This is a genomic window from Plantibacter sp. lyk4-40-MEA-4, from assembly GCF_030209415.1.
GTDB lineage: Bacteria > Actinomycetota > Actinomycetes > Actinomycetales > Microbacteriaceae > Plantibacter > Plantibacter flavus_A.
This window is the reverse complement of record NZ_JARVSA010000002.1, coordinates 509558-565154: the sequence shown is the minus strand read 5'-3', so window position 1 is coordinate 565154 and position 55597 is coordinate 509558. Positions and strand designations below refer to the sequence as shown.

Sequence of the window (55597 nt, the reverse complement as noted above, 5' to 3'; positions counted from 1 at the left end):
TTCGACGCGGGCTTCGGCCGGGTGAAGATCCAGGCCGACGAGCGCAACGAGCGCTCGCGCACGGCGATCCTGCGCCTCGGGGCCACGTTCGAGGGGCTCATCCGCCGCGACAAGCAGCGGGCCGACGGCACGTGGCGGACCACCGCGCTGTTCTCCGTGATCGCCGAGGAGTGGCCGGAGGTCCGGTCCGGTCTCGAGGAGCGCCTCGCCAGGAGCCCCGGCCCAGTCGCCCTCCGCGGCTGACGCGGCCCCGGAGCCCCCACCCCCGCCCGGTCCCTCACCCCCCCCCGGTCCCTGAGCTTGTCGAAGGGCGGTCCTCCCGGTGGCGCCCCTGCCCTTCGACAGGCTCAGGGACCGGAGGTGGGCCTGGGCGATGGCGACGGGCACTGTTCACCTGCGCGACACCGGCAGGCCCCGATCGCGCTACGTCGCGACCCTAGCTTGTCCTCCAGACGACGGACGCGGTATCCGACGGCCCGACAGCACGGGCGGCCGCCGACGTCACTGGAGGAACCGTGAACACCAGGCGTATGACCGCCCTCGCCATCGTCGCGCTCGCAGCGACCGCGCTCACCGCATGCTCCGCCGGAGCGGACACCGGAGCCGGCTCCGACGTCGACGCCAAGACGGCGACCTCCGCCGAGGACTTCGGCGGGATGGACGCGCTCGTCGAGGCGGCGAAGGCCGAGGGCCAGCTGAACGTCATCGCCCTCCCCGACACCTGGGCGAACTACGGGAAGATCATCTCCGCGTTCGAGGACAAGTACGACATCACGGTCAACTCGGCCGACCCCGACGTCTCGAGCGCCGAGGAGATCACGGCCGCGAAGAACCAGCAGGGCCAGGACACCGCTCCCGACGTCTTCGACCTCGGCTCCGCCGTCGCCCTCGACAACCTCGACCAGTTCGCGCCGTACCAGGTCGCCAACTGGGACGACATCCCGGAGGGCTCGAAGGAGAAGACCGGCCTGTGGGTGTACGACTACACCGGCCTCGTCTCCATCGGCTACGACGCGGACGCCGTCCCCGCACCGAAGTCGCTCGACGACCTCCTCGGCTCCGAGTTCGCGGGCAAGGTCGCGCTGAACGGCGACCCGACCCAGGCCGGTGCCGCCGCGGCCGGCGTCTACCTCGCCGCCCTGCAGTCCGGTGGTTCGGCCGACGACATCCAGCCCGGTGTCGACTTCTTCCAGAAGCTCAACCAGGCGGGCAACTTCCTGCCCCTCGACCCGACCCCGGCGACGATCGCCTCGGGTGAGACCCCCGTCGTGATCGACTGGAGCTACAACAACCTCGCCGCGGCGACCGAGAACGAGGGTCAGCGCAACTGGAAGACCACCGTCCTCCCGGGTTCGGCCGTCGGCAGCTACTACAACCAGGCCATCAACGTGGACGCGCCGCACCCCGCGGCCGCGCGACTCTGGCAGGAGTTCATCTTCAGCCCCGAGGCGCAGAACCTGTACCTCGCCGCCGGCGCGTACCCCTCGACCCTCGCCGCGATGGTCGAGGCCGACACCGTCGACCAGAAGGCCCTCGACGCCGTGGGCGAGATGCCCGCCGACCTCGTGCAGTTCACGCCCGAGCAGACCGAGCAGGCCACCTCGCTGCTCGCCGAGAAGTGGGCGGCAGCGATCTCCTGATGACCACCTCCGCCACCCGGCGGAGTGAGGCGGGGTCGGCACACGCCGGCCCCGCCGTCTCGCTCCCGCCGACCGACGCATCCGACGCCTCGGCCGAACCCGCTGCGGCGCGCCCCCGCCGCCGTCCGCGCTGGGCGCTCCTCGGCCTGACGCCGTTCGCGCTGTACGCCCTGCTCTTCCTCGCGGTCCCGACGTTCCTCGCCCTCGCCACCGGCTTCTTCGACGGCGACGGCGCGTTCACGCTCGACAACCTCACGGCGCTCACCGAACCGGCGGTCCTCGGGGCCTTCGCCAGCTCCTTCTGGGTCTCCGCCGTCACTGCGGTCGCCGGAGCCGTCGCCGGAGCCCTCGTCTGCTACGCGCTCCTCGCGGTCCGGCCCGACGGACTCATCCGCACCTTCGTCGATGCGGCTTCGAGCGTCCTCGCCCAGTTCGGTGGCGTCATGCTCGCCTTCGCCTTCATCGCGACCATCGGCATCCAGGGCCTCGTCACCGTGTTCCTCAAGGACCGCCTCGGGGTCGACCTCTTCGCCGACGGCGTGTGGCTCTACCAGGTCCCAGGCCTGCTCCTGCCGTACCTGTACTTCCAGGTGCCGCTCATGGTCATCACCTTCATGCCGGCGATGGAGGGGTTGAAGCGGACCTGGTCCGAGGCGAACGCGACCCTCGGCGGCACCCGCTTCACCTACTGGATCCGGATCGCGATGCCGATCCTCGCCCCCTCCTTCCTCGGGTCGCTCCTGCTGTTGTTCGCGAACGCGTTCTCGAGCTATGCGACCGCCGCCGCGCTCATCAGCCAGGGGGCGCAGATCGTGCCACTCCAGATCCGCGGTGCCCTCATCAGCGAGACCGTCCTCGGCCGGGAGAACCTCGCCGGTTCGCTCGCGATCGGGATGATCGTCGTGATGGTCGTCATGATGACGGCCTACTCCGCCCTGCAGGCGCGGACGGAACGGTGGCAGCGATGAGCGCGGTCCGCGACTCGGCCACGCCGTCGAAGCTCACGAGCCGGGTCATCCTCGTCGTCGTCGCGGTGGTGTTCGCCGTCCCGATCCTGTCGATGGTCGAGTTCACCCTGCGCGCCGGGATCGACGGCGGCCACGACCTCGGCCACTGGGCTGCGATCCTCGACCCGGAGAACTCGCGGAAGTACCGGGTGCTCTTCCAGGGCATCGGCAACTCCGTCGTGCTCGCCGCGGTGACCGTGCTGATCGTCGTGGTGCTCCTGCTGCCGACGATGATCCTCGTCAAGCTCCGCTTCCCGAAGCTGCAGCGGGTCCTCGAGTTCGTCTGCATCATCCCGATCACCGTGCCGGCCATCGTGCTCGTCGTCGGACTCGCGCCGGTCTACTCGGTCGTGGCCAGGCTGCTCGGCAGTGCGCCATGGACGCTCGCGTTCGCGTACGGGATCACGGTGCTGCCGTACGCCTACCGGGCGATCGCCGCGAACCTGCAGTCGGTCGACGTCGGCACCCTCGCCGAGGCCGCGCGCACGCTCGGCGCCGGCTGGGGGACCGTCCTCGTCCGCGTCCTGCTGCCCAACCTGCGTCGCGGCGTGCTGACGGCGTCGGTCATCTCGGTCGCCGTCGTCCTCGGTGAGTACACGATCGCCTCGCTCCTCGGACGCAACACGCTGCAGACCTCGCTCGTGCAGGTGTCGAAGAGCGATCCCTTCGTCGCGGTGGCCTTCGCCCTGCTGGCGCTCGCCTTCGCCTTCGTCCTGCTGCTCATCATCGGCCGCGTCGGATCGATCCGACGCATCAGGGAGACACCATGACCACCATCGACCAGTCGGCACCGGCAGCGACGCCTGGAGACGGACGCCCGGCCGGCGCGGCGGTGCGGTTCGATCGCGTCGTGAAGGACTACGGCTCGGGTGCCCGTGCCCTCGACGGCGTGAGCCTCGACCTCGCGCCCGGTGAGTTCGTCGCGCTGCTGGGGCCGTCGGGGTGCGGGAAGACGACCGCGCTCCGCAGCCTGGCGGGGCTCGAGGACATCACCTCGGGGAGCGTGCTCATCGACGGGGTCGACGTCGTGTCCGTGCCGACGAACAAGCGCGACCTCGGCATGGTGTTCCAGTCGTACTCGCTGTTCCCGCACCTCACGGTGCTCGAGAACGTCGAGTTCGGTCTGCGCATGCGGAAGGTGCCCGCGGCCGAGCGACGGACGCGTGCCGCCGAGAGCCTCGACCTCGTCGGCCTCGGCCACCTCGCCGCCCGCTACGCCCACCAGCTGTCGGGCGGCCAGCAGCAGCGCGTCGCCCTCGCCCGGGCGTTGGTCACGCGTCCTCGGGTCCTCCTCCTCGACGAGCCGCTCAGCGCACTCGACGCCAAGGTGCGCGTCCAGCTGCGCGACGAGATCCGCCGGATCCAGTCGGAGCTGCGGATCACGACCCTCTTCGTCACGCACGACCAGGAGGAGGCGCTCGCCGTCGCCGACCGGGTCGCCGTCATGCGTGCCGGCGTCATCGAGCAGATCGGGACGCCGGAGGAGCTCTACTCGCGGCCGTCGTCGCCGTTCGTCGCGGAGTTCATCGGCCTGAGCAACCGGATCCCGGGTGTGCTCGTGCCCGGTGGGGTCGAGGTGCTCGGGCAGGTGCTCCCGGTGATCGGCGAGCAGCCGGGGGATGGCGCCGTCGTCGCGCTCGTCCGGCCTGAGGACGTCGTGTTCACCGACGCGACGGAGCCCGCGGTCGGGTCTGCTGCGGTCGTGCTCACCTCGAGCTTCCTCGGCCCGGTGCGCCGCACGACCGTCGAGCTGCCGGACGGCACGCTGGTCGCGGTGCAGCACGGCGCGACGGAACGACTCGAGGCGGGGGAGTCCGTCCGCATCCGCTTCGCGGGCCGTCCCGTCCCGGTGCAGACGGCCTGAGGCCCTCACCGGCCGGGGGCGGCTACGCCTTCGCGTTCTGCCGTGGCACGACGACCTGCTTGATGATCAGCAGGATCGACGCCGTCACGGGGATGGAGACGAGGGCGCCGAGCAGCCCGATGAGCGAACCGCCGACCATCGCACCGATGACGACGAGGGCGCCGGGCACCGAGACCGCCTTGTTCATGACCCGCGGCGTCAGCACGTACGACTCGATCTGCATGTAGACCAGGTAGTAGACGATGACGATGAGTGCCGTCGTCGGTGAGTCGAACAGCCCGACGGTCGCGACGATGACGGTCGCGATGATCGAGCCGACGAGCGGGATGAGCGTCACGAAGAAGATGACGACGGCGAGGATCCCGGCGTACGGCACCCCGACGATGAGCATCATGATGAGCCCGAGGACGGCGTTGATCCCGGCCAGCACCACCATGCCGCTCACGTACCCGCCGATCGAGGCGGTGATCTGGTCGGTGATCGACACGACGCGCGGCCGGGAGCGACGGGGCACGAGCGAATAGAACGCGTTCTTCATCGCCTGCATGGAGGCGAGGAAGTAGAGCGCGAGGACGAGGGCGATGAAGCCGCCGAAGAGGCCGTTCGCGATGCCGACGCCGATGTTGAGCGCGCCGCCGGCCAGGACCACCCAGGTCTTCGGGTCGGCGGCCACCCCGTAGAGCCAGTCGAGCGCGCCCTGGAGGTCGACGCCCGGACCGAGGTAGTCGCTGAGCGACCGGAACCACTCCTGGTCCTGGATGCCGGTGAGGAAGGTGGGGGCGTTGCTCACGAGCTCGACGGCCTGCCGGGTGACGACGGGGATGACGAGAGCCAGGAGGAGCGCGAGCAGGACGGCGAAGGCGGCGAAGACGATGGCGATGGCGAACGGGCGCTTGATGCCCCGTGCCTCGAGTCGGACGACGACCGGGTCGAGGCCGAGGGCGATGAAGAGTCCGACCGCGATGGAGACGAGGATGGTCGACAGCGAGCCGAGGGTGAGGACGAGCAGGATGGCCGCGAGGGCACCGAGTGCTCCGACGAAGCCGATCGCGAAGGGGCGCTGGAGGGTCGTCCTGACGGTGGTCGTCACCTCGGCCGGGCGGTGGGCGCGGAACCGGACACGCTGCTGACGTGCCGCCGGACGCAGCTGCTGGTGGCGATGGGGCGTACTCGTCATGCCGCAAGCGTATTGCCCACCGCCCGTTTGCCCGACAGCTGTCGTGGTACCGGAGGATGAGACCGGGTCCCGCAGGATCACCCGGCTGCGGGATGTGTCGGGTGTTCGCGTTCAGGACGATGGGAACATGTCATCGATCACCCGCTCGCACGCCGTCCACACCCGGGTCACCGCACCGCTGCGGGCGGTCCCGCTGACGGAGCCGATGCCGGGCCGGCGCGACGAGGCCGCGGAGCAGGGGGTGGTCGCCGAGCGCGTGAGCGCCACTGCGCACGTCGCCGCCGGCGCTGCCGGGGTCGACCTCACCGCCTCGGTCGAGCCGGCGCAGGCGCCCGCGGCCGGAACCGACGGGACCGACGCCGGAACAGGCCTCCGGTTCCTCGGTGCCGGCTGGGCGGCCGACGCGGCGGTCTTCGCCCAGTACCGCCGCCGCGGCAACTGACCGCGAGGTCCACGCCGGGTCCACCTCGCGGATGACCCGCACGGTGGAGCTTGCATCGCCCGGCCGACGCGCTGCGGGACACCCGCCGCCGACGATGGGAGCATGAACACTTCGATCCTCTCCGCTCGCGGACTCACGAAACAGTACGGGCCGACCGTCGCCCTCGCCGGCGTCGACCTCGACATCCTCCCCGGTGAGTCGGTCGCCATCATGGGTGCCTCCGGCTCCGGCAAGACCACGCTCATGCATGCGCTCGCCGGGATCGTCACCCCCGACACCGGCTCGATCGCCTTCAGCACCCCGACGGGCGTCGTCCGCGTCGACCAGCTCGACGAACGCCACCGCTCGCAACTGCGGCGCGAGTCCTTCGGCTTCGTCTTCCAGCAGGGCCTGCTCATCCCCGAGCTGACCGCTGTCGAGAACGTCGCCATCGCCCTGATGCTCGGCGGGACACCGCGGATCGCCGCCGAGTCGAGTGCGGCAGCGTGGCTCGCCGCCCTCGGACTGGCCGGCATGGAGACCCGTCGGATCGGCGAACTGAGCGGTGGTCAGGCGCAGCGCGTCGCGATCGCCCGCGCTCAGGTGACCGGTGCGCCGATCGTCTTCGCCGACGAGCCGACCGGCGCGCTCGACTCCCGGACCTCGGCCGACGTCATGGGGGCGCTGCTCCACGCGACCACCGGGCAGGGACGCACGCTCGTCCTCGTGACGCACGACGAGACGGTCGCCGCGCGGTGCTCTCGGATCATCCGCCTCGCCGACGGTCGGATCCTCGGGCAGCCGGCCGGGGTCGGCGCACCGACCCCGGCGCAGCGGTTCGCGAGCGGGCAGGCACCCGTGCCGCAGCAGGCGCAGCAGCCGTACCCGCCGCAGCAGCCGTACCCGCCGCAGCAGCCCCCGTACCAGCAGCAGCCCGCCGGGCAGCCGTTCCCGCAGCAGCCGTACCCCCAGCCCGCTGCGCAGCCGTACCCGCCGCAGACCTACCCGGGTCAGGCGACCGGTGTCGTCCCGAACGGAGCCCGACCGTGACCGCCGCACTCGGGGTCGCACCGACCCGGATCCCGGTCCCCGCCGGCAGCGGTCGGAGTCCCGTCGTCCGTCTCACCTGGATGCTCGCCCGCCCCGGCGCGCAGAGCCCTGCGACGATCGTGCTCCCGGCGGTCGCATTCGCCGTGACCACCGCACTCGTCCTCACGGTGCTCGGCGGCGCGATGATGTTCTGGCGGTGGACCGGTGAGACGGCCTTCGTCTACCAGGTGCTCAGCGTGCTCGCGCTGGCCCTGCTGCTCGTCCCGCTCGGCTCGCTCGGCGGGGCCGCCGCGCGGCTCTCCGCACGGCGCCGCGACGACCGACTCGCCACCCTTCGACTCCTCGGCGCGACACCCGGCACGGTCACGGCGATGACCGTCCTCGAGTCGGCCGGGGTCGCCCTGCTCGGTGCGTTCGCCGGGATCCTGCTGTACCTCGGCATGCTGCCGCTCATCGGGCTCATCCCGTTCGGTGGTTCCCCGATCGGGGTCGAGGGCGTCTGGGTCGGTGTCCCGATCATCGCCGCGGTGGTCCTCGGGGTCGTGCTGCTCGCAGCAGCGAGCGCCGCCATCGGTCTCCGCGCCGTGAACGTGAGTCCGCTCGGCGTCCGCACGAAGCAGCAGGCGCCGACCGTGCACTGGCTGCGCATCGTCGTCGGGGTCGGCGTCGTGATCCTCGCCTACGGCATGCTCTCCGTCGTGACGGGGTTGCAGGAGGTAGCCGCCATCATCGCCGTGCTGGGTGTCGGGTTCGCAGCCGGTGTGGGCGTGCTCGGATTGATCGGCCCCTGGGTGGTCGGGATGATCGGCCGTGGGTCGGCCAAGCGCGCCAAGACATCGGAGCGGCTCCTCGCAGCCCGCACGATCCTGGAGTCGCCGAAGGCGGCGTGGCATCAGGTCAGCGGCGTGGCGATGACGAGTTTCGTCGCCGTCGTCGCGGGGACCGGTGTGGCGCTCATGGATGCCGCAGGCGGTTCCGACCTCGACCGCGAGAGCGCCGTCCTCATCGACGACATCCGCACCGGCGTGATCATCACGCTCGTCGCGTCGTTCCTCATGGTCGCGTGCTCCGTCGGGGTGAACCAGGCCTCGGCGGTCCTCGACCGCCGCGACCTCTACGTCAGCCTCGACCGCCTGGGGGTGCCGCGGGACGTCATGGAACGGGCTCGCGGTCGCGCGGTCATGCTGCCCCTGCGGGTGGTCGCGCTGGGCTCGGCCGGACTGGGTGTCCTGCTCGTCCTGCCGATGGCCAGCATCAGCGTCATCCTCGCCCCGCTGTCGGTCCTCGTCATCGTCGGGTGCTTCGCCGGTGGCATCGGGCTCGTGTGGGCGGCCCTTCGCGCGACCCGTCCGGTCGTCTCCGGGGTGCTCCGAGCGCCCGAGCGCGTCTGACCGCCCGGCCCGCACGACGAGAGCGCCCGTTCCGTCCCCTGCATGACGCGGGGAGGACGGAACGGGCGCTCTCGGTGAGGTCGGGTCAGCCCGTGACGACCGCGATCTCGTTCGGGACGCCGGGCAGCTCACCCGTCGTGATGTCGCCGGACGCGAGATCCACGGCGTGGATCGACTTCGTCGCCGGGTCGGTCACGTAGGCGACACCGTCCTGAACGACGAGCGCCGGGTGGGCGTCCTGCCACTCGGCCGGCGGCTCCCAGGCGTCGATGACCTCGATGGTGTCGGTGACGGCACCCGTCTGCTCGTCGAGGATGTGCAGCGAACCGTCGTTGCCGAGCACGATGACCTCGTCGTTCGGCCCCCGGGCGACGTCGCGCCAGGTGTAGCCGACGCCCTCCGGCAGGTCGACGATCTTCGTCGTCTTCGCGACCGTGTCGGTGAACGCGAGCTGGCGGAGGTCGTAGCCCTCGGCGTCCGGGTCGCTGTTGTAGTCGCCGACCGCGATGGAGGACGTCTCGCTGACGTACTGGTTGCCCGTGCGCCCGTAGGCGTCCGGCGCCTGGACCTTCGTGAAGACGCCGCTGTCGTAGACGAGCACGCCGTCGCTGCAGCCGAACACGACGACCTCGTCCTTGACGGTGCCTTCACCGTGTACCGACGGGCACTGCTCGTTGCGGGCGATCTCGGTGCGCGAGTCGTCGAGCACGCGGACACCGGTCCGGGCGTCCGGGGTGCCGATCGTGGACAGCACGGTGCCGTCCTCGAGCTCGATGGCCACACCGTGGTGCGCGGCCTCCGACGGGATGGTCTCGGTCTCAGGCAGCTCGTCGGTGGCCTCGAGGAGGTCGGCGCTGTCGAAGATCGTCGTGTCGCCGGAGCCGTCGGCGAACAGGATGGTCTTGTCGGCGTGACGGACGACGTGGCCTGCGGTGTCGGCGGGGAAGACGAGGTCGGTCAGGACCGGGTCGGCCTGCTTCGAGGTGCCGTCCTCGTCCGTCCACGTCCCGGTGTCGAGGACCTGGAAGCCCTTCGTCGTGGTGACGAGCACGTGCCGCCCGTCGCCGGCGGCGTTCACCCGGTTGAACCCGTCGAGGGGGAGGTCGCCGACCACCTCGAGGGAGGCGGCGTCGAGGACGAGGAGGCCGCCGTCATAGGTCAGGGTGATCCGACTCTGCGGGTCGGCGGAGGTCGACGCGGTCGCGTCCGGCGCGGAGCCGCTCGCGGTCGAGCATCCGGTGAGGAGGAGGGCCGCGGCGGTGCCGACGGCGAGGAACGGGACCCGGCCGCGCTTCAGGCGCGATGCCCGGGGACTGCGGTGCTGCTGCATGGTTTCCTATCGGTTCGTGGACGCCCGCTCAGGGCGAGAGTCCGGTGGCGATGCGCTCGGTGTTCGCGCGCATCATGGTGAGGTAGGTGGGGGCGTCGCCCGACCCGGCGGTCAACGACTCGGTGAACAACGGGACGACGGCGACGTCGACGTCGGCCTCGTCGGCGAGCACCTGCACGAGCCGGTCGGGTTGGGAGGAGTCGGCGAAGATCGTCCGGACGCCGGCCTCCTCGATCGCGGTCGACAGTTCGTCGAGGTCCGAGGCGCTGGGGGCCGCGAGCGTGGTGCCGCTCGGGATCACGGCGCCGATGACCTGGAAGTCGTAGCGGGCGGCGAGATACCCGAACACGTGATGGTTGGTGACGAGCTTCCGCTGCTCGGCCGGGATGGCGGCGAACGCCTCGGCCATCTCGGCGTCGAGCGCCTCGAGCTCGGCCGTGTACGTGGCGGCGTTCGTCTGCAGCTCGGCCGCGTCGAGCGCGGGGATCTCCTCGAGCAACGCCTCGGTGACCCCGTCCACGACCGACGTCATCTGCAGCGGGTCGGTCCAGAAGTGCGGATCGGTCGCGCCCGACTCGGTCTCGAGGACGTCGACGAGCGAGCCGGCCTCGACGATCGGCACCCCCTCGTCTGCCGCGGTCTCCAGGTGCTGGGTGAGCCCCTCCTCGAGTCCCAGGCCGTTCGACACGAGCAGCTGCGCACCGGTGATGCGTGCCGCCTGCCGTGCGGAGATCTCGAAGGAGTGCGGATCGGCGTCGGGCGGCATGAGGGTCATGACCTCGGCCTGGTCACCGACGAGTTCACCGACGACGTCGCCGAGGATGTTCGTGGTCACGACGACGAGCGGGCGGTCGTCGGCGCTCGCCGCACAGCTCGTCAGGCCGGTTCCGAGCACGAGGCCGGCCGCGAGGACGGCGGTCGTGCGCAGGAGGGCGGTCGTCCGGGGGATGGTCGCTCGCATGGTCAGCGTCCCGTCTCGGCGAGGAACGCCGGGGCCGTGTCGAAGGTGAAGGTGCGGGCGATCCGCGCGGCGTCGCCGTAGTCGATCTCGGAGACGGTGCGCGTGCCCGGGGTGTTCAGGTAGGCGCGGTTCTGGTCGACCTCCAGCTGGACGCCCATGGCGAGGTCGGCTGCACCGACGAGTGCGGCCGCGGTCCCGGTCACGGCGCCGGTGGCGCCGTCGAGGACGAGGAGGTCGCCGGTCGTCGTGAGGCCCACGACGTGCTGGTCGCGGTCGTCGACGGCGGTGACCAGCTGCAGGGGTGCGGGGGTCGGCAGCAGCGCCCAGCTGCGTTCACGGGTGTCGAGCAGCCAGGCGCCGGAGGTGCCGGCGACCGCGGCGACCGTCGGACGACCGGGGCGCGAATGGAAGGACATCGCGCGGTCGTCGGCGGCGACAGCCTGAGGATAGGGGATCGCCTCGAACGTGGGGACCGGGTCGGCCTCGCTCGAGCTGCGGTCGACGACGGCGAGGACCGCGCCCTCCGCGCAGCCGATGACGACGCCGACGTTCGTCGTGATGCTGCCGGCCGGATCGGTGCACCCGGCGAGCACCGCGTCGGCAGCGGTCACGGACGCCGACGAAGGGTCGAGGAGGTCGCCGTCGACGCCATGGAGATGCAGCTTCCCGCTCCCGTCGGTCGCGACGACGGTCTCGCCGATCGGCACGGTGAGCCCGGGAGCACCGGGCGAGGTCCGGATCCGGCCGGACTGCGTGATGTCGCCCGTGCCGAGTGCGGCGGTGTCGAGCAGGAGTGTCTCGCCCGAACCGGCGAACCGCACGGCGGTGGTCGTCGAACCGGCGGTGATCGTCGCTGGTCCGTCGCCCTCGATCTCGCCGACGACCCGCGCCTCGGCGCGGTAGTAGTGCTGGTGGTCCTCATGATCGACCGTCCACACACCGGTGTCGATGATCGTCACGAGGCCGGCGGGCTCGGACTGCGCGGCGACGAACCGGCCGTCGCCCGTGAGTGCCGAGATCGGGCCGAGGTCGGCGAGCGTCGTGCGCTCCTCGCTGAGCAGGTCGGTCAGCTCGACGGTGCCGTCGACGTCGGCGGTCGCGAGGTGCAGCTGCGGCTCGGGGAGCTCACTCGCGCCCTCGACGTAGCCGTGTCCGCGCGGTTCGTCCGAGGCCGACGCGGTGGGTGATGCCGACCCCTGCGGCGCGCAGGCGGTGAGGGTCAGTGCGAGCGCGCCGAGAGCGAGCGCGGTGCGTGTGACGCGGGGGAACCGGTCGTCGGTCGGGCGGGAGCCGCCTGGTCGGATGGTCGGTCGGAGGAGTCGGTGCACGGTGCGCTTTCCAGATGGGTCGGTTCGGAGAGGTGGTCGTCGGGGTGGTCGAGGTGTCGGTCGGTGGGTCGCCGGAGCCGTCCGACGAGCGCCCGCGCGCCCCAGGACACCGTGGCGAGCACAATCGAGCAGGCGGCGATGGACGCTCCGGCCGCGGTGTCGCCGTACCAGGAGAGGAGCAGGCCGAGCAGCACGGCGAGGCCGCCGAAGCCCGAGGCGAGCAGCATGATGAGCGGGATGCGACGCGCCCAATGGGCCGCGGCGACGGCCGGCCCGAGGAGGAGGGCCACGACGAGCAGCGTGCCGACGGCACTGTACGAGGCGACGACCGCGAGGGTCACGAGGCCGACGAGCATCGCGTGGGCGAGTCTCGGCCGGAGGCCCATGGTCTGCGCGACCCGGCGGTCGAAGGCGAGCGCGACGAACGGGCGGTGGAAGGCGACCGCGACGCCCACGGTGACGAGGAGGGCGATGGCGAGGCCCACCAGGTCCGCGGGCCGGATGGCGAGGATGTCGCCGAAGAGGATCGCCGTGAGGTCCGTGGCGAACGATCTGCTCGACGACACGATGATGACCCCGAGGGCCAGCATGCCGACGAAGAGCAGACCGATCGAGGTGTCGTGGGACAGCCTGCCGCGCCGCGAGACGAGGCTGACGCCGGCGGTCATGACGACCGCGCTGACGGCCGCGCCGGCGACCGGCGGCAGGCCGAGGAGTGCCGCGGTGGCGACGCCGGGCAGCATGCCGTGGGCCATCGCCTCCCCGAGGAACGCGAGGCCGCGGAGGACGACCCAGGTGCCCACGACACCGCAGACGGCCGCCACCAGCAGACCGCCGACGAGGGCGCGCAGGAGGAAGGCCGCGGTGAACGGCTCGGTGATCCAGGTCATGGTCGAGCACTCTACATGAAAACGATTCTCAGTATTGATAGGGTGGTGGCATGCGATCCGTGACGAGCACCCCTCGCCCTCCGATGGCAGGCCGATCCGTCGTGTCCGGCATCCGACTCCGCGACGTGACGGCCGAGTACGACGGCGCGCGCGTCCTGCACGGGATCTCGGTCGAAGTCGGGGTGGCCGCCACCACCGTCGTCACCGGGGCGAACGGGGCGGGGAAGTCGACGCTGCTCGCGGTGATCGCGGGCCTGCACCGACCGAGCTCGGGCGGCGTCGACGGCCTCGACGGTCGGTCCGCCGCCTACGTCCCGCAACGCAGTGCCGTGCCCGAGCGCTTCCCGGTCACGGTGCGCGATGTCGCATCGATGGGACGCTGGCCGACGCTGCGTCGCTGGTGGGGTCGACTCGGGGCGAGGGACCGCCGCATCGTCGACGAGAGCCTCGCCCGCCTCGACGTCCTGCACCTCGCCGGACGCTCCTTCGGTGAGCTGTCGGGTGGACAGCGCCAGCGGGTCCTCGTCGCGCAGGCGCTCGCGCGTGAGGCCGACCTCCTGCTGCTCGACGAGCCGACCGTCGGTCTCGATCGTGCGGCTGGGCTGGCGATCCGCGAGGTGCTCCGGGCGGAGGCCGACCGTGGCGCGACGGTGGTGGAGGTGAGCCACGATCCGGTCGCGGTCGCCGAGGCCGACGCGCGGCTGCATCTCGAGGCCGGCTGTCTCGTCGAGGCTCCGCGGTGAACCGGCTGGGGATCGCCCGGCGACCCGTCTACCGCCTCGGGCGCGTTGCTAGAGTTTTCGCATGAGTCAGGCCGAGCAGCAACCCGAACCCACGACCGGCGCCGCTGCGGCGGACGCCCAGGCGGCCACCGAGCGATTGGGCCGCCTGCGGAGCAGCATCGACAACATCGACGCGGCGCTCGTGCACCTGCTGGCCGAGCGGTTCAAGTGCACCCAGGAGGTCGGTCGTCTGAAGGCCGAGCACGACATGCCCGCGAGCGATCCGGCGCGCGAACAGCGGCAGATCACCCGTCTCCGGGCGCTCGCCGAAGAGTCGCACCTCGACCCGGCCTTCGCCGAGAAGTGGTTCAACTTCGTCGTCGCCGAGGTCATCCACCACCACGAGCGTCTCGCCAACCAGCACTGATCCCGCATGTTCCCTTCGGCCAGCGCGGTGCGCTGACGCGAGCGCGGGTCTGTGGCGTGAGCGCGGGTCTCCGGAGGGTCGCGCCCACGCGTGTGGCCCGCGGTGAGGCCCGTTCGCGTGCGATCAGGCCCGTTTGCCCGCACTCGGCCCGATTCGCTCGCGGTCGCGTCGGCGCACCGCGCTGGCACCTCGGGTGAGCCAGGGCAAGGGGTGACGCTTCTTCGGGCGGTGTCCAGCGTCCTACGCCATCATGAGTCCATGACCTGGAACGCCGACTCCCTGCCCGATCAGACCGGACGCGTCGTCCTCGTCACCGGAGCGAACGCCGGCCTCGGCTTCTGGACGAGTCTCGGGCTCGCACGAGCGGGCGCGGAGGTCGTGCTCGCGTCGCGGAGCGCGACGAAGACGCAGGCGGCGATGCGGGCGATCCGGGTGAAGGTGCCCGACGCTCGACTCAGCCACCTCCCCTTCGACACCTCCTCGCTCGACTCGGCGCGCGCGGCGGGCGAGCGACTCGCGGATCTCGACCGTCTCGACGCCCTCGTCGCGAACGCCGGCATGGTGCACATGCCGAAGGAGCGGCAGGAGACGGCCGACGGCATCGAGCTGGTCTTCGCGACGAACGTCGTCGGCCACGCCGCCCTGCTCGCCGAGGCCCTGCCGGTGTTGCAGCGCACAGCGGACGCCCACGATTCCGCGCCGCGCGTCGTGCTCCTCGGAAGCCTCTCCACCCTGCTCGTCCGGTTCCACGGCGACGACCTGCAACTCCGCGACGGGTACAGCGGCTGGCAGGCCTACGCCCAGTCCAAGATCGCCCTCTCGTCGCTCGGCTTCGAGCTCGACCGTCGGCTCGCGGCGTCGCACAGCACCGTCCGGGCCCTCGTCGCACACCCCGGCTACTCGGTCAACGGACTCGACCGTCGCGTCCCCGGCGTCAACGAGCCGACCCGTGGGCGACGCTTCTCCGACACCCTGCAGTCCGTCTACGCGCAGAGCAAGCAGCGGGGTGCCGAGCCGACCCTCCGAGCGGTCACCGACGAGGCGGCCGACGGAGGTTGGTTCTACGGTCCCCGGTGGTTGACGAAGGGCGACGCCGTCCGACAGACGCCGGCAGCGATCACGACCGATCGAGACGTCGCGTCGGCGCTCTGGACCGACCTCGAGCGGCTCATCGGCACGCCCATCCTCCCGACCTCGTAACCGCAGCCGTCAGCGCACCGCGCCGGCACGAGCGCGGGGGAATCGGCCCCAGCGCGGTGCGCTCGCGTGACAGGGCCTCAACCGGCGTGACTGCGGGTCATGGCGCCGAGCGCACCCCTCCGGAGACCCGCGCTCGCGCCACAGACCCGCGCTGACGTCAGCGCACCGCGCTGGCGCAACCAGACCTCAGTCGGCGGGGGTCGCCGGCGGCTGCAGGACGCGCAACCACTCCTCGGTCTGCGCGACATGCGCTGACGCCGCCCCGGCCGCCCCGACGGGGTCGCGCGAGATGATCGCCTCGGTCATCGCCCGGTGGCCGCGGTTGCTGACCCGACGCAGCTCGTCGCCGGCGGGCAGGCTGAAGACGTCGTAGGCACGTGAGCGCGACCGGAAGACCTGCAGGAGCGCAGTCAGCGTGGCGTTCCCGGCCGTCCGTGCGATGAGTTCGTGGAACCGGTGGTCCAGCTCGCTCGACTCGGCGGGGTCGGTCGTGCGTTCCATCGCCTCCACGAGCTCGGCGAGTTCAGCGCGTACCTCGTCACTCGCGCGGGCAGCGGCCTGCGAGGTGGCGTGGGTCTCGAGCACCCGCCGCAGCTCGTACATCTGCAGGAGACCGTCGAGGGGGAGCAGATCGACCGTGAGCGACAGGCTGCCGATGATCTCCTCGGGCCGGAGCATCGACACGTAGGTGCCCGAGCCGTGCCGCGACTCGATGATCCCGAGGGCGGCCAGCATGCGGACGGCCTCACGGAGGGACCCGCGTGACACGCCGAGTTCGTCGCAGAGCTCGTTCTCGGCCGGGAACCGCTGCCCCGCCACGAGTCGTCCCGACGCGATCATGTGTCGCAGGCCGTGGAACGCGGTGTCGACAGCGGACATGCGGCTCCTCCTCAGGGGTCGTCCCGCCATCGTAGCGGCCCCTCGCCGTCGATCCGCGAGCCGCCGCGGACCATGAGACATCCGATGACTCCACCTGTGAAGACCAAGTCATCCGATGAGTCGATCCGGAAACGACCTGAGCGATCACTTGTAACACGACAGAAACCCAAGTCATCAAACGTTGCCCCTATGGTTATCGGACAATCCACTGCATAATCGACTCGGAGGAACGTCACTGTGGACACTCGCACCATCGCACGGCCAGCGCCGCTCACGCTCGGCGACGGCCGACCGGCAACGGCCGGGTGGACGCTGGATCCGACCAAACGTCACATCAACCACGGATCCTTCGGGGCGGTCCCGATCGTCACGCAGGATCACCAGCAGGCCCTCCGCCGCGAGATGGAGGCCGCACCCCTCACCTGGTTCCCGGCCCTACCCGCCAAGGTCGGCGCCGCCCGTGTCGGGATCGCCGACTTCCTCGGGGCGTCGGTCGACCAGCTCGCCATGGTCCCGAACGCGAGCGCCGGGGCGAGCGTCGTCTTCTCCAGCCTCCCCGTGCAGCGCGGCCTCGAGATCATCGTCACCGACCACGGCTACGGCGCCGTCACGATGGGAGCGGAGCGCCTCGCGCGACGCTGGGGCGGCACCGTCCGGACCGCCCGCATCCCGCTCGACGCCGACGCGCAGACCGCCCACGACGCCGTCGTCGCCGAGTTCAGCGAACGCACGGCCCTCATCGTGATGGACCAGATCACCTCGCCGACCGCCCGACTCCTGCCGGTCCAGCAGATCGCCGCCACCGCCCGCGCCGCCGGCATCCCCACGCTCGTCGACGCCGCCCACGTGCCCGGCCTCTACGCCGATCCCATGCGCGACCTCGACTGCGACTTCTGGGTCGGCAACCTGCACAAGTTCGGGTGCGCCCCGCGCGGTGCCGCCGTCCTCGTCGCCCGCAGCCCGCTCGCGCAGGAGCTCTACCCGCTCATCGACTCCTGGGGCTCCCCGTACCCGTTCCCGCAGCGCTTCGACACCCAGGGCACGGTCGACGTCACGAGCTACCTCGCCGCGGCGACCTCGCTCGGGTTCATCGAGGACGTCTGGGGCTGGTCGGCCGCCAGGGACTACATGACCGAGCTCGCCGACTACGCCGTCGAGGTGGTCGCCGACGCCGTGACCGCAATCACCGGCGAGGACAGCCACGTCGACGTGGGCATGCCCGTCAACGCCCTCCGGCTCGTCAAGCTCCCGACCGGCCTCGCGACGACCCACGCGACCGCGGACGGACTCCGCGACCGCGTCTCCGCCGAGCTCGGTGTCGAGGGCGCGTTCACGAGCCTCGACGGGATCGGCTACGTCCGACTCTCCACCCACGTCTACAACACCCCCGAGGACTTCGAACACTTCGCCGAGCACGCCGTCCCGGTCCTCGCGCGATGGGCCGACGAGGAGCGCGCTGCCACGAGCTGAGCGCGGACCCGCCCGACCCGACATCACCACACCCGTATCACCGCACCGGCACCACAGCATCCACCCCCGCAGCACCCCCACCAGCACCACTCAAAGGAGAAGCGAGCATGAGGAAGTCACGCGCAACGGCCGCCATCGGCCTGTCCGTCGTCACCGGCCTCGCCCTGTCGGCCTGTGCCGGCGGCGCGAGCGACGGCACCGTCACCCTGCAGATGGTCGAGAGCCTGACCAACCCCGCCCGGACCGAGGTCCTGAAGTCGCTCATCGCGGACTTCGAGGCCGACAACCCGAAGATCAAGGTCGAGCTCATCTCGCCGCCGACCGATCAGGCCGACCAGAAGATCACCCAGATGCTGCAGTCCGGCTCCGGCGTCGACGTGCTCGAGGTCCGCGACATCACCGTCGGCCCGTTCTCCACCAACGGCTGGCTCGACGACATGAGCGGCGAGCTCGAGGACTGGAAGGGCTGGGACGACCTCACCGACAACGCGACGAAGTACGCGAAGGGCGAGGACGGCAAGGTCTACTACGTGCCCTACGGCTTCTACGGTCTGAGCCTGTTCTACCGCACCGACCTCATCAAGGAGGCCGGCTTCGACGGACCCCCGACGAGCTGGGACGACCTCCTCGAGCAGGCCTCGGCGATCCAGGACCCCTCGAAGAACCAGTTCGGCTACGCCTTCCGTGGCGGCACCAATGCGAACAGCAACGTCGTCGCGGCCATCGAGGCCTACGTCGCCGACGACCTCGACACCGAGAACGCGTTCAAGCTGACCAACGGCGACACGATCTTCTCCGCACCGGAGGCGCTCGACGCCGTCAACACCTACTTCGACCTCTTCAAGGAGGCCTCGCCGCCGTCGTCCGTCGCGTGGGGCTACCCCGAGATGGTCGAAGGCTTCTCGAACGGTTCGACCGCGTTCCTCCTGCAGGACCCGGAGGTCATCGCGACCGTGGAGCAGTCCGAAGCGATCACGGCCGAGCAGTGGAGCACCGCTCCGCTGTTGACCGGCCCGACCGGCAAGGCCGCACAGCCCATGGCGACCGCGGGCTGGGGCACGGCTGCGTCGAGCGAGCACAAGGCCGAGGCCGCGAAGCTCATCGAGTTCCTCTCCGAGGACAAGCAGGCCACCACCTTCGCCCAGGAGAACAGCCTCGTCCCGATCGTCAAGAGCGCGGCTGACAGCGACTTCTACAAGACCGGCCCGTGGGCCAGCTACGTCACGATGAACGAGAACCCGGACACCTACCTGAGCGTCACGCAGCCGCGCGGCTCCTCCTGGTGGACCGAGTGGATCCAGAAGTCCGACTCGGAGATCCAGCAGGTCCTCATCGGCCAGCTGACGCCGGAGAAGCTCCTCGCGGGCTGGGACGAGTACTGGACCGAGAAGTGGAAGAGCGAGTAACCGTCCATGACGACCACCACTGACGAAGCGGGTCGCACGCAGCAGCGTGCGACCCCGACACCCCCGGCCGGTCCCTCGCGGACCGCCGGTGGGCGTCGGCGGCGCACCTTCACGGTGCGCCGCGGCTTCGGCCTCCTCGCCTTCCTCGCCCCCGCGTTCATCTTCGTGGCGATCTTCATCTACTACCCGATGATCGCCGGCTCGCAGATGGCGTTCCGCAACTGGAACCTCGCCAACCTCACCGACACCTCGTGGGTGGGCTTCGCCAACTTCCTGGCCGTCTTCGCCGACCCGGCCTTCGGCAGGGTCGTCGCGAACACCGTGCTCTGGGTGGTGGCCTCGATCGTCCCGCAGTTCGTCATCGGCTTCGGCATCGCCCTGTGGCTGCGACGGAGGTTCCGTTTCCGCGGCCTCTACCAGGCGATGATCTTCTTCCCGTGGGCCATCTCGGGCTTCCTCATCGGCATCCTGTTCCGCTGGATGTTCAACAGCGAGTTCGGCGTGATCAACGACCTGCTCCAGAAGGTCGGGTTGATCGACACCCCGATCCCGTGGTTGGCCGACCCGAACACCGCGATGTTCGCCGTCATCGTCGCGAACGTCTGGTACGGCGTCACCTTCTTCGCGATCATGATCCTCGCCGCGCTGCAGTCGGTGCCGGAGGACCTCTTCGAGGCCGCAGCGCTCGACGGCGCGGGCAAGGCGCGCATGCTCTTCCAGATCACGATCCCGTACATCCGTACGACGCTCGCCCTCACGGTGCTGCTCCGGGTCATCTGGATCTTCAACTTCCCCGACATCATCTACGGCATGACGGGCGGTGGTCCGGCGAATCAGACCCACATCCTCACCACCTGGATGATCGCGACCACCCAGCGTGGCGACTACGGCCGGGCCTCCGCGATCGGCCTCATCGTCGTCGCGATCCTGCTGGTGTTCACCGCGTTCTACCTGCTGTCCATGCGTGAGAAGAAGGTGAAGGCATGATCGACCAGGAGACCCGGACGGCGAAGGTCGTCAAGTTCCTCTTCCTCGGGCTGTGGCTCGTCATCACGGTGTTCCCGCTGTACTGGATCGTCGTCACCTCGTTCAAGAAGCCGGGCGCGATCTTCTCCTACCCGCTGACGTACTGGCCGGAGGTGTTCTCGATCGAGAACTACCTCGGCCTGTTCAGCAAGGCGCAGTTCGGCACCTACGTCGTCAACAGCCTCATCGTGGCGACGATCGCAGCCCTCGTGGCGACCTTCATCTCGATGCTGTCGGCGTACGTGTTGGCGCGGTTCGAGTTCCGGAGCAAAGGGGCGATCCTGCTGGCGTTCCTCGCCACGCAGATGATCCCGTCGTTCATCGCACTCGGACCGCTCTACCTGCTGATGACGCAGCTCAAGCTCGTCGACAACCGGTTCGGGCTCATCCTCATCTACATCGCGGTGTGCATCCCGTTCTGCACCGTCATGCTCCGAGGGTTCTTCGAGAACATCCCCGACGCCCTCGAGGAGGCGGCCATGATCGACGGCTGCTCGCGGTTCGGCGCGCTCTTCCGGGTACTCGTCCCGGTGCTGAAGCCCGGGATCGTCGCGGCGTTCATCTTCAACTTCGTGAACTGTTGGAACGAGCTGTTCCTCTCGGTGACGCTCATCAACAGCGATGCGAACAAGACGATCCCGACGGCGCTCAACGGCTTCATCACGAGCTACAACATCGACTGGGGCTCCATGTCGGCGGCCGCCGTGCTGACGATCATCCCGACGATGGTGCTGTTCGCGTTCGCGAGCCGGTACATCGTGCAGGGCCTGACCGCGGGAGCGGTGAAGGGCTGACCCCGCTCATTCGCCCGAACATGGTCGAAGCCACGCCCGTTCGCCCATTCCTGGGCGAGCGGGCGTCGTCACGGGCGGTCCTCGGTGAATCTGGAAGCCCGCTGATAGTTTGACGCTCTAGCGACCTGCAGGTGGAAGATGAACCATGTTCGGTTCGAAGCAGACGACGAGGTCACTCCGCTACGCCCGCTACGGCGGGCCCGACGTACTCGAGTTCATCGAGTCCGAGATGCCGCATCCCAGATGGGGCGAGGTCGTGGTCGACGTCCTCGCGAGCGGCATCAACCACATCGAGGCGTTCGTCCGCGAGGGGCACCTCGCGGAGACGGTGCCGATCGACCTGCCGACGGGGCAGGGGAGCGACTTCGCCGGATTGGTCCGCGAGGTCGGGACCGGGGTCGAGGGCTGGAAGCGGGGCGACGAGGTGATCGGGCACGCCGTCCGCGGCGCGCACGCCACCCAGGTCGTCGTCCCGGCGTCGTCCCTCGTCCGCAAGCCGAAGCGCGTGAGCTGGGAGGAGGCCGGCGGGCTCTACCTCGCCGGACTGACGGCGCTCGACACGCTCGACGGGCTGCACCTCAAGCAGGGCGACACGCTCGTCATCTCGGCGGCGGCCGGTGGCGTCGGGAACATCGAGGCGCAACTGGCGAAGTTCGCGGGCGTACGGGTCATCGGCACCTGCGGTGAGCGCAATCACGACTTCCTCCGTGAACAGGGCGTCAAACCGGTCGTCTACGGCGAGGGCATGGCTGATCGAATCCGCAAGCTCGCGCCAGAGGGCGTGACGGCGTTCATCGACAACTTCGGTCAGGACGGTCAGGAGCTCGCGTTCGAACTCGGTGTCCCGCCGGAGAAGTACCGGTCGAGCGAGGATCGGAAGGCCATCGAGCTCGCCGCACTCGAGCCGGACGAGGAGTTCTCGGCGCACGCCACGAAGCAGCTGCAACGCCTCGCGGACTACGCCGCCGACCATGCGTTGAAGGTCGTCGTCTCGGCGTTCTACCCGTTCGACCTGATCATCGACGCGTTCGAGGATCTCGAGCGGTTGCACGCGCGGGGCAAGATCATCGTCGGCATGCGTCCGGCGAACCCGGAGCGCATCGTCAAGCAGCGAGACCTGCACGACGCCAGGCCCTGACGACGGTCAGCGCGGTGCGCTGGCCCGAGACGTCGGGTTCCGGCGCCAGCGCGGTGCGCTGAACCGAGGTGCACGGTTCCGGTCTGGGCGCGGGTCTCGCGCATGAGCGCGACCCTCCGGAGACCCGCGCTCGCGCGTGTGGGGCGCGCTCGCGTCAGCGCACCGCGCTGGCAACCGGAAGGGGAGGGCGGTCGGCTAGTTGAAGATGAAGCCGAGGACGGTCGCGCCGCCTCCACCGAGGACGAGCGCGACGACGAGGACCCAGGCGATGAGCCGCTGACGACGCTTGCGCTGCTCGCCCCATTCGGCCAGTTCCCGGTCTTCGCTGCTGCTCATCACCCCAGCCTACCGGCGGGGTGCTCGCCCGGCATCAGGTGACGGCCGGGACGAGGGCCTTCACCGACGTGGTCCTCGCCCGGGCGATCGCGAACGTCGTGGCGGCGAGCGATCCGAGGAGCCAGAGGACGAGGCCGACGACGCCGGCCGCTGCTCCCGCGTCACCGATCGCGATCGCCTGCAGACCACCGAGAGCCGGTGCGATCGGCAGGAACGCGAGGATCTGGTCCAGCACCTGCGGAGCGGTCGCGATGATCCCGGTCGCCAGACCGACGAGCGCGACGATCATCGAGATGAACCGACCTGCACCACCGAACAGGGCGTTCAGTGCCTGGTTGGCGGCGGCGAAGACGAGCCCTGCGAGGACGGCGACCCCGGCGAAGCCGAGCCAGCCGCCCGCGTCGAGGTCCAGCAGCGGTGCGGTGATGACGGCGACGAGCAGGCCCTGCAGCATCCCGATCGCTCCGGCCGGGACGAAGGCCCCGAGCGCGAGCCGCAGCGATGAGCGGGTGGATCCGAACGCCCGCACGGGCACCGGCCGCAGCACGAGGAAGCTCGCGAGCGCACCCAGCCAGAGGGCGAGGACGGCGTAGAAGGGAGCGCTGTTCGTGCCGAAGGACACCGTCGCCGAATCGCCGGCCGAGACCGGGTCGGCGACGACGTCCGCGAGCGTCTGTCGGTCGGAGCTCGTGTAGGTCGGCAGGCTGTCGACCGCGCTCTGCAGACCGGACGCGAGCGAGGTGATTCCGCCGGACAGGGTGCCGGCGCCCGAAGCGAGCTGGTTCGATGCGTCGGCGAGCTGGGTCGTACCGGTCGCCGACTGCGCCGCGCCGTCGGCGAGTGCGGACGCCCCCGTCTGCAGTTGCGCCGTCCCGGAGGCGGCTTTGGACGCACCATCGGCGAGGCCTGCTGCGCCCGCCGCGATCTGTGCTGCTGCGGTGTTGATCTTTGCGATGCCGTCGACGAGTGCGGGCATGCCGGAGGACAAGTTCGTGGCACCGGTCGCGAGGGCGGCGGCGCCGGCCGCCGCCTGTGCGGTCCCGTCGGCCAAGGTCGCGGCGCCCGGATATTCCGTGTTCGCGTCGATCGGTCCGCCGGTGGCGACCGTGGTGGCGAGTCTGCTCGCCGTCGCGACGTCCGCGCAGTACGTCGCGGAAGCCCCGGACGCAGCGCAGTCGGCGGTGAGCGACGCGAGTTGCGCGGCCACCGCGGCCGTGAGCTGCTTGGTGCCCTGGGCGCCGTCCGACAGGTCGGCTAGCCCTGTGGACACGTCGTTCGCGCCGCTGGCTATCCTCGCTGCCCCACCGACCAGCCCCGGGTTGTCCGCGCTCCCGTCACCCTGCGTCCCGGCGTACAGCGTCGCTGCTCCGTTCGCGAGCTGGCTCGCGCCGCCGCTCAGTTGCGACGCACCGGACGACAGCTGCGTGGCGCCGTCGGCCAGCGCATCCACCCCGTCGCTCAGCTGCGTCGCACCCGACGACAACTGCGTCGCGCCCGTGGCCAGCTGCGTGGTGCCGTTCGCGAGTTGCTGCGCACCCTGCGCGAGCGAGAGTCCGCCCGTCGAGAGTTGCTTCGCACCGTCCGCGGCCTCACCGAGCTGGTCGTGGAGGGTGTTGAACCCGACGTAGACGTTCTCGAGGTAGGTGGTGGTGAGCTGCCGACCGAGGAGCGAAGCCGCGGTCTGCGTGATCGTCTGGGAGATGGCGTCGTCGACGAGCTTGCTGCGGTCGCTCGTCGTGACGTCGAGGCGGGCGCGCTCGGCGTCGGCGGCGTCGCCTGAGAACGAGGTCGCGGCCTTCGAGAAGTTCTCCGGGATCGCCACGACCGCCGTGTACGAACCGTCGGCGAGGCCGGCCTTCGCGTCGGACGCGTCGGTGATGACCCAGGTGTAGTTGGTCTTCTGGTCGCCGTCGACGAGGCCCGCGGAGAGCTGGCGTCCGAGCGGCACGGTCTGGCCGTCGACGGTGACCGGCTTGTCGTCGTTCACGATGGCGGCGGTCACCTGACCGAGTCGTTCCGCCGGGTTCCACAGGGCCCAGACGAGTCCACCCGCGATGACGAGCGGCACGAGGATGAGGCCGATGATCGAGACGACCGTGATGCCCTTGCCGGAGCGGGCCCGTTCGAGGCGGTTCAGGATGGTGCTCATGCGTCGACCTTCGATTCAGCGATGGCGGTGGGAGTGGACGTGGTGGTGGAGGCGGTGCGGTCGAGGTCGAGCACCTCGGCCGTCGTGGTCGGCAGGACGTCGGCGAGCGAGGACGCGTCAGCGGTGCCGACGACGATCGTGAGCGGCCGGCGCGTGCGCTCCGCGGCCCTGGTCGCCGTCAGGAGGCGCTCGTACAGTCCGCGTCTCGTGTCGTCGTCCGGCACGGTGTCGACCCCGTCGAGGACGATGACGGCGGGGCGTTCGGCCAGCGCCGTGGCGAGTGTCCCGACGGGTTCGCCGTGGTCGAGACGGACGTACGCGACGCGGGACCGCACCGCCCCGGCGCGGACCGGCAGGACCAGACCGGCGACCTTGAGGCGGCCGTGGTCGGGTTCGAGGCGACCGGCCAGTGTCAGCAGGAGGGCGGTGACCGAGACCGGGCGCGTGCCCTGCACCGCGAGCACGCCGCCGACGGCGACGGTCGTGTCGACGTCCTCGTACAGTGGTCCGTCCGCACCGGCCAGGGTGACTCCCGCGGCAGCGATGGCGACCTCGACACCGTTGCGCCACTCGCGCAGCTCGAGTTCGCGCTGCAGCCCCTCGCCCTCGACGTCGAAGGACGGCAGGATGCGGTCGAGCCACTTCGGCAGGTACCAGGCGTGGTCGCCGAGGAGCGCGAGCACCGCCGGCACGAGGGTCATGCGCACGATGAACGCGTCGACGAAGACGCCGACCGCGAGCCCGAGGGCGATGGGCTTGATGTTCGTGTCGCCCTCGGGCACGAAGGCGGCGAAGACCGCGAACATGATGACGGCCGCGGCGGTGACGACCTTCGCCGAGCCGAGGAAGCCGGTCTCGACGGATCGCTTCGCGAGTCCCGAATGGACGAAGTCCTCGCGCATCCGGGAGACGAGGAAGACCTCGTAGTCCATCGCGAGCCCGAACAGGACACCCATGAGGATGATCGGCATGAAGCTGATCACCGGACCGGTCCTCGCGACGTGGAGGGCCTCGGCGAACACGCCGTGCTCGAAGACGAGGGCCACGACGCCGAACGACGCGGCGACCGACAGCAGGTAGCCGAGGGTCGCCTTGATCGGGACCCAGATGGAGCGGAAGACCATCGTCAGGAGCACGAGCGAGAGGCCGACGACGATGAGGCCGAAGGGGAGGAGGGCTCCGCCGAGGCGGTCGGAGATGTCGATGCCGATGGCCGTGAACCCGGTGACCTGGAGGTCGACGCCGTACTCGTCCTGGAAGTACTGGTGCAGTCCCCGGATCTCGGCGACGAGGTCCTTCGTCGCCTGGGAGTCGGGACTGCCGCTCGGGATGACCTGGATGATGCCGGTGTCGGCCGTCGCGTTCGGGGTGGCGAGCGGGACGGCGGCGACGCCGTCGAGTCCCTCGATCTCCTGCTTGAGGTCGGCCATGAGTCCGAGCGGGTCGGTACTGCCGACGATGCCGCCGGTGACGATGAGCGGCCCGTTGAAGCCCTCACCGAAGTGCTCGGAGACGAGGTCGTACGTCGTGCGGGCTCCGTCGCCCTCCGGCAGCGAACCGGCGTCGGGGAGCGCGAGTCGGAGCGACAGGGCGGGGATGGCGAGGGCGCCCAGGACGGCGAGGACGGCGACGATCGTGACGATGGGGAGTCGCGTGACGCCTCGCACCCAGCCGAGGAAGAAGCGGTTGGGGTGCCCTTCGACAGGCTCAGGGGCCGCGGTGTGGTGCTCCGGGACCGCGTTGTGGTGCTCAGGGACCGAGTCCTGCTGCCCTTCGACAGGCTCAGGGACCGCGTGGTGGTGCTCAGCGGCAGCGCCCCGGGCCGCCGCGCGCTTCCTGGCCCGCCTGGCCTTCGGCCGGAGGCGCTCGCCGGCGAAGCCGAGCATGGCCGGGATGAGGGTGAGCGAGATGACGACCGCGATCGCGACACCGACCGCCGCGGCGACACCCATCGTCGTGAGGAACGGGATGTTCGCGACCGCGAGCCCGAGGAGGGCGATGATGACCGTGAGGCCCGCGAAGATGACGGCCGAGCCGGCCGTCGCGGTCGCGCGGGCTGCTGATTCGGCCGGGTCGAGCCCGCTGCGCAGGCCGTCCTGGTGTCTCGAGATGATGAACAGCGCGTAGTCGATGCCGACGGCCAGGCCGAGCATGAGCGCGAGCATCGGCGTCGTGGAGGAGATCGGCCCGAGGACCGTCGCCACGAAGATGAGCGCCATCGAGATGCCGACCCCGAGCAGGGCGGTGATGAGCGGCATGCCCGCGGCGAGGAAGGAGCCGAAGGTGAGGATGAGGACGACGAGCGCGACGACCACGCCGACGAGCTCGATGACACTCAGCGTCGGGAGGCTGTTGCTGAAGAGCTGCCCGCCGAGGGAGGACTCCGCGCCGGCCGGGAGCGCCTTCGCGAGGCTCGCCTCCGCGTCCTCGACGTCGCTGATGGTGGCGGCGGTGATGTCGGTCTGGGCCCCGTCGAACTGGATCGAGATGAGCGCCGCCCGCTGATCCTCCGAGACCGCCCCCGCCACGTTCTCGTCGAAGGGGGAGACCGCCTGCTCCACCTGCCCGATGTCGCCCAGGGCGGTGACGGCGTCGTCGATGGCCGATCGGACCCCGGCGTCCTCGACGGTGCCGCCCTCCGGTGCGACGACGATGATCTGCGCCGAGGCACCGGCCACCTGCGGGAAGGTGTGGTCGAGCGAATCGAGCGCCTCCTGCGACTCCGTACCGGGGATGGAGAAGGCGTTGTCGGTTCCCTGGTTGAAGAGCAGCGCGCCGCCACCCGCGAGGGCGAGCACGGCGATCCAGAGGATCAGCACGAGCTTGCGGGCGCCGAACGCCCAGCGGCCGAGGGTGTAGAGCAGTGAGGACACGCGTCGCTCCTAGGGAGGTCGGCGCTGCTTGCAGGCGAGCCGACGGAGAGGTTCGGACAGGATCGATACAGCGGTGTATCCGATACACGACTGTATTGGATACAGTGGTGTATCGGCAAGAAGTCGGACGAGCTGTCAGTAAGGTGTCAGGATGCGCGTGCACGAAGCGGTCGAATCCCCGGGCGACGAAGCGCCGGTCGAGTCCGCGCGTCGGCAGCGGACGCGCGAGCGGCTCGTCGACGCCGCCTACGAGGTCTTCGCCGAGTTCGGCGTGCACGCCGCCTCCGTCGAGCAGATCAGCGAGCGCGCAGGCTTCACCCGCGGCGCCTTCTACTCCAACTTCGACTCGAAGGAGGAGCTGTTCTTCGCCCTCGAGTCACGCGAGAACCAGCTCCGACTCGACCGCCTGGAGGCTGGACTGCAGGCGGTCAGCCCGTCGCTCCTCGACGCAGCGGGCCGCTACACCGAGGGCTCGCTCGAGGCCCTGATCCGTGCCTTCCTCGAGCTCCAGCCCGATGACCGCCGCTGGTGCCTCGTCCAGTCGGAGTTCCGGATGCTGGCGATGCGCGACGCCGACGCCGACGTCGCCGCTCGCTACCTCCAGCACCAGGAGAGCGCGGGCCGGCAGCTCGCCGCGTGGCTCGACCAGGCGGCCGGACTCGCGCACGTCCGGTTCACGATCCCGACGCCCGACATCGCGAACATCGTCGTCGCCCTCTACGAGTCGGCCATCCAGACGGCCGTGCTCATGGACCCGGACGGCGACGAGGGCTCACCGCGCGAGCTCGCAATGCGCACGCTCCCGGCCATCGTCCGCGCCCTCACCGAGTCGATCGCCGACTGACCTCAGGCCGACTCGTCGGGCCGATCCGGCTGCAGCGCCTGGGCCAGCATGACGATGATGCCGCTCGGCCCGCGCACATAGCTGAGCTTGTAGACGCCCTGATAGTCCGCCACGCCGCGGAGCGGGTGGCAGCCGTGTTTCGCGGCGATCGCGAGCGCCTCGTCGATGTCGTCGACGGCGAATGCGACGCGGTGCATGCCGATCTCGTTCGGCAGAGTCGGCTCGGTCTCGATCGCGTCCGGGTGGAGGTACTCGAAGAGTTCGAGGCGACCGTGACCGTCCGGGGTCTGGAGCATGGCGATCCTGGCGTGGTTGCCGTCGAGGCCCACGGCCGTGTCGGCCCACTCGCCGCTCACCGTGTCCCGGCCGACCACGGTGAGGCCGAGGTCCGTGAAGAATGCGATCGTCGCCTCGAGGTCGCGGACCGCGATCCCGACGTTCTCGAGTCTGATGTCCATGGGCTGCACGCTACCCGGCCGCGCGGGCCCGATCCAGGGTCTCCAGGAACGGGCCCGCGTCGGAGCGGTTCGTCCTCCGGCCCGACTCAGCCGCTGAGGGCCGAGGTCGGTGGCGTCCTGGCCGCGCGGATCGCCGGGTAGAGGCCGGCGATCGCGCCGATCACCAGGGTCGCGCCGACGCCCGCGAGCAGCACTCCCGGCGGTACGGCGGTCGGCCAGTCGTTCACCGCGGCGACGACGCTCGTCACGCCCGTACCGATGAGCGCACCCGCGACCCCGCCGAGGGCCGAGAGAAGGAGTGCCTCGGTCAGGAACTGGGACCGGATGTGCCCGCGGGTGGCGCCGAGTGCCCGGCGCAGGCCGATCTCCCGGCGGCGCTCTAGCACGGAGATCACCATCGTGTTCGCGACCCCGATGCCACCGACGAGCAGAGCGACCGAGCCGAGGCCGAGCAGGAGTCCGGTGAACGCCTGATCGGCGGCGTGCTTGGCGGCGAGGGCGTCGGAGGGTCGGGACACCTCGACCTCCTCGGGTGCCGCCGGGTTGACGGTGCGGGGGAGGAGCGCCCGCACGTCGCCGACACGCTCGTCCCTCGACCGTTCGTACACCATCGTGGGTTTGCCGTCGTAGCCGAAGCGTTCGGCGGCGACGGCCTCGCCGATCATCGCGCTCGTGTCGAGCTCGGGCGCGAGGTCGATCGGTTCCAGGATGCCGACGACGGTGAACGGCTGCTCGCCCACCTGGATGACCGAGCCGACGGTGGCGACACCGAGTCGCTCGGCGGCCTTCGACCCCAGCACGACGGTGGGATAGCCACTCGTCGCCCGGTTCAGCCAGTCGCCGGCCGCCAGGGTGCCGCCGACGACGTCGAGCAGTCCCTCCGTCACGGCCGTCACGGCGAGGCCGCCGCTCTGGGCCCGGTCGATGAAGCTGCTCCGGTACACGAACGCGCCGTCGATGGTCGCAGCGCCGCCGACCTGTTCCACGCCCTCGATGAGCCCGACCTTGCCGACGGTGCTCTCCGGGAGGGCCGCGTCCTGGCCGAAGAGGCTCTTGCCCGCCTGCACGGTCAGGAGGTTCGTCCCGAGCTCCGAGAGCTGCGCCTGGAGTTTCGCCTGGCTGGAGGAGGAGATGCCGACGACGGCGATCATCGCGGCGATCCCGATCGCGATCCCTAGAGCGGACAGCACCGCGCGCGTCGGGCGGGCGCGGAGCCCGGTGGTCCCGAGCCGCAGGATGTCGCGACCGAGCAGGCGTGATCGACGGTCGTCCTCGATGCCGTCGGTGCGGTCTCTCATCCCGCCCTCCCTGAGTCGTCGACGATGCGGCCGTCGCGGATCGCCACCTGACGGGGCAGTCGGGCTGCGAGTTCGGCGTCGTGGGTGATCACGACGATGGTCGTCCCACCGCGGTGGAGCTCGTGCAGCAACTCCACGATGCTCGCGCCGGAGACGGAGTCGAGGTTGCCCGTCGGCTCGTCGGCGAGCAGCAGGGGCGGGTCTCCGACGACCGCGCGTGCGATGGCGACGCGTTGCCGCTCACCACCCGAGAGCTGCGAGGGCCGGTGGTCGAGCCGGTGGCCGAGTCCGACGCGTTCGAGCGCGAGGTGCGCCCGTCGTCGGCGTTCTGTCCGCGGTACTCCGGCGTAGATGAGGCCGTCGGCGACGTTGTCCACCGTGGTCACGCCGTCGGCGAGGTGGAACTGCTGGAAGACGAAGCCGATGCGGTAGGCGCGCAGGGCCGACAACTTCGCGTCCGAGAGGCGTCCGACGTCCGAGCCCGCGATGCGGGCGGTCCCACTGGTGGGTCGGTCGAGCGTTCCGATGAGGTTGAGCATCGTCGACTTCCCGGAGCCACTCGGCCCCACGATGGCGACGAACTCGCCCTCCTCGACCGTGAGGTCGACACCCGCGAGGGCGAGCGTGGGTGGTTCGCCGTACTCGCGGGTGACTCCGTCGAGGTGGATGATCGGTGGTCCGGCCGGCTGTGCGGGTGCCGCAGCCGACACCGTCGTGGTATCCGTCATGAGACCGGCACCACGACGTCGAGACCTTCGCGGATGCCGTCGCCCGAGACCTCCACGCGACCGTCGGCGAACAGGCCCGTCGTGACGGGGACCTGCCGGTGCTTCCCCTTCCCGTCGACGACCTCGACGCCGAAGTGCTCGTCGTCGATCGCGATGAGCGCTTGGACCGGGACGGAGAGGACGTTCTCGCGTCGTTCCGTCGGGAAGCCGACCGTCACGGTCGCGCGCTGCAGCTCGGCTGCCGCGGCCGGGTCGTCCAGGGTGATCCCGACCGGGATCGTGACCTTCTTCTGCCCGTCCGCATCCGATTCGGTCGGGACGCCGACGTCGGTGACCGTGCCGGTCGTGCGCTGCCCGCCCGGGAGATTGACGTCCACCTTCGTCCCGACGACGCCGAGCCGCTGATCGGCGAGCTTCAGCGGGACGTCGATGCGCTTCACGAGGGACGAGACGGTGACGACCTTGTCCGAGGCGGTGGTGCCGACCGCGGCGTCGACCGATGCGATCCGCACGTCGCCCGGCATGAAGACGACCGATCCGAGCTCCAGTCGTCCGGTCTCCTCGACGCCGAGGGCTTTCTGCCACCGCTCGATGGCACGTGCGGTGGACGCGGCGAACTCGCCGTCCGGTTCGCGGTCGAAATACCCGAGCGCGGCGAGGCTCTGTTCGAGCTGCTGGACGTCCGGTCCGTCACTCATCCCGGCTTCGAAGGTGCGCCAGGCTGGCAGTGGTCCGTGGAGCAGGGTCACCGGGACGTTGGCGACCGCGTACAGGGTGCCACCGAGCGAGACCGTGCTTCCCGGAGCCGGGGTGCTCGTCACGATGCCGGTCCCACCGCCGATGGTGCGCTGGTCCGCGTAGTCGAGGGTGCCGCTCGCCTGCGTCGTGCCCGCGAGGTCGCCGACGGTGATCGGAGCGGTGCCGGTGCGGATGCTGCTGACCGGCTCCTCCTGGTTCGTCCCCTGCGTCGGTGCCAGCGTGACCGCCGCGACGGCGCCGCCTGCAAGCAGGACGGCGCCGACGCAGACGGCCACGACGACCCCGCGTCGTCGGTTGCTCATCGGCCGGTGGAGCCGAGCGGCGCGCTCGAGTCGGACGAGAGACCGCAGGCTTCCATCACCTCTTCCGTGACGTCGGAGGGGATCTGCATGGCCTGCCCCTTCACCGGGTCGGCCATCTCGTATCCGTGCTCGCGGAAGCACTCGGCCATCTCGAGCTGTTGCTCGAAGGCGTCGGCGACCGCGGGGTTTCCTCCGGCGGGTGCCGGAGGCGTCCCGAGACGGTCGATACAGGTCGCGGAGGCGTCCTGGAAAGCATCCTGGTCTCCGTCGCCGAGGGTCACGGACGTGCCGCCGGAGCCGTTCTGCTCGGGGTCGGGCATGTCGACCCCCTCATCGCGCATGCATGAGGCGAAGGCGACCTGCCAGTCGTCGAACGACTGCACAGCCTTCGGGGTCTTGCCGCTCGAGTCCGGCGAGCCCGAGCTGCAGGCCGCCAGCGATCCGATGAGGAACGGGATCGCGATGAGCGCGGCGAGTCTGCCGGCCGGACGGCGGACGGAACGGGTGGTGGTGATGTCGGACATCTGCACTCCTCAGTGGGTGGGGCTGACTGGTGACGACCAGTCCACTCGGCGGCGCGTTGTCCGGGCGTCAAGGAAAACGTTGACGTTCTCTGAACATCGCGAAGGGCACGATAGATAACCGACACTCGGGGGTTGCTCGATCGGCGTCCGTACGATCCCGATGTCACCACACCCCATCGAGAGGAACATCATGCGCGTCCTGGTTGCCGAGGACGAGGTCTACCTGGCCGAGGCGGTCCGAGCCGGCCTCCGGCAGGAGGCGATCGCCGCGGACGTCGTCCACGACGGCGACGCAGCGCTCGAGGCGCTCACGATCAACGATTACGACGTCCTGCTCCTCGATCGGGACCTGCCGGGCACCCACGGTGACGAGGTGTGCCGAACGGTGGTCGCCGAGCATCCCGGTGTCCGCGTCATGATGCTGACGGCGGCACGTCGACTCGACGACACCGTGTCCGGCCTCGGCCTCGGCGCCGACGACTACCTGGTGAAACCGTTCGAGTTCCCGGAGCTCGTGGCCAGGCTCCGCGCGCTCGCCCGGCGCACGGCGGAGTCGCGCCCTCCGGTCCTCGAGCGCGCGGGGGTGCGACTCGACCCGTTCCGGCGGGAGGTCTTCCGCGACGGCGTGTACGTGAAGCTGTCGCGGAAGGAGTTCGCGGTCCTCGAGCAGCTGCTGCTCGCCGACGGCGGCGTCGTGAGCGCCGAGACCCTCCTCGAGAAGGCCTGGGACGAGAACGTCGACCCGTTCACGAACACCATCCGCGTGACCATCTCGAACCTCCGCCGACGCCTCGGCTCGCCGTGGGTGATCACGACCGTCCCGGGCGCGGGCTACCGGATCGAGGGCGACTGATGCCCCGTTCCGACGCCGCGGGGTTGCTCAGCCGCCCGAACCGCTTGACGGTGCGCATGCGCTTGACGCTGACGTACGCGCTGCTGTTCGCCGTCGCCGGCTCGATCATGCTCGCCCTCATCTACGCCTTCATGCGGTACGTCCCGACGTACGCGATCACCGCGGTGCGGGCCGATGCGGCCTTGGACGGCGCGACCCGGCTGCAGGCGACCGTGCCGACCGAGGTCGCCGGGGCGGCCACCTACCAGCCGGCCGAGGGGCTGACTTCGACGAACGGTACCGCGGCCCTCGTCGTCTCGGACCAGAGCGACATCCTGAACACGCTCCTCGTCTGGTCGCTCATCGTGCTCGTCGTCCTCGCGGCGGCGAGTGCGTGGGGCGGATGGATCCTGTCGGGCAGGCTGCTGCGTCCGTTGCACGAGATCAACGTGGCCGCGCAGCGGGCGGCGACCGGATCCTTCGACCATCGGGTCGCCCTCGCGGGCCCGCGGGACGAGATCACCGACCTCTCCGACACCTTCGACCACATGCTCGAACGGCTCGACCGGTCGTTCCGCGCCCACCAACGGTTCGCGGCGAACGCCTCGCACGAGCTGCGGACCCCGCTCGCGACGACCCAGGCGATGCTCGACGTCGCCGCGACCAGCGACGACCTCGACGAGGAGATCGTCCGGGGACTCATCGCCCGGCTCCGTGAGACGAACACGCGCAGCATCCAGACCGTCGAGGCCGTGCTCGACCTCGCCGACCTCGAGCACTCGGAGCTGCGGGGTGAGACCGTGGCACTCGGAGAGCTGGCCTCCGACGCCTGCGTCGCCGCGGCCTCAGCGGCTCGAGCGCTGGGGATCGACTGCACGGCCGAGGTACAGGACCTCGCGGTCTGGGGCGACGAGGCCATGCTGCATCAGCTGTGCGGGAACCTCCTGCAGAACGCCGTCCGGCACAACGTCGACGGCGGCTTCGTGCACGTCTCGGTGCGTCGGTCGGGCGGGCCGTCGGGCGGCGCGGTGGTCCTGCGGATCGAGAACTCCGGGGAGCCGATCCCGGCGGACGTGGTCGCGAGGCTCACCGAACCGTTCTACCGCGCCGGCGGCCGGGTCGCGCGCGGTCCGGAGCGGTCACGCGGGCTCGGACTCGCCATCGTGGAGAGCATCGCCGAGGTGCACGGGGCCTCGCTCGAGCTCACCGCGCGGTCGGAGGGTGGGCTGGTGGTGACGGTCACGTTTCCGCCGCACCGCCCGGACATGGATGCGGCGGCGTCAGCTCAGCGCGCCGTGACGACTCGCTCGCCGCGGGCCCACACGAAGAAGCCGGCGAGGGTGAACGCCCCGTAGAACAGGTACATCGACGCCGAGACCCAGTACCCGGCGCCGAACAGGAGCGGCACGCCGACCAGGTCGACCGCGACCCAGATGAGCCAGAACTCCACCCAGCGTTTCGCCATCCCCCAGGTCGCGAGGAGGGATCCCATGAAGATCCAGGCGTCGGCCCAGACCGGCTCGTAGGAACCGAGTGCCCGGAACACGGGGATCAGGAGCAGCGTGCCGCCGAGCAGGAGGCCGACGAGGACGAGCCGCACCCGCCAGCCGGCCCAGCGGGGTCGGATCACGGCGACCGGACCGGTCGTCGCCTCGACCCGTTCGACCCGTCGCCACTGCACCCAGCCGTAGATCGACACGACGATGAACATGAGCTGGCGGCCCGCCTGTCCCAGCAGGTTGGTCGGGTTCGGCGTGTGGAAGACCGCGCCGAGGAAGACGGTCAGGAGGAGCGCGTTGCCGATGATGCCGACGGGCCAGGCCCAGGCGCGGCGACGCATGCCTCCGAGGGCGCTCGCCAGGCCGAACAGGTTGCCGACGACCTCCCGCCAGAGGACCACCTGGTCGCCGACGCTGAACGTCGCGTCGAAGAGCCAGAGGAGGATCCCCACTGCAGTGCTCCGATCAGGTCCGTGGCCAGATGATGCGCGGTCACGCGACCGACGGTCCACCGTACAACGTGCAGAGCCGCCTCCCGATCGGGAGGCGGCTCTGTGACGGTCCGCTGTTCGACAGCGTTCGCCGGCTAGCTCTCGGCGGGCAATGCTCCACCGGCGGCGATGACCTGCTCGAGGAAGGCGTCGGTGGCCTCGGCCTGCTTGCGCATGACGCGCTCGGCGTCCTCGGCGCTGCGTGCCTCGGCGGCCGCGACCAGTCCGGTGACGTACGCGGCGAAGATGTCCCACTGGAAGAAGTCGATCGTCGGCAGCGAGGTGTAGGTCACCCGGGTGTTCATCTGACGGGCGACCTGCTGCAGCAGCGAGTTGCCCGAGCGCTCGACCATGAAGTCGGCGAAGGCGGAGGACGACCGGAGGACGTGCTTGTCACGCGCTTCGATGTCCGCGAGCACCGCGTCGCCGAGCTCGCGGAACGCCGCGACGTCCTCGTCGGTGAACTGCGGGATGCTCCACCGCGCGCTGAGCTCGTGGAAGCCGTTCAGGAGGCGCAGTGCTTCGGCGTACTGCTCGGCGGTGGGCTTCGCGACGCGGGTGTACCGCTGCGGGGCGGTCTCGACCAGTCCGATGTCGGCGAGCTTGCTGATCGCTTCGCGGATCGGGGTCCTCGAGACACCGAGCCACTTCTCGAGCTCCTCGTCATTGAGGCGTTCCCCGGGCTCGAGGGTGCCGTCCTCGATGGCGGTCAGGAGCTGCTCGAAGACGATGTCGCGCAGGAGCTTCCGAGGGCTCGTCTCGACGGTTTTGGGAACAGGCATGGGACTCCGATCGTCGAGCTGGGATATGACCAGTTCAGAATACCGATATCCAAGGTGTGTTGGATAGTTTTGTGCCTCATGTGTTGTAGAACATGCCGGATGCACAGGTGTCGTCGGGCGCGCTGAGCCTTGCTATCCTGACGCGCACGGGTTGACCTGGAACGGCAGGAAGGTGGGACGCATGTCGGCGGATTCGGCGGCCAGCAGGCCCCGCCATCGACGGATCCATCTCTTCCAGACGCTCGGGGCACTGCTGGGCGGTGTGACGCGCGTGACCGTGCCCGTCCTCGAGGACGCCGACCGAGCGGCGCTCGTCGCCGAGCTGGAGGAGGTGTCGCGAGTGATCGGCTTGCAGGACCCGGTCGCCTACGCCGAGCTCTCGTGGCCGCTCATGGACCATCTCGTCGCTCTCTGTCCGAATCGCATCCTGGTCACGACCGCTCGCGACGCACTCGCGCTACTGTCGCCGCAACTCGAGGTCACCGCCGACACCGACTGGCTCGATTGGCCGTCACTCGCGGTCGACTTCCCGCTCCTCCGGGACGCGGTCGCGGAGGGCGACGCGATCGCCGCGGAACTAGCCGTGGAACGGCTGTGGGGGATGGCCGCGACGCTTCCGTGAAGCATTCCAAATGCTGATATGCTGAAGTAGTCGCTTGCGACGCCACTGCCGGAGACGCCGGTCAGGACATTCGGGTTCCTGGCCTGAGCGCCCGGTGGTGAGTCGGGTGGGTGGGTTTCGGGTATCCGCCCACCCGGCGTATCGAGCCCCATCCGACAACGACACAGCCCCGACAGCGACACAGCCCCCACGCCGTCGGGCGCAGGGGCTGTGTGGAGTCGGGTCGCTCAGCCGATGACCGGGCCGAACCGCTCGGGGAGCACGCTCTTCGACACCCGACGCAGTTCGGAGACCGGGATGGTCAGGACGTCCTGGATCTCGAGGGCGGGCTCGGTCGCGTCGCCGACGGCAGAGGCGTCGGTCACGCCGATGCGGAGCACCGGGTAGCCGCGGCCCTCGCACAGGCCCTGGAACTTGACGTCGTCCTCGCGCGGCACCGAGACGATGACGCGTCCGGTGGACTCGGAGAAGAGCGCCGTCGTGAGGTCGACGCCGTCGCGCGCGAGCAGCTCACCGAGGAAGACCCGGGCACCGACACCGAAGCGCATGACGCTCTCCGCGAGCGCCTGAGCGAGACCGCCGTCGGAGAGGTCGTGGGCGGAGGACACGAGGCCCTCCTTGGCCGCGGCGTGCAGCAGCTCGGCCAGCGTCTTCTCGCCGGCGAGGTCGACCTTCGGGGGGAGGCCACCCAGGTGGTCGTGGATCGTCCCGGCCCAGGCGGAGCCGTCGAGCTCGAGTGACGTGGTGCCGAGGAGGTAGAGGTTGTCGCCCTCGTCCTGCCATCCGCTCGGGATGCGGCGCGCGACGTCGTCGATCACGCCGAGGACGCCGACGACGGGCGTCGGGAAGATCGGGACGTCGCCCGTCTGGTTGTAGAACGACACGTTGCCGCCGGTGACGGGCACGCCGAGCTCGAGGCAGGCGTCCGACAGGCCGGCGACGGCCTCGGAGAACTGCCACATGACCTCGGGGTTCTCCGGCGAGCCGAAGTTCAGGCAGTCGGTGACGGCGGCCGGGACGGCACCGGTGACGGCGACGTTGCGGTAGGCCTCCGCGAGCGCGAGCTGTGCACCCTGGCGCGGGTCGAGCTGGCAGTAGCGGCCGTTCGCGTCGGTCGCGATGGCGAAGCCGAGGCCGGACTCCTCGTCGACGCGGATCATGCCGCCGTCGTCGGGGAAGGACAGCGCGGTGTTGCCCATCACGTAGTAGTCGTACTGGTTGGTGATCCAGCTCTTGTCCGCGAGGTTCGCCGATCCGAGGAGGGAGCGGAACTGCTGCTCCAGCTCGGCAGGGGCGTCGGTGCGGGGGAGGGCCGAGGCGGAGTCGGCCTGCAGTGCGTCGATCCAGGTGGGGTAGGCGACCGGGCGCTCGTAGACCGGGCCGTCGACCGCGACGGTCGAGGGGTCGACGTTGACGATCTCCTCGCCGTGCCAGTTGATGACGAGGCGGCCGGTGTCGGTGACCTCACCGAGCACGGAGGTCTCGACGTCCCACTTGTCGGTGACGGCGAGGAACGCGTCGAGCTTGCCCGGCTCGACGACGGCCATCATGCGCTCCTGCGACTCCGACATGAGGATCTCCTCGGGCGTCAGCGAGGGGTCGCGCAGCAGCACGTGCGACAGCTCGACGAACATGCCACCGTCGCCGTTGGCCGCGAGCTCACTCGTGGCGCAGGAGATGCCGGCGGCACCGAGGTCCTGGATGCCCTCGACGAGGCTGTCGCGGTAGAGCTCCAGGCAGCACTCGATGAGCACCTTCTCGGCGAACGGGTCGCCGACCTGGACGGCCGGACGCTTCGTCGGGCCGTTCGCGTCGAAGGAGTCGGACGCGAGGATGGAGGCGCCGCCGATGCCGTCGCCACCGGTGCGGGCACCGAAGAGGACGATCTTGTTGCCGACACCCGAGGCGTTGGCGAGGCGGAGGTCCTCGTGACGCAGGACGCCGACCGACAGGGCGTTGACCAGCGGGTTGCCCTGGTACACCTTGTCGAAGTAGGTCTCGCCACCGATGTTCGGCAGGCCCAGGCAGTTGCCGTAGGAGGAGATGCCGGCGGTGACGCCGTGCACGACGCGTGCGGTGTCGGGGTGGTCGATGTCGCCGAAACGGAGCTGGTCCATGACGGCGACCGGTCGGGCACCCATCGAGATGATGTCGCGGACGATGCCGCCGACGCCCGTGGCCGCCCCCTGGAAGGGCTCGATGTAGGAGGGGTGGTTGTGGCTCTCGACCTTGAAGGTCACGGCCCAGCCCTCGCCGACGTCGATGACGCCGGCGTTCTCTCCCATGCCGACCATGAGGTTCTTCTTCATGTCGTCGGTGACCTTCTGGCCGAACTGGCGCAGGTAGATCTTGCTGGACTTGTAGGAGCAGTGCTCGCTCCACATGACCGAGTACATGGCGAGCTCGCCGCTCGTGGGACGACGGCCGAGGATCTCGCGGATCTTCGCGTACTCGTCGGCCTTCAGGCCGAGGGCGCCGTAGGGCTGCTCGCGGTCCGGTGTCGCGACGGCGTTCTCGACGGTGTCGGCGACGGCGGAGCTGGTGGGGGTGGTGGTCGTCACGAGGGCAGGACTCCAAAGGAAGTGGTGGGATGCCGGACCCACCAATCTTAGCGGCGTGCAGCGACGAACAGATGCTCGGATGGGCGTCGGAGGTCGACGCCCATTCGTCACGGTGCGGTGCAGGATTCGAGGTCTCTTCACGAGGTTCGAGATCGACCGTGACGATCGGTGCGATGGTTGCGTCCTATCACCAACGAAGCGATCAACCGCTCGCTCGAGACGAACCAGGAAGGGCAACACCATGTCGAACACCACCAACTCCCCGAAGCCCACCGTCACGAAGGGTGTCGTCGGCGAGAACAACGCCGCCACGCAGACGAACACCCACGGCAAGACGGTCATCGACAACGGCGTGGTCGCGAAGATCGCCGGCATCGCAGCCCGCGAGGTCCGCGGCGTGCACGCCCTCGGTGGTGGCGCAGCCCGTGCGTTCGGTGCCATCCGCGACGCCATCGGCTCCTCCGACCTGTCGCAGGGCATCCGTGTCGAGGTCGGCGAGACCCAGGTCGCCGTCGACGTCGTGATCGTCGCCGACTACCCGGTGGACTTGCAGGCCGTCGCGAGCGAGGTCCGCGCCTCCATCATCCGCGCGATCGAGCAGTTCGTCGGCATGGAGGTCACCGAGGTCAACGTGACCGTCAGCGACGTCTTCATCCCGTCCGACGACGAGGACCAGAACGCCGAGGCGCGAGTCCAGTGACCGCCACCAACACCGGCATCCTGATCGGAGCCGTCCTCGCACTCAGCTGGGTCGCCTTCGGGTTCTGGGCGTTCGTGTTCGTCGCGGTCGCGATGGGGATCGGCGCCCTCGTGGCCCGCATCGTCACCGGCCAGACCGACCTGAACGCGATCATCGACGCCGTCCGCGGGAAGCGCGTCTCGTCATGACCACCGCCGTCCTCGACCGGGGAGTCCCCTCGGTCGCCGAAGCGCCCGTCGTGCACCCGCACGGCGGGCCGGGCCGGACGCGGATCACCGCGAAGGCCCTCGAGCACGTCGCCGTGAACATCGCGGCCGAGTCGCTCGGGGTCCCGGCGGGACGTGTGAAGGTCGAGCTCGCCGACGACCAGGGCGCGCTCGCGCTCATCGTCACCTCGCCGATGCGTGCGATCCCACTGGCGCGCGTCTCGGCCACCCCCGACGCGCTCCAGCGCTCAGGGGGCTCCATCGTCGAGCGCGTCTCGGCCGCCACCGGTGCCATCGCCGCTCGCGTCGAGCAGCTGTCCGGTTCGAGCGTCTCGCGCGTCTCCATCCGCGTGAGCGGACTCGAGATCGACCAGGAAGGACGCGTCTCATGACCGCCACCGCAGCCACGACCCCGGCCGCCGGCCCGACGAGGGTGCTCCGGCGCCTGGCTCGCCGCGAACTGCACTCGCCGCGCTCGACCGCCGCGATCCTCCTCGCGGTCCTGCTCGTGCTCGTCGCGCTCTGGATCGCCGTGGAGACGGTGCTCGCCCTCATCGGCGTCCGCCCGCTCCTCGTCGCCCCGGGTGAGATCCCGGGAGCCGCGGCGAGCCTGCCGTCGACGCAACCGGTCATCCTCGGTGTCGCGGGGGCACTCGTGCTCCTGCTCGGAGTGGTCCTCATCGGGATCGCGCTCGGACCGGGACGTCGTCACCGCCATCTGTTGTCGACCGGGCGCGTACTCGCGGTCGTCGATGACGAGGTCATCGCGTCGGCCCTCGCGCAGCGCGCTTCGACGACGGCTGCCACGCATCCTGACGGCACCTCCGTGGCCGTCGGGCGGCGGACCGCAGCGATCCGGATCACCCCGGCCAGCGGCATGCGCGTCGACCGGTCCGAAGTCGACCGCGCCGTCGCCGCAGACCTCGATGCGTTCGGCCTGCAGCCGTCGCTCCGGGCGACCACCTCCATCTCGTCGAACGGGAAGGTCGGACAGTGAACTCCACCAACCGCGGACTGAACCGTCTGCTCATCCTCCTCATCGGACTCGTGTTCGTCGTGATCGGGGCGGCGGCGCTCGCCGTCGTCACCGTGCCCGTCGTCGCCGACTGGTGGCGCGACAATCGGGCCGCCGTGCTCGACACGATCGACGGCTGGTTCGCCTGGAACCCGTTCGCAGCGGTGTCCAGCGCGGACGCCGGTCAGACGGCCTCGGTCCTCGTCCCGATCGCCGGCATCGTGCTGCTCGTGGTCGTCGCCGCCCTGCTCATCTCGTTCGTCCTTCGCCAGGGGCGCGGCCGTTCCGGCGTCGTGCATCGCGCGACCGTCGAGCACGGCGACATCGTGCTCGAGACGGACGTCGCGGCCAATGCCCTCGGCGATGCCCTCGACGACACCGAGGCGTTCTCGTCCGTCCGCGTCTCCGCCTGGGACGTGAACCGGGCGCAGGCGCTCAAGGTCGCCGTCACCTGCCGGCGTGGCGTCTCACCCCGCACGGCGGTGGAGACCGTCAGCACGGCGGTGGAGTCGCTCGACCGCCTGCTCGGCGTCGAGCTCCCCGTCCTCGTCGAGGTCGGCGGCGGCTTCCGCGCCGCCAAGCCGAAGCGCGTCCTCCAGTGACCGTCACTGATCCGGACGTGCCGGTGCAATTGCAAGCCCCCGTCCGAATCGGCTGATCCGCAGCCGCGCGTCGCAGAATGCCAGTGTCGCGGGATGAACCATCGGGACACATCAACGCCCCACGGCGATCCGTGGGAGAGGGAGCAACATCATGGGTAAGAAGATCCTCCTCATCATCGTCGGCCTCATCGCCTTCGGTGCCTACACGCTCGGCGCGAAGGCCGGACGCACCCGGTACCGCGAGATCAAGCACGCCGCAGAAGAGTTCTGGAACGACCCTCGCGTCGAGAAGGCGCGCAAGAAGGCCGTGAAGAACGCGAAGAAGGCCACGGCGAAGGCCCAGAAGGAAGTCCAGAAGAAGCTCCACTGAGCCCCTTCGCCCGTCTTCGGACGAAACGCCGTCCGTTCTCCCGAATTCGGGCGAACGGACGGCGTTTTCGTCGTTGGTGCGTGGTGATGCTCAGGCGACGAGCGTGCGCAGCCCCTCGACCAGCGGCGTCGTGGGGTGGCCGATCAACCGGCTGAGGTCGCCGCTCGTCTCGGCGAGCAGGCCGTCGCGGGTGTTGCCGTCGAGCGCGACGACGAAGCCCGCGGTGCCCTCGTCGAGACCGGCCGCCAGCAAGGCCTTCATGTGGTCCTCTGGGGAGAGGTCCTGGTAGACGACCTCTCGGCCGACGACCTCGCCGATCGCCTGCGCCAGCTCGGGGTGCGACCATGCGACGTCGCCGGCGAGCTCGTAGGCCTTGCCCTCGTGGCCGTCGGTGGTGAGGACGACGGCGGCCGCCTCCGCGTAGTCGGTGCGAGACGCGCTCGACACGAGGCCGTCGCCGACGCTCCCGACGAACGATCCGGTCGCCTTGGCCTGGTCGACGGACTGGCCGTAGTTCTCGGTGTACCAGCCGTTGCGGAGGATGGTGAAGGGGAGGCCGGACGCGCGGATGAGCTCCTCGGTCGCCTTGTGCTCGGGGGCGAGGATCAGCGGGGAGGTGTCGGCCCGGAGCGCGCTCGTGTAGACGAGGCGGGCGACGCCGGCACGCTTTGCGGCGTCGATGACGGCGGCGTGCTGGGCGACGCGCTGGCCGACCTCGCTCCCGGAGACGAGCAGCAGGGTGTCGCCGGCCTCGAGCGCGGCGTCGAGGGTGGCCGGGTCGGTGAAGTCGACCTTCGCGGTGCGGACGCCCTGTGCGGCGAGATCGGCCAGTGCCTCGGTCCGGCGGCCGGTGGCGACGATGGTGGCGGGGTCGGTGCCGCGGGCGAGCAGGTGCTCGACGACGAGGTGGCCGAGGTGGCCGGTGGCTCCGGTGACGACGAGAGACATGTGAGGGTCCTTTCGATGGGGTTCGCTGAGGAGGAACCCGCTTCCGATCACATTACTTCCCGATCTGCAGTACCCACTTTGAGGTAAGCTACTGTCCGACGAGTAAGGAATGAGCCATGACGAGCGTGGACACGCAGCTGGGAAGACGCCCTGGATTCACCGACGGCATCCTGCCTGCCGCATGCCCCTCGCGCACGGTGCTCGACCACGTCACCAGCAAGTGGGGCGTCCTCGTCCTCCTGGCGCTGTCCGACGGCACCCATCGCTGGGGTGAGCTGCGACGGGTGGTCCAGGGCATCAGCGAGAAGATGCTGGTCCAGACGCTCCGAACGCTCGAGGAGGACGGCCTCGTCATCCGCGTCGCGCACCCCGAGATCCCGCCCCGTGTCGAGTACAGCCTGAGTGACCGCGGTCGCGACCTCAACGAGCACCTGATGCCCTTGATGGCGTGGATCGACCACAACGCGTCGGAGATCCTCGGGCGCTAGGCGGTCCGGCCGAGCGCGGTGAGGACGTCGACGAGTGTCGACGGGTCGCCGACGTTGCCCGGGACGACCACGTAGAGCTTCTCTTCGTGCTCGGGTGTCACCACACTCCACACCGAGACCCCGGGCAGCACCTGTCCGAGGACGCGAGCGCGCCGTGCACCGAGTCCGACCCGGGCGACCTCGGCGGAGGTGATGCCGCCCTTCGACACGACGACCTCAACCGATCGTCGGAGCGCAGCGGTCGCCGACGTCAGGGCGATCATCACCCGCTCACCGTGGTCGAGCGTGTTGTGCGAGGCGTCCCGTTCCCGCTCGGACGAGATCGCGGCGAACCCCGTCGCGGTGAGTCTCGCTCGAGCGGCCTCCGCCACGGCCCGCCCGGTGGCGACGGCATCCTGGAGGGCGTCGCTCGTGGGGACGATCTCGGCGGGGCCGAACGCCGCCTCGACGGGCGCGAGCTGTCGCGTCGCACCGATGGTGTGGGAGCCGCAGACGAGGAGCGCGGCGACCGGCTCCGCGACGAGCGGCGAGGGCAGGAGGCCGTCGCTCTCGACGCCCGCGATGGCTGCAGCGAGGGGTGACGCGGACCGGACGACCACGTCGGCTCCGTCGGCCCACGCCGCCGTGATGGCCTGCGCGATGATCCGCACGTCGTCTCCGGTCTCCGCGTCCGGAAGGAGCACCGTTCCGGGAACGGCATCACGGAGAGCTGCACGGAACTCGGCGGCGCCGTCGCGGAGACCCGCCAGGCCGAAGTGGGCGGCCTCCCGACCGGACTGCTCGCGCACGTAGTCCGGCAGGTGTCCCGAGCGGAACGGGAACACGGGGTCCTGGGCGTACTCCGTCTCGTGGGCCGGCAGCGTCTCGTCGCCGATGCGGACGTAGTGGGTGCCGTCGATCGTCGTGCGCCCGCCCTCCGGGAAGGCCGGGACGAAGACGATGACGCTGCGGTCTCCGGTGAAGACGGCGGTCTCGGGGAACACGTGCCCGCGCAGGGTCGAGTCGCCTCGGAGGACGACGTGCACCCGTTCTCCGAGACGGCGTCCCGCCTCCTCCGCTTCGGCTCGAGTGCGTTCGAGGAGCGCCACTGCCTCCCCCTCGGGGACGGCGCGGGTGTTCGTGAGCAGGTAGACCGCATCGGCTCCGCCGAGCGTCTGCTCGATGAGATCGGCGTCCCATTCGAGGAGGACGTCGACGCCGGACGCCGACTGCGTGCCGGTGGGGTCGTCGTCGAGGATGATCGTCTTCATATCGTCCTAGGCGGTGTCGTCGCGACGAAGTTCGGTGAGCACGCGCTCGACGATACCGCTCGTCGCGAGACCGTAGCGTTCGTGGAGGGTCGGGAGCGCGCCGGCGTCGAGGAACGCGTCGGGCAGGGCGATCGGAACGACGCGCTTCCCGAGCCCGCGGCGCACGACCGCGCTCGCGACCGTCTCGAACAGCCCACCGACGACGGTGTGGTTCTCGAGGGTCACGGCGAGGCGCGGGGTGTCGATCTCGGCGAGGACGGTCGCCTCGTCGAACGGCTTGATGGTCGGCGTGTGGACGACGGAGACGTCCACACGGTGCGCGGCCAACGCCTCCGCAGCCTGGAGCGCGCGCATCGTCATGAGCCCGCTGGAGATGAACACGACGTCGTTCCCGGGACGGAGGACCGCGGCCTTGCCGAGTTCGAAGCGGTAGTCGTACTCGTCGAGGACGAGCGGCACGTTCCCGCGCAGGAGGCGGAGGTAGGTCGGACCCTCGTGCGCGGCGAGTTGTGGCACGGCCTGCTCGATGTCAAGGGCGTCGCAGGGGTCGACGATGGTGAGGTTGGGCATCCCCCGGAAGATCGCCATGTCCTCGGTCGCCTGATGGCTCGGTCCGTATCCCGTCGTGAGGCCGGGTAGGCCACCGACGACGTTGACGTTGAGGTTGGGCTCGGCGATGTCGAGGCAGATGAAGTCGTAGGCGCGACGCGCGGCGAACACGGAGTACGTCGAGGCGAACGGGATAAAGCCCGTCTCCGCCAGGCCGGCAGCGGTGCCGTACAGCAACTGCTCGGCCATGCCCATCTGGAAGAACCGCTCCGGGTGTGCCTTCGCGAAGACGTGCATGTCGGTGTACTTGCTGAGGTCTGCTGACAGACCGACGATGCGTGGGTCCGTCTCGGCGAGGGCGGTGAGAGCTCGACCGAAGGGAGCCGGGGAGGTCCGCTGACCGGGGTCGGCGAACGACGCGATCATCGCCGACGTCTTGAGCCTGGGGCTCGTGGTGGTGGTGCTCATGCCTGGTCCGTCCCGTCGAATCCTGCGGTCAGTTGGTCGCGGCACAGCTGCCACTCGTGCTCGTCGATCTTCATGAAGTGCGCCTTCTCCCGCTGCTCGAGCAGTGGCACGCCGCGTCCGACGAGGGTGTCGCACAGGATCACCGCCGGAACCCCCTGGGCCTCCGCTGCGGTGGTCGCGCGGTCGACCGCGTCGAGGAGCGCGTCGACGTCGTTGCCGTCCACGCGCTGCGTGAACCAGCCGAACGACGCCCATTTCTCGTGGGCGGGCTCGATCCCGAGGACGCCGGCCGTCGGTCCGTCGGCCTGCAGGGCGTTCATGTCGACGAACGCCAGGAGGTTGCCGAGACGGTGGTGGTGCGCGCCCATCGCGGCCTCCCAGGTCGAACCCTCGTCGAGCTCACCGTCGGAGAGGAAGTTCACGACGCGGGCGTCGTTGCCCTGCAGACGGAGGCCGAGGGCCATGCCCACGGCGACGCCCAGCCCGTGGCCGAGGGAACCGCCGGAGATCTCCATCCCGGGGGTGTAGCTCGCCATACCGGACATCGGCAGGCGCGAGTCGTCGGAGCCGTAGCTCTCCAATTCCTCGACCGGGATCACCCCGGCCTCCGCGAGTGCGGCGTACAGGCCGATCGCGTAGTGCCCCGTCGACAGCAGGAAGCGGTCGCGACCCTCCCATTGCGGATCGGACGGGCGGAGACGCAGGAGGTCCGCGTAGGCGACGGCGAGGATGTCGGCGGCCCCGAGGCCCTGGCCGACGTACCCCTGGCCCTGCACCTCGCCCATGTCGAGGATGTGGTGGCGGATGCGATGTGCGGCCGCCCTGACCGCGGTGCTGCGTGACGACCGGGTCGTCGGCTGACCGGCGGTGCCGGTGATGGTGGAGGTCATGCTGGATTCCTTCCGGATCGGATGGTGCCGACGTCGGTCGCCGTCGGCCGACACCACCCGGTGGATCGTGGGGCGGTCGGTCAGCGGCGGACGAGTTCGGCCGGGCTGGTGTCCGCAGCGGTCAGTTCCCCTGTCTTGATCGGCGCGGTCTCGCGGGCGGTGAGCGCGCAGAGCGTGGAGACGACGCCCAGCGCGCTGAGGAGTACCGCCGGACCGACCCAACCGATCCAGCCGTACAGTGCCGTCGCGATGAAGGGCAGCAGTCCGGCGACGACGCTCGCGCCGTTGTAGCCGAGCGAGATGCCCGAGGAGCGGACGTTCCGGTCGAACTGCTCGGAGAACCACGACCCCTCGACCGCGAAGATCGGGTCGTGACTGAGGATGAGGCTCAGGGTGACGGCGACGATGATCATGATGATCGCGCCCGTGTTGATCAACAGGAACATCGGGACACCGAAGAGGATCGTGAAGATCGAGCCGATCAGGAAGACGTTCCGACGACCGATGCGGTCACTGAGCGCGCCGTAGGCCAGATGGGTTCCGAGGCCGAGCGCCGAGCCGACGAGCGTGCCGTACAGGACGTACTGCTTGTCGGAGATGCCGGCGAGCACCACGTACGACAGGGCGAAGCTCGTCGTGATGTAGTACCCGCCGGTCTCGGCGAGCCGCAGACCCATGATGCGGAGGATGATCCGCCAGTCCTGCTTGATGACCTGGATCGCCGGGCGCTTGTGGATCTCTCCGGCCGCCTTCATCTGCTCGAAGTCCGGCGACTCGTGGATGCCGAGACGGATCCAGAGGCCGATGGCGACCATGACGATGGAGAACAGGAACGGTACCCGCCACACCCAGTCGCCTTCGAAGAGTGCGGCGCTGAGGAGGAATGAACCGTTCGCCAGGAGGAGCCCGGCGGGAATGCCGATCTGCGGGACCGCGCCGAAAAAGCCCCGGCGCTTGAGCGGTGCGTGTTCGACCGCCATCAGGACGGCGCCACCCCACTCGGCCCCGTACCCGATGCCCTGGATCGCGCGGAGCAGGATCAGCAGGATCGGTGCCAGCACACCCACCGTCCCATAGGTCGGGAGGAGGCCGATGAGGAAGGTCGCGACCCCCATGATCGACAGCGCCCAGATGAGGATCGTCTTGCGGCCGATGCGGTCGCCGAAATGCCCCGCGAGGTACCCGCCCAGTGGACGGAAGAGGAAGCCGATCGCCAGGGTGGCGAAGCTGGCCAGGACGCCGACGAAGGCGTTCTCGGCGTGGAAGAACGCCGTCCCGAAATACGCCGCTGCCGCGGTGCCGTAGATGAAGAAGTCGTAGCTCTCGACGGCCGTCCCGATCATCGAGGCCGTCGAGACCTTGATCGGGTTGTCCTTCACCGGAGCCGGTGCGGGGGTGGGGTGTGCCATGGGTTCCTCCTTGAACGAATGGTGCGGGGTCGTGCGGTCGGGGTCGCTCAGACGCTCGGGCGATAGGTCTCGATCACGCGGGAGTCGTCGCGGGTGCCGAGGCCGGCCTCGGCCGCGGCCAGGTACCGCTCGCGGGCGGCGTCGAGGACGGGCGTCGACGCCCCCGCAGCGCTCGCCGCATCGGCCACGAGCCCCGCGTCCTTGACGAAGATGTTGATCTGGCTCGTGACCTCGACGTCGGTGCCCTGCAGCATCCGCGGCCCGCGGTCGGAGAGCATCCAGGACGCGGCGGCACCCGACTCGACGAGGGGGAGCACCGTGGCCGGGTCGAGGCCGAGCGACTCGGCGAGGGCGAGCGCCTCGGCTGCGGCGACGATGTGCACGGCGCAGAGGTGCTGGTTGACCACCTTGATGCCCTGGCCGTCGCCGACGGCGTCGCCGACGATGCGGACGGTCCCGAGTGCCGCGAGCACACTCGACACGGCGTCGGTCGCCGCGCTGGGGCCGGACACGAAGAGGGTCAGTTCGCCGGTGCGTGCCCGGGCGACGCCGCCGGTGACGGGTGCATCGACCACGGCCGCCCCGGCATCGGTGAGGCGGGCGCCCTGCTCGGCGACGGATGCGGGGCCGACGGTGCTCATGACCACCCAGGTCTGCCCGGCGACGTCCGTGGCCTCGAGCGCCTGGTCGACGAGGGTCGACAGCTGGTCCGGCGTCGCGACCATCACGATGACGACCTCGGCCCGGGGTGCTTCAGCGATCGAGGACACGGCGTCGACGCCGACGGCGGAGGCGCGCTCGTGCGCTGCGGGGAACGGGTCGACGCCCGTGACGCGGTGGCCGGCCGCCGCGAGCTGGGCGGCCATCGGGAGCCCGATCGCGCCGATACCGACGAAGGTGAGCGTGGTTGCGGGCTGTGGCGTCGTCGCCATGGCGTCCTCCATCGGTGCGCGGGGTGAGCGGATGATTGGTTGAACCAATCTGCTGGGGACGATCGTATGGCGACCCTCTCGCGCTTGTCAAGTATTGGTTGGACCAATGGGAGGCCGCAGCGGCATCCAGGCGTGGGCCGCGAGGGTCAGTGCGCGTCGACGCCGAGCCGTAGCCAATCGACGAAGTGCTGGTGCATGGCTCGGCGCGCGGCTTCGGGGTCGCGGGAGACGAGGGCGTCGACGACGGCGTAGTGGACGCTGTCGGTGTTGCGGACGCCGTGTTCGTCGGGCTCCTCGACGGCGATGGCCTGCAGTCGCCTGGTGCGGATCGCCTCGCGGAGGACGTGGCTGAAGCCCTCGTGCATGAGCCGGAAGATCGGATCGTCGACGATCGCGTTCAAGCGGCTGTGGAACGTCACGTCCGCTTCGAGGGCGGCCTCGTGGTCACCAGCTCGCGTTGCCTCGATCATCCGGTCGACGTCGGAGCGGAGGAGGGCGATCTGTTCATCGGTCACCAGACTGGCCGCAGCCTCCGCGACGGTCTCCTCGAGGAGCATCCGCGAGCGGGCGAACTGCTGGTCCGTCAGATGGCCGAGCTGGCGGGAGATCGTGAACCAGCTCCGGACGAAGTCGTCGCCGGGGGCGTCCAGGTAGGTGCCGCGTCCCTGCGTCCGGTACAGAAAGCCGAGCCGTTCGAGGACCGCGAGCTGCTCGCGGAGTGCGCCACGGCTCATCTCCAGCGCATCGCCGAGCTCTCGCTCAGGTGGAAGACGTCTGGCGGTCGTGTCGGGCTCGGGGGTGGACAGCTCGATGAGGCGACTCACGAGCGCTTCGAGCGGTTCAGCCACATCCGCCCCCTCGATTGGTCCGACCAGCTTCGATCGTAGCCGGTGCGTTCGTTCGCCCGAAGATGGGCGAACGAACGCTCCCTCGCCCGAAGATGGGCGAACGAACGGGCTAGACGGCCTGGAGGGCCTGGACCGCGCTCGTGAAGAAGGCGAGACCGTCGACACCGGAGCGCATGGCGACCGGGGTGTCGGGGCCGAAGCCGGGCTCGATCGCGTGCTCGGGGTGCGGCATGAGTCCGACGACGTTCCCGGCCGGGTTCGTGAGGCCGGCGATGTCGTCGAGCGAACCGTTCGGGTTCACGCCCGCGTAGCGGAACGTGACGAGACCCTCGCCCTCGACGCGTGCCAGGGTCTCGGCGTCGGCGATGTAACCGCCGTCGGCATTCTTGAGCGGGATGGTGATCTCCTGCCCCTTCGAGAACTGGTGCGTCCACGCGGTGTCGGCGTTCTCGACCGTGAGCAGCTGGTCGCGACGGATGAACTGCTGGTGGGCGTTCCGGATAAGGCCGCCGGGCAGCAAGTGGGCTTCGACCAGCATCTGGAAGCCGTTGCAGATCCCGAGGATCGGCATGCCCTTGCCGGCGGCGTCCTTCAGCTCGGTCATGATCGGCGAGACCGCGGCGATCGCTCCGGCGCGGAGGTAGTCGCCGTAGCTGAAGCCACCGGGCAGGATCACGGCGTCGACACCCTGGAGGTCGTGGTCGCCGTGCCAGAGCGCGACGGGCTCGGCGCCCGCCATGCGGACCGCGCGCTGGGCGTCGCGGTCGTCCAGCGAACCGGGGAAGGTGATGACACCGATACGGGTCGTCATGCCTCGGAGCCCTCGGGGTAGTGGATGGCCACGACGTCCTCGATCACGGCGTTCGAGAGGATGTCGTCGGCGATCTGCTGCACCGTGGCGCGCGTGGCGTCGGTGATGGGGCCGTCGACCGTGAGCTCGAACCGCTTGCCGATGCGGACATCGGTGAACTCGCTCTTGCCGAGACGCGCGAGGGCGCCGGCGACGGCCTTGCCCTGGGGGTCCAGCAGTTCGGCTTTCGGCATGACTTCTACGACGATGGTCGGCACGGAGGTCTCTTTCGTTGCGACGCGGCGGGGATGCGAACAGTCTAGCGCCGAGCACACGACGCCCGTCCGACGGCGGGGCGTCGGCGCCGCGTCGTGGTCAGCGGATCACTCCGGGAGGGCGGCGTCCGCTTCGTTCGCGTCGCCGGCGATGCCGCGGGCGAGCGTCTTGTTGCGGAAGAAGTCCGGTCGGAGCTTCGCCTGGATGAGCATGATGACGATGCCAGCCACGATGATGATCATGCCGAGGATGAACACGAGCCCGACACCGCCGATGTTCGACCCGCTGCCGTAGTCGGGGTCCGCGCTCTCGATGATCGTGGTGAAGAAGAGCACGCCCAGGATGAGACCGCCGACGAGCGGGGAGAAGAACTGGAAGAAGAAGTTCCGTGCGCTCGAGAACCACTGCTTCCGGAAGTACCAGACGCACGCGAACGCCGTCAGGCCGTAGTAGAAGCAGATCATCATGCCGAGGGTCGTGATCGTGTCCCAGAGCACGTCCTCGGAGATGAAGCGCATGACCGCGTAGAACACCGACGCGACGACACTCGAGACGATCGTCGCGTAACCGGGCGTGAAGAACTTCGGGTGCACCTTTGAGAACTTCGGCGACAGCGCGCCGTAGTGTCCCATCGCGAGCAGGGTCCGCGCAGGGGAGACGAACGTCGACTGCAGCGAGGCGGCCGAGGACGACAGCACCGCGATCGACACGAGGATCGCGAGCGGGCCGAGGATGGGCCCCGCGAGCGAGAAGAACACGTTGCCCTGGATGTCCTCGTTGCCGAGCCCGAACTCGCCGTCGCCGACGCCCGCGTAGTTGATGAGCGCGACCGACAGGAACAGGTAGAGGACGACGATGATGATGACGGTCGCCGTGGCGGCCTTGCCCGGCGTCGAGCTCGACCCCTTCGTCTCCTCGCTCATCGTCAGCGTGACGTCCCACCCCCAGAAGATGAAGATGGAGAGCGAGAGGCCTGCGGCGAAGGCGCTGAACGACCCGACGGCGAACGGGTTGAACCAGTCGAGCGAGATCGGGAGGGCGTCGAACGCGTCACCGCCCGCCACGTGCGCGAAGGCGACGATGCCGAACAGCACCATCACGAGCAACTGGAAGCCCACGAGCACGTACTGCAGCTTCTGCGTCGTCTGCATGTCGCGGTAGGAGATGAGCGTCGCCCCGAGCATGAACGCCAGACAGGTGATGACGTTGATGAACGGGTTCGACGTGAGGCCGGCGATGTCGGGGTTCTGGAAGATCTGCGACAGCATCAGGTAGAAGAAGTCGACCGCGATGCCCGCGAGGTTCGAGAGCACCACGATGGTCGCGGCGATGAGGCCCCAACCGGCCATCCAACCGACCCACGGGCCGAACGCGCGCGTCGCCCAGGTGAACGAGGTGCCGGAGTCCGGCATGCGGCTGTTGAGTTCCCGGTAGCCGAAGGCGACGAGCAGCATCGGGATGAAGCCGACGAGGAAGATGGCAGGCACGTGGGTGCCGACCTCCGCGACCGTCGGACCGAGGGCGCCGGTCAGGGTGTACGCCGGGGCGATGCACGAGATGCCGATGACGATCGCACCGATGAGGCCGACGGTGCCGGCGCCGAGGCCCTTCTTGGAGAGGGCGCCCGTCGCGGTCGTCTCGGGGTGGGCGACGTCGCGAGGCGGGGTGGTTTCGGGAGGGGTCATGTCGGGTCTCCGAGGGTCAGCACGGAGTCGCGGGGCACGACCACCATGGGTACGGGGAGCTCGCGCAGCATCTTCGCTGCCGTGGAGCCGAGGAAGAGATGCTTCGGGGTGGCGAGTCGGCTGGAGCCGACGAGCACGATCTCCGCGGGCTTCCACTCGAGGTTCGAGACGGCGTCCTCGATACGGGTGCCAGAGGCGATCTCGGTGGTCACGTCGATGTCCTTCGGCAGGTGCTCGGTCGCGTAGGCGAGGACCTCCGCCGCGTGCGACTCGGCCCTGGCGGTCGCCTCGGGGTGCTCGGCGCCCTCTGGCTGGTCGAGCGCGACGAGCGAGACCAGCCGGAGCGGGATGACCGCGTTCTTGGCGACGACGATGGCCGCGTCGAGCAGCTGGTGCGCGCCGGCACGGGTGCCGATCGCGCAGGTGATCCGGCTGACCGTGCCGCCGGTGGGCTGGGCCTCGAGGAGGTCGCGGCTGCCGACCGGAGCGAGGGCGACCGGGACGACCGCCGAGTGCAGGAGCGTGTTCGCGACGCTGCCGAGCGTGAACCGCCCGAGGAGTCCGCCGCGCGCCGCACCGATGATGATGAGCCCGCCCTCGAGGATGCGGGAGGCCTCCAAGAGGCCCTCGGCGAACGACTCGTCGTACACGAGGTGCGTCTTGGCCGTGATGTCGGCTGGGACCGCGTCGAGCGCCTCGGCGAGCCAGCGTTCGGCCGTCTCACGGAGGAACCGTTCGTACCCGGGATCGGCCGGGGTGATCGTCGGGCGTTCCTCGTTGGCGAGCACGAGGACGATGTCGAGCCGGGCTCCGGTGGTCCGAGCGATCCGGATGCCGAGCGCGAGCGCGTCGCGTCCCGCCGGCGTATCGGTGTAGCCAACGATGTATCTCATCTGGTGTTCGCTTTCGATCGGGTGCGAAGGTGCCGGACTGCACGGCGGTGTGCGGGTGTTTCGTTGGTGCAGGGTATCGACGGGGGTGGCCCTTCGACAAGCTCAGGGACCGGAAGTGGTGCTCAGGGACCGGAGGCGGTGGGCGGGGAGTGGAGCGCCCTTCGACACGCGGTTCCTGAGCTTGTCGAAGGGCAGGGACCGAGGAGGTCGGAGACGTTACGCCTGGTGGCGGGCGATGATCGCCTCAGCGGTGTCGGCGCCCTTGCGGATCGCGCCGTCAACGTGCTGGTAGCCCTCGGCGGCGAGGTCGCTCGTCGACCAGAAGATCGGACCGACCGGCGTCGACTGCATGGCGCCATAGCGCGAGAGACCACCGAGGTCGAAGCTCGCCGCGTACGCGCCTCGCGTCCACTCCTCGCTGCCCCAGTCGCTCTCGTAGTAGACGACGGGGGAGAGGGCCTGCTCGCCGTAGTAGTGGGAGAGCGAGGTGAGGATCCGCTCGCGACGCTCCTCGGCGCTCAGCTTGAAGACCTCGTCGGCGCGCTCGTCCGAGACGAACCCGACGAGCGTGCCGCGCGGGTCCTCGTGGTTCGTGTTGTCGTAGGCCTCGTGGACGAGCTCGTACGGGCTGAACGCGGTGGCCGACAGGCCGTCCTCGCGCCAGAACGGCGTCTCGTACACGGCGTGGACCTTGATGACGAGCCCGAGCGACATGTGCTGGTGCATCTGGTGGCTGAGGCGCGGCAGCGGCGGCTGGAAGTCGATGCGGGAGTAGAGGTTCGGCGGAACGGCGACGATCGCGTACCGCGCGTTGACCGTCACACTGTCCGCCTCTGCCGAGACGCCGGTGTCGGACCACTCGAGGCGACGCACGGGCGAGGACAGGTGGACGTCGTCGCCGAGGGCCTCGGCGAGCTTGATCGGGACCTGCTGCAGGCCGCCGACGACGCGCTTGTCGAGGATGAAGTCGGCCTCGACGAGGTGGGTGAAGCTGCCCGCGGACGCCGCCATGAGGAGCGCCTGCAGGAGCGAGAAGGAGTGGGAGGGCTTCGTGAGCATCGCAGCGGCGATGAAGAGGGCGATGTTGTCGCGCGCCTCGACGTCGTCCGTCTGCTCGGCGAGCCAGGCGCTCCACGAGATGCGGTCGTACTCCTTCGCCCGGGCGTGCGCCCACGGCTCGGTGACGCCGACCTCCTCCACGAGCTCGTCGAGCAGGGCGATGAGCCGCTCCATCTCCGCTGCGGTCGACTCGGCGACGGGGAAGATGTCGCCCGTGAAGCGGGTGCGCACGCCCTCGGCATCGACGTAGACGCTGTCGCCCTCGCGGTAGCGGGAGTAGGTGTCGAGCCCGAGTTCTTCGAGCGTGGCGAGCAGCGCGGTCTGGTCGGGGGAGACCCACTGGCCGCCCAGCTCGAGCATGGCTCCGTCGATGTGGTTCGTCCAGAGGCGACCACCGACGCGGTCGCGCGCCTCGAGGACGGCGACGGACAGGCCCGCCGCGCGGAGCTTGGTGGCGGCCGTGAGCCCGGAGGCCCCGGCGCCGATGATGACGACGTCGCGTTCGATGGTGCTCATGGGGTGTCTTCCTGTTCGTGGCCCTTCGACAAGCTCAGGGACCGGGGTGGTGCTCGGGGGCCGGTTGGTGCTCGGGACCGGGGTGGTGCTCGGGACCGGGGTGGTGCTCGGGTGGTGCTCGGACCCGGCGCCGATAGTCGAGTATGGCGGATCCGGCGGTCGGATGGAACCGAGGATGGCGAGGTCGCCGGTCGGATCGGTGATCGACGACGGTTTCCGTTGTGCCGACCGAGGTGGATCAGCCGATGGGCGTCATGGTGTACTTCGTGTACAGGTACTCGTGGATGCCCTCGAGCCCGCCCTCGCGTCCGATGCCCGACTGCTTGACACCACCGAACGGTGCGGCGGCGTTCGAGATGACGCCCACGTTGAGGCCCATCATGCCGGTCTGCAGACGGCCGATCATGCGCTGTCCGCGGGCGAGGTCGGTGGTGAACACGTAGGAGACGAGCCCGTACTCGGTGTCGTTCGCGAGCCGCACGGCCTCATCCTCGTCGTCGAACGGCACGATCGCGAGGACCGGG

At 70.0% G+C, this 55597-nt stretch carries 56 protein-coding genes and 1 pseudogene (2 of these 57 cut by a window edge); 27 read left to right on the top strand and 30 right to left on the bottom strand.

The window, feature by feature from the left end; translation table 11 throughout:
* From QRN44_RS04715 to QRN44_RS04695, 5 genes are all read left to right on the top strand, one after another.
* Positions 1-243, top strand: the end of a protein-coding gene (locus tag QRN44_RS04715; RefSeq protein WP_079001349.1) for a GNAT family N-acetyltransferase. It extends 390 nt beyond the left edge of the window; 243 of the gene's 633 nt are visible here — the last part of the coding sequence; the start codon falls outside the window, past its left edge; its stop codon occupies positions 241-243.
* A gap of 287 nt (positions 244-530) precedes the next feature.
* Positions 531-1640: an ABC transporter substrate-binding protein gene (locus tag QRN44_RS04710; RefSeq protein ID WP_285038411.1), complete on the top strand. Its 1110-nt coding sequence runs from the start codon at positions 531-533 to the stop codon at positions 1638-1640.
* Positions 1640-2608, top strand: coding sequence for an ABC transporter permease (locus tag QRN44_RS04705; protein ID WP_285038410.1), 969 nt, complete (start codon positions 1640-1642; stop codon positions 2606-2608). The genes QRN44_RS04710 and QRN44_RS04705 overlap by 1 nt, the downstream gene beginning before the upstream one ends.
* The gene (locus QRN44_RS04700; RefSeq protein ID WP_285038409.1) at positions 2605-3417 is read left to right on the top strand and encodes an ABC transporter permease; all 813 of its coding nucleotides are present in this window, start codon (positions 2605-2607) and stop codon (positions 3415-3417) included. The genes QRN44_RS04705 and QRN44_RS04700 overlap by 4 nt, the downstream gene beginning before the upstream one ends.
* A complete protein-coding gene (locus tag QRN44_RS04695) occupies positions 3414-4511 on the top strand; it encodes an ABC transporter ATP-binding protein (RefSeq protein WP_285038408.1) in 1098 nt (365 codons plus the stop codon). Before QRN44_RS04700 ends, QRN44_RS04695 begins: the two co-directional genes overlap by 4 nt.
* A 22-nt stretch (positions 4512-4533) precedes the next feature.
* Here QRN44_RS04695 and QRN44_RS04690 read toward each other — a convergent pair whose 3' ends face one another.
* Positions 4534-5688 carry an AI-2E family transporter gene (locus QRN44_RS04690; RefSeq protein ID WP_285038407.1) on the bottom strand — a complete coding sequence of 385 codons (1155 nt, stop codon included), beginning with the start codon at positions 5686-5688 and terminating at the stop codon, positions 4534-4536.
* A gap of 127 nt (positions 5689-5815) precedes the next feature.
* On the opposite strand from QRN44_RS04690, the gene QRN44_RS04685 reads away from it, so the two are divergent.
* The 3 genes and pseudogenes from QRN44_RS04685 to QRN44_RS04675 all read left to right on the top strand — a co-directional run bounded on the left by QRN44_RS04685 (position 5816) and on the right by QRN44_RS04675 (position 8550).
* Positions 5816-6130 (top strand): hypothetical protein, encoded by a 315-nt coding sequence (locus tag QRN44_RS04685; protein WP_285038406.1) that lies wholly within the window; start codon positions 5816-5818, stop codon positions 6128-6130.
* 102 nt (positions 6131-6232) lie between these two features.
* Positions 6233-6910 (top strand): annotated as a pseudogene (locus QRN44_RS04680) (ABC transporter ATP-binding protein); the annotation flags it as partial.
* A 245-nt stretch (positions 6911-7155) separates the two neighbouring features.
* Complete coding sequence (locus QRN44_RS04675; protein WP_285038405.1) at positions 7156-8550, top strand: FtsX-like permease family protein; 1395 nt, start codon at positions 7156-7158, stop codon at positions 8548-8550.
* An 85-nt stretch (positions 8551-8635) separates the two neighbouring features.
* On the opposite strand, the gene aztD is transcribed toward QRN44_RS04675, so the two are convergent.
* From aztD to aztB, 4 genes are read right to left on the bottom strand one after another with little or no spacing between them, the layout of a single operon-like run.
* The gene (gene aztD, locus QRN44_RS04670; RefSeq protein ID WP_285038404.1) at positions 8636-9880 is read right to left on the bottom strand and encodes a zinc metallochaperone AztD; all 1245 of its coding nucleotides are present in this window, start codon (positions 9878-9880) and stop codon (positions 8636-8638) included.
* 28 nt (positions 9881-9908) lie between these two features.
* A complete protein-coding gene (aztC, locus tag QRN44_RS04665) occupies positions 9909-10841 on the bottom strand; it encodes a zinc ABC transporter substrate-binding protein AztC (protein ID WP_285038403.1) in 933 nt (310 codons plus the stop codon).
* Between the two features lie 2 nt (positions 10842-10843).
* Positions 10844-12169 (bottom strand): hypothetical protein, encoded by a 1326-nt coding sequence (locus tag QRN44_RS04660; protein WP_285038402.1) that lies wholly within the window; start codon positions 12167-12169, stop codon positions 10844-10846.
* Complete coding sequence (gene aztB / locus QRN44_RS04655; RefSeq protein WP_121291568.1) at positions 12061-13059, bottom strand: zinc ABC transporter permease AztB; 999 nt, start codon at positions 13057-13059, stop codon at positions 12061-12063. The genes QRN44_RS04660 and aztB overlap by 109 nt, the downstream gene beginning before the upstream one ends.
* A 50-nt stretch (positions 13060-13109) precedes the next feature.
* On the opposite strand from aztB, the gene aztA reads away from it, so the two are divergent.
* The 3 genes from aztA to QRN44_RS04640 all read left to right on the top strand — a co-directional run bounded on the left by aztA (position 13110) and on the right by QRN44_RS04640 (position 15408).
* Positions 13110-13802 (top strand): zinc ABC transporter ATP-binding protein AztA, encoded by a 693-nt coding sequence (gene aztA / locus QRN44_RS04650; RefSeq protein WP_285038401.1) that lies wholly within the window; start codon positions 13110-13112, stop codon positions 13800-13802.
* A gap of 61 nt (positions 13803-13863) precedes the next feature.
* A complete protein-coding gene (locus QRN44_RS04645; RefSeq protein WP_064296108.1) occupies positions 13864-14208 on the top strand; it encodes a chorismate mutase in 345 nt (114 codons plus the stop codon).
* A 258-nt stretch (positions 14209-14466) separates the two neighbouring features.
* The gene (locus QRN44_RS04640) at positions 14467-15408 is read left to right on the top strand and encodes an SDR family NAD(P)-dependent oxidoreductase (RefSeq protein ID WP_079001363.1); all 942 of its coding nucleotides are present in this window, start codon (positions 14467-14469) and stop codon (positions 15406-15408) included.
* Between the two features lie 186 nt (positions 15409-15594).
* Here the strand turns inward: QRN44_RS04640 and QRN44_RS04635 are convergent, their stop codons facing one another.
* Entirely contained in the window at positions 15595-16287 is a 693-nt protein-coding gene (locus QRN44_RS04635; protein ID WP_071262252.1) for a FadR/GntR family transcriptional regulator, read from the bottom strand.
* 237 nt (positions 16288-16524) lie between these two features.
* Between QRN44_RS04635 and QRN44_RS04630 the strand changes: the two genes are divergently transcribed.
* The 5 genes from QRN44_RS04630 (at position 16525) to QRN44_RS04610 (ending at position 22121) form a co-directional block, all read left to right on the top strand.
* Positions 16525-17757 carry an aminotransferase class V-fold PLP-dependent enzyme gene (locus tag QRN44_RS04630; RefSeq protein ID WP_285038400.1) on the top strand — a complete coding sequence of 411 codons (1233 nt, stop codon included), beginning with the start codon at positions 16525-16527 and terminating at the stop codon, positions 17755-17757.
* Between the two features lie 107 nt (positions 17758-17864).
* Positions 17865-19163: an ABC transporter substrate-binding protein gene (locus tag QRN44_RS04625; protein WP_064294151.1), complete on the top strand. Its 1299-nt coding sequence runs from the start codon at positions 17865-17867 to the stop codon at positions 19161-19163.
* Positions 19164-19169: 6 nt separating this feature from the next.
* A complete protein-coding gene (locus tag QRN44_RS04620; RefSeq protein WP_064294152.1) occupies positions 19170-20150 on the top strand; it encodes a carbohydrate ABC transporter permease in 981 nt (326 codons plus the stop codon).
* On the top strand, positions 20147-20983 hold the full coding sequence (locus tag QRN44_RS04615; RefSeq protein WP_064294153.1) for a carbohydrate ABC transporter permease: 837 nt from the start codon (positions 20147-20149) through the stop codon (positions 20981-20983). The genes QRN44_RS04620 and QRN44_RS04615 overlap by 4 nt, the downstream gene beginning before the upstream one ends.
* A 145-nt stretch (positions 20984-21128) precedes the next feature.
* Positions 21129-22121: an NADP-dependent oxidoreductase gene (locus QRN44_RS04610; protein WP_121291574.1), complete on the top strand. Its 993-nt coding sequence runs from the start codon at positions 21129-21131 to the stop codon at positions 22119-22121.
* A gap of 195 nt (positions 22122-22316) precedes the next feature.
* Here the strand turns inward: QRN44_RS04610 and QRN44_RS04605 are convergent, their stop codons facing one another.
* The 3 genes from QRN44_RS04605 to QRN44_RS04595 are packed head-to-tail and all read right to left on the bottom strand — an operon-like array spanning position 22317 to position 27479.
* A complete protein-coding gene (locus tag QRN44_RS04605; RefSeq protein WP_162852291.1) occupies positions 22317-22457 on the bottom strand; it encodes a hypothetical protein in 141 nt (46 codons plus the stop codon).
* A gap of 34 nt (positions 22458-22491) precedes the next feature.
* On the bottom strand, positions 22492-24606 hold the full coding sequence (locus QRN44_RS04600) for a YhgE/Pip domain-containing protein (RefSeq protein WP_285038399.1): 2115 nt from the start codon (positions 24604-24606) through the stop codon (positions 22492-22494).
* Positions 24603-27479, bottom strand: coding sequence for an MMPL family transporter (locus QRN44_RS04595; RefSeq protein ID WP_285038398.1), 2877 nt, complete (start codon positions 27477-27479; stop codon positions 24603-24605). Before QRN44_RS04595 ends, QRN44_RS04600 begins: the two co-directional genes overlap by 4 nt.
* 151 nt (positions 27480-27630) lie before the next feature.
* On the opposite strand from QRN44_RS04595, the gene QRN44_RS04590 reads away from it, so the two are divergent.
* On the top strand, positions 27631-28323 hold the full coding sequence (locus tag QRN44_RS04590) for a TetR/AcrR family transcriptional regulator (RefSeq protein WP_285038397.1): 693 nt from the start codon (positions 27631-27633) through the stop codon (positions 28321-28323).
* Between the two features lie 2 nt (positions 28324-28325).
* Here QRN44_RS04590 and QRN44_RS04585 read toward each other — a convergent pair whose 3' ends face one another.
* The 5 genes from QRN44_RS04585 to QRN44_RS04565 all read right to left on the bottom strand — a co-directional run bounded on the left by QRN44_RS04585 (position 28326) and on the right by QRN44_RS04565 (position 32392).
* Complete coding sequence (locus QRN44_RS04585; RefSeq protein WP_285038396.1) at positions 28326-28781, bottom strand: VOC family protein; 456 nt, start codon at positions 28779-28781, stop codon at positions 28326-28328.
* An 86-nt stretch (positions 28782-28867) separates the two neighbouring features.
* The gene (locus QRN44_RS04580) at positions 28868-30079 is read right to left on the bottom strand and encodes an ABC transporter permease (protein WP_285038395.1); all 1212 of its coding nucleotides are present in this window, start codon (positions 30077-30079) and stop codon (positions 28868-28870) included.
* Positions 30076-30807, bottom strand: a complete 732-nt coding sequence (locus tag QRN44_RS04575; RefSeq protein WP_285038394.1) for an ABC transporter ATP-binding protein — start codon at positions 30805-30807, stop codon at positions 30076-30078. Before QRN44_RS04575 ends, QRN44_RS04580 begins: the two co-directional genes overlap by 4 nt.
* Positions 30804-31868: a peptidoglycan-binding protein gene (locus QRN44_RS04570; RefSeq protein WP_285038393.1), complete on the bottom strand. Its 1065-nt coding sequence runs from the start codon at positions 31866-31868 to the stop codon at positions 30804-30806. The genes QRN44_RS04575 and QRN44_RS04570 overlap by 4 nt, the downstream gene beginning before the upstream one ends.
* Positions 31865-32392: a hypothetical protein gene (locus tag QRN44_RS04565; RefSeq protein WP_121291581.1), complete on the bottom strand. Its 528-nt coding sequence runs from the start codon at positions 32390-32392 to the stop codon at positions 31865-31867. The genes QRN44_RS04570 and QRN44_RS04565 overlap by 4 nt, the downstream gene beginning before the upstream one ends.
* Before the next feature lie 190 nt (positions 32393-32582).
* On the opposite strand from QRN44_RS04565, the gene QRN44_RS04560 reads away from it, so the two are divergent.
* Positions 32583-33245: a response regulator transcription factor gene (locus QRN44_RS04560; RefSeq protein WP_121291714.1), complete on the top strand. Its 663-nt coding sequence runs from the start codon at positions 32583-32585 to the stop codon at positions 33243-33245.
* Positions 33245-34579 carry a sensor histidine kinase gene (locus QRN44_RS04555; RefSeq protein WP_285038392.1) on the top strand — a complete coding sequence of 445 codons (1335 nt, stop codon included), beginning with the start codon at positions 33245-33247 and terminating at the stop codon, positions 34577-34579. The genes QRN44_RS04560 and QRN44_RS04555 overlap by 1 nt, the downstream gene beginning before the upstream one ends.
* Here QRN44_RS04555 and pnuC read toward each other — a convergent pair.
* Together pnuC and QRN44_RS04545 are read right to left on the bottom strand one after the other, a co-directional pair.
* Positions 34510-35175, bottom strand: a complete 666-nt coding sequence (gene pnuC / locus QRN44_RS04550) for a nicotinamide riboside transporter PnuC (protein WP_285038391.1) — start codon at positions 35173-35175, stop codon at positions 34510-34512. The two genes, QRN44_RS04555 and pnuC, sit on opposite strands and share 70 nt — an antisense overlap.
* A gap of 134 nt (positions 35176-35309) precedes the next feature.
* The gene (locus QRN44_RS04545) at positions 35310-35996 is read right to left on the bottom strand and encodes a GntR family transcriptional regulator (RefSeq protein WP_079001387.1); all 687 of its coding nucleotides are present in this window, start codon (positions 35994-35996) and stop codon (positions 35310-35312) included.
* Positions 35997-36177: 181 nt separating this feature from the next.
* Here QRN44_RS04545 and QRN44_RS04540 point away from each other — a divergent pair, with 181 nt between their 5' ends.
* A complete protein-coding gene (locus tag QRN44_RS04540; protein ID WP_285038390.1) occupies positions 36178-36618 on the top strand; it encodes a GntR family transcriptional regulator in 441 nt (146 codons plus the stop codon).
* A gap of 227 nt (positions 36619-36845) precedes the next feature.
* Here QRN44_RS04540 and purL read toward each other — a convergent pair whose 3' ends face one another.
* Entirely contained in the window at positions 36846-39179 is a 2334-nt protein-coding gene (gene purL / locus QRN44_RS04535; RefSeq protein WP_121291584.1) for a phosphoribosylformylglycinamidine synthase subunit PurL, read from the bottom strand.
* A 241-nt stretch (positions 39180-39420) separates the two neighbouring features.
* Here purL and QRN44_RS04530 point away from each other — a divergent pair, with 241 nt between their 5' ends.
* The 6 genes from QRN44_RS04530 to QRN44_RS04505 all read left to right on the top strand — a co-directional run bounded on the left by QRN44_RS04530 (position 39421) and on the right by QRN44_RS04505 (position 42072).
* Entirely contained in the window at positions 39421-39879 is a 459-nt protein-coding gene (locus QRN44_RS04530) for an Asp23/Gls24 family envelope stress response protein (protein WP_079001390.1), read from the top strand.
* Positions 39876-40067: a DUF2273 domain-containing protein gene (locus tag QRN44_RS04525; RefSeq protein ID WP_121291585.1), complete on the top strand. Its 192-nt coding sequence runs from the start codon at positions 39876-39878 to the stop codon at positions 40065-40067. Before QRN44_RS04530 ends, QRN44_RS04525 begins: the two co-directional genes overlap by 4 nt.
* Positions 40064-40477 carry a hypothetical protein gene (locus QRN44_RS04520; RefSeq protein WP_285038389.1) on the top strand — a complete coding sequence of 138 codons (414 nt, stop codon included), beginning with the start codon at positions 40064-40066 and terminating at the stop codon, positions 40475-40477. The genes QRN44_RS04525 and QRN44_RS04520 overlap by 4 nt, the downstream gene beginning before the upstream one ends.
* Positions 40474-41082 carry a DUF6286 domain-containing protein gene (locus QRN44_RS04515; protein ID WP_121291586.1) on the top strand — a complete coding sequence of 203 codons (609 nt, stop codon included), beginning with the start codon at positions 40474-40476 and terminating at the stop codon, positions 41080-41082. Before QRN44_RS04520 ends, QRN44_RS04515 begins: the two co-directional genes overlap by 4 nt.
* Positions 41079-41702 (top strand): hypothetical protein, encoded by a 624-nt coding sequence (locus QRN44_RS04510; protein ID WP_121291587.1) that lies wholly within the window; start codon positions 41079-41081, stop codon positions 41700-41702. Before QRN44_RS04515 ends, QRN44_RS04510 begins: the two co-directional genes overlap by 4 nt.
* Positions 41703-41853: 151 nt before the next feature.
* Positions 41854-42072: a hypothetical protein gene (locus tag QRN44_RS04505; protein ID WP_064294172.1), complete on the top strand. Its 219-nt coding sequence runs from the start codon at positions 41854-41856 to the stop codon at positions 42070-42072.
* Between the two features lie 90 nt (positions 42073-42162).
* Here the strand turns inward: QRN44_RS04505 and QRN44_RS04500 are convergent, their stop codons facing one another.
* Positions 42163-43020, bottom strand: coding sequence for an SDR family oxidoreductase (locus QRN44_RS04500; RefSeq protein WP_175116410.1), 858 nt, complete (start codon positions 43018-43020; stop codon positions 42163-42165).
* A gap of 116 nt (positions 43021-43136) precedes the next feature.
* On the opposite strand from QRN44_RS04500, the gene QRN44_RS04495 reads away from it, so the two are divergent.
* Positions 43137-43508 carry a winged helix-turn-helix transcriptional regulator gene (locus QRN44_RS04495; RefSeq protein ID WP_285038388.1) on the top strand — a complete coding sequence of 124 codons (372 nt, stop codon included), beginning with the start codon at positions 43137-43139 and terminating at the stop codon, positions 43506-43508.
* Here QRN44_RS04495 and QRN44_RS04490 read toward each other — a convergent pair.
* From QRN44_RS04490 to QRN44_RS04435, 12 genes are all read right to left on the bottom strand, one after another.
* Entirely contained in the window at positions 43505-44758 is a 1254-nt protein-coding gene (locus tag QRN44_RS04490; RefSeq protein WP_121291591.1) for a four-carbon acid sugar kinase family protein, read from the bottom strand. The genes QRN44_RS04495 and QRN44_RS04490 overlap by 4 nt on opposite strands.
* A 6-nt stretch (positions 44759-44764) precedes the next feature.
* The gene (locus QRN44_RS04485) at positions 44765-45775 is read right to left on the bottom strand and encodes a transketolase family protein (RefSeq protein ID WP_175116408.1); all 1011 of its coding nucleotides are present in this window, start codon (positions 45773-45775) and stop codon (positions 44765-44767) included.
* Positions 45772-46665 (bottom strand): transketolase, encoded by an 894-nt coding sequence (locus QRN44_RS04480; protein WP_285038387.1) that lies wholly within the window; start codon positions 46663-46665, stop codon positions 45772-45774. Before QRN44_RS04480 ends, QRN44_RS04485 begins: the two co-directional genes overlap by 4 nt.
* Before the next feature lie 80 nt (positions 46666-46745).
* Positions 46746-48074, bottom strand: a complete 1329-nt coding sequence (locus QRN44_RS04475) for an MFS transporter (RefSeq protein WP_285038386.1) — start codon at positions 48072-48074, stop codon at positions 46746-46748.
* 47 nt (positions 48075-48121) lie between these two features.
* Entirely contained in the window at positions 48122-49006 is an 885-nt protein-coding gene (locus QRN44_RS04470; protein ID WP_285038385.1) for an NAD(P)-dependent oxidoreductase, read from the bottom strand.
* 146 nt (positions 49007-49152) lie between these two features.
* Positions 49153-49854, bottom strand: a complete 702-nt coding sequence (locus QRN44_RS04465) for a FadR/GntR family transcriptional regulator (protein ID WP_285038384.1) — start codon at positions 49852-49854, stop codon at positions 49153-49155.
* Between the two features lie 109 nt (positions 49855-49963).
* The gene (gene purQ, locus QRN44_RS04460) at positions 49964-50665 is read right to left on the bottom strand and encodes a phosphoribosylformylglycinamidine synthase subunit PurQ (protein WP_071262430.1); all 702 of its coding nucleotides are present in this window, start codon (positions 50663-50665) and stop codon (positions 49964-49966) included.
* Complete coding sequence (gene purS, locus QRN44_RS04455; protein ID WP_064294182.1) at positions 50662-50922, bottom strand: phosphoribosylformylglycinamidine synthase subunit PurS; 261 nt, start codon at positions 50920-50922, stop codon at positions 50662-50664. The genes purQ and purS overlap by 4 nt, the downstream gene beginning before the upstream one ends.
* A gap of 105 nt (positions 50923-51027) precedes the next feature.
* Positions 51028-52605 (bottom strand): APC family permease, encoded by a 1578-nt coding sequence (locus tag QRN44_RS04450; RefSeq protein ID WP_079001410.1) that lies wholly within the window; start codon positions 52603-52605, stop codon positions 51028-51030.
* Positions 52602-53498 (bottom strand): universal stress protein, encoded by an 897-nt coding sequence (locus QRN44_RS04445; protein ID WP_064294184.1) that lies wholly within the window; start codon positions 53496-53498, stop codon positions 52602-52604. Before QRN44_RS04445 ends, QRN44_RS04450 begins: the two co-directional genes overlap by 4 nt.
* Before the next feature lie 216 nt (positions 53499-53714).
* Positions 53715-55073, bottom strand: coding sequence for a flavin monoamine oxidase family protein (locus tag QRN44_RS04440; RefSeq protein WP_285038383.1), 1359 nt, complete (start codon positions 55071-55073; stop codon positions 53715-53717).
* A 238-nt stretch (positions 55074-55311) separates the two neighbouring features.
* A protein-coding gene (locus tag QRN44_RS04435; RefSeq protein WP_175116403.1) for an NAD-dependent succinate-semialdehyde dehydrogenase crosses the window boundary here: on the bottom strand, positions 55312-55597 show its 3' portion. It continues 1181 nt past the right edge of the window; the window shows 286 of its 1467 coding nt (coding positions 1182-1467); the start codon falls outside the window, past its right edge — the gene reads right to left on this strand; its stop codon occupies positions 55312-55314.

Coding starts and splice junctions, on each gene's coding strand:
- QRN44_RS04495 (WP_285038388.1), top strand. CDS start 43,137: ATGACGAGCGTGGACACGCAGCTGGGAAGACGCCCTGGATTCACCGAC.
- QRN44_RS04560 (WP_121291714.1), top strand. CDS start 32,583: ATGCGCGTCCTGGTTGCCGAGGACGAGGTCTACCTGGCCGAGGCGGTC.
- QRN44_RS04705 (WP_285038410.1), top strand. CDS start 1,640: ATGACCACCTCCGCCACCCGGCGGAGTGAGGCGGGGTCGGCACACGCC.
- QRN44_RS04520 (WP_285038389.1), top strand. CDS start 40,064: ATGACCACCGCCGTCCTCGACCGGGGAGTCCCCTCGGTCGCCGAAGCG.
- QRN44_RS04700 (WP_285038409.1), top strand. CDS start 2,605: ATGAGCGCGGTCCGCGACTCGGCCACGCCGTCGAAGCTCACGAGCCGG.
- QRN44_RS04545 (WP_079001387.1), bottom strand. CDS start 35,996: ATGCCTGTTCCCAAAACCGTCGAGACGAGCCCTCGGAAGCTCCTGCGC.
- QRN44_RS04590 (WP_285038397.1), top strand. CDS start 27,631: ATGCGCGTGCACGAAGCGGTCGAATCCCCGGGCGACGAAGCGCCGGTC.
- purQ (WP_071262430.1), bottom strand. CDS start 50,665: ATGACGACCCGTATCGGTGTCATCACCTTCCCCGGTTCGCTGGACGAC.
- aztA (WP_285038401.1), top strand. CDS start 13,110: ATGCGATCCGTGACGAGCACCCCTCGCCCTCCGATGGCAGGCCGATCC.
- QRN44_RS04450 (WP_079001410.1), bottom strand. CDS start 52,605: ATGACCCCTCCCGAAACCACCCCGCCTCGCGACGTCGCCCACCCCGAG.
- QRN44_RS04635 (WP_071262252.1), bottom strand. CDS start 16,287: ATGTCCGCTGTCGACACCGCGTTCCACGGCCTGCGACACATGATCGCG.
- QRN44_RS04620 (WP_064294152.1), top strand. CDS start 19,170: ATGACGACCACCACTGACGAAGCGGGTCGCACGCAGCAGCGTGCGACC.
- QRN44_RS04530 (WP_079001390.1), top strand. CDS start 39,421: ATGTCGAACACCACCAACTCCCCGAAGCCCACCGTCACGAAGGGTGTC.
- QRN44_RS04570 (WP_285038393.1), bottom strand. CDS start 31,868: ATGAGCAACCGACGACGCGGGGTCGTCGTGGCCGTCTGCGTCGGCGCC.
- QRN44_RS04605 (WP_162852291.1), bottom strand. CDS start 22,457: ATGAGCAGCAGCGAAGACCGGGAACTGGCCGAATGGGGCGAGCAGCGC.
- QRN44_RS04600 (WP_285038399.1), bottom strand. CDS start 24,606: ATGAGCACCATCCTGAACCGCCTCGAACGGGCCCGCTCCGGCAAGGGC.
- QRN44_RS04575 (WP_285038394.1), bottom strand. CDS start 30,807: ATGACGGATACCACGACGGTGTCGGCTGCGGCACCCGCACAGCCGGCC.
- QRN44_RS04610 (WP_121291574.1), top strand. CDS start 21,129: ATGTTCGGTTCGAAGCAGACGACGAGGTCACTCCGCTACGCCCGCTAC.
- aztD (WP_285038404.1), bottom strand. CDS start 9,880: ATGCAGCAGCACCGCAGTCCCCGGGCATCGCGCCTGAAGCGCGGCCGG.
- QRN44_RS04580 (WP_285038395.1), bottom strand. CDS start 30,079: ATGAGAGACCGCACCGACGGCATCGAGGACGACCGTCGATCACGCCTG.
- QRN44_RS04440 (WP_285038383.1), bottom strand. CDS start 55,073: ATGAGCACCATCGAACGCGACGTCGTCATCATCGGCGCCGGGGCCTCC.
- QRN44_RS04625 (WP_064294151.1), top strand. CDS start 17,865: ATGAGGAAGTCACGCGCAACGGCCGCCATCGGCCTGTCCGTCGTCACC.
- QRN44_RS04515 (WP_121291586.1), top strand. CDS start 40,474: ATGACCGCCACCGCAGCCACGACCCCGGCCGCCGGCCCGACGAGGGTG.
- QRN44_RS04445 (WP_064294184.1), bottom strand. CDS start 53,498: ATGAGATACATCGTTGGCTACACCGATACGCCGGCGGGACGCGACGCG.
- QRN44_RS04505 (WP_064294172.1), top strand. CDS start 41,854: ATGGGTAAGAAGATCCTCCTCATCATCGTCGGCCTCATCGCCTTCGGT.
- QRN44_RS04615 (WP_064294153.1), top strand. CDS start 20,147: ATGATCGACCAGGAGACCCGGACGGCGAAGGTCGTCAAGTTCCTCTTC.
- QRN44_RS04500 (WP_175116410.1), bottom strand. CDS start 43,020: ATGTCTCTCGTCGTCACCGGAGCCACCGGCCACCTCGGCCACCTCGTC.
- aztB (WP_121291568.1), bottom strand. CDS start 13,059: ATGACCTGGATCACCGAGCCGTTCACCGCGGCCTTCCTCCTGCGCGCC.
- QRN44_RS04710 (WP_285038411.1), top strand. CDS start 531: ATGACCGCCCTCGCCATCGTCGCGCTCGCAGCGACCGCGCTCACCGCA.
- aztC (WP_285038403.1), bottom strand. CDS start 10,841: ATGCGAGCGACCATCCCCCGGACGACCGCCCTCCTGCGCACGACCGCC.
- QRN44_RS04585 (WP_285038396.1), bottom strand. CDS start 28,781: ATGGACATCAGACTCGAGAACGTCGGGATCGCGGTCCGCGACCTCGAG.
- QRN44_RS04475 (WP_285038386.1), bottom strand. CDS start 48,074: ATGGCACACCCCACCCCCGCACCGGCTCCGGTGAAGGACAACCCGATC.
- QRN44_RS04480 (WP_285038387.1), bottom strand. CDS start 46,665: ATGACCTCCACCATCACCGGCACCGCCGGTCAGCCGACGACCCGGTCG.
- QRN44_RS04695 (WP_285038408.1), top strand. CDS start 3,414: ATGACCACCATCGACCAGTCGGCACCGGCAGCGACGCCTGGAGACGGA.
- QRN44_RS04470 (WP_285038385.1), bottom strand. CDS start 49,006: ATGGCGACGACGCCACAGCCCGCAACCACGCTCACCTTCGTCGGTATC.
- QRN44_RS04565 (WP_121291581.1), bottom strand. CDS start 32,392: ATGTCCGACATCACCACCACCCGTTCCGTCCGCCGTCCGGCCGGCAGA.
- QRN44_RS04555 (WP_285038392.1), top strand. CDS start 33,245: ATGCCCCGTTCCGACGCCGCGGGGTTGCTCAGCCGCCCGAACCGCTTG.
- QRN44_RS04690 (WP_285038407.1), bottom strand. CDS start 5,688: ATGACGAGTACGCCCCATCGCCACCAGCAGCTGCGTCCGGCGGCACGT.
- QRN44_RS04685 (WP_285038406.1), top strand. CDS start 5,816: ATGTCATCGATCACCCGCTCGCACGCCGTCCACACCCGGGTCACCGCA.
- QRN44_RS04540 (WP_285038390.1), top strand. CDS start 36,178: ATGTCGGCGGATTCGGCGGCCAGCAGGCCCCGCCATCGACGGATCCAT.
- QRN44_RS04645 (WP_064296108.1), top strand. CDS start 13,864: ATGAGTCAGGCCGAGCAGCAACCCGAACCCACGACCGGCGCCGCTGCG.
- QRN44_RS04485 (WP_175116408.1), bottom strand. CDS start 45,775: ATGAGCACCACCACCACGAGCCCCAGGCTCAAGACGTCGGCGATGATC.
- QRN44_RS04640 (WP_079001363.1), top strand. CDS start 14,467: ATGACCTGGAACGCCGACTCCCTGCCCGATCAGACCGGACGCGTCGTC.
- QRN44_RS04490 (WP_121291591.1), bottom strand. CDS start 44,758: ATGAAGACGATCATCCTCGACGACGACCCCACCGGCACGCAGTCGGCG.